We start from the raw sequence: 46,052 nt of genomic DNA, 5'->3' as shown, positions 1-46,052 counted from the left end.
CCTGGCGCGGCATGGCCGCCGCCGACGATCCGGTGGGTGAGCTCACGGGGGCGCTCACCGCTATCCTCGGGCGCGGACCGGCGCGTGGCCGCACCCGCGCGTCACCGGGGGTGCGGCGGCGCGGGTGCGGCAACGCGGGTGCGGCAACGCTCTCTCACGTCCGCTCGACGCCGGACACGAGCATGTGGTCGCGCACCATCCAGCCCGCCTGGAACCGGCTCTGCGCGCCCAGGTCGCCGAACATCTCGGCGATGTACTTCCGGCACGTCCGCACGCCGATGCCGAGGCGTCTGGCCACGACTTCGTCCTTGTAGCCCGCGGCGAGCAGCTGGACGATCGCGGTCTTCGTCTCCTGGGTCAGGCTCTCCGGGATGCGGTTGCTGCCGCCGGTCCGCTGGAAGGCCACGCTGGTCGCCCAGGCGCTCACCACCATGTGGACGATGAACTCCACCAGGGCTCCGTGCTTCACCACATGTGCCTTGCCCGCGCCTTCGCCGTCCGGGCCCAGGGCCTCGCCGTCCAGCAGGAACGCCACGGAGCGGTCGAAGACGATCAGGGCGGGTAAGGACGCGGCCGTGGTCCTGACCTCGCCCCCGGACGCCGCGATCCGTTCGACGCCGTCGCGCACCTCCGCGTCGTAACGGGACAGGTGGGGAAGCAGCACCCGCACGCTGACGCCCGACGCCGTCCGTCCGGATTCCTTGCTGACCACGTCCCGGGCGAGCGCGGGCGCGCCCCGCCCCAGCGGCTGCACGGCGAACACCTCCTCGGTGCAGCGCGCCGCGCAGTCCTCGAGCGCGTCCTGGATGTCGGACGCGCCCTCGACGGTGACCACCGGGCTGAGACCGCCGGCGTCCGCGCCGACGACGCCGAGCCCCGAGAGGGTGTCGAGCTGCTCGCGGATGCCGTCCAGCTGTGTCTGCCAGGCGTCGATGATGCCCGTAAGGGGCTTGGCGTACTGCCGCCGCACCGTTTCCGGGTGCACCGCGATCCAGTCGCTGCGGCCCTCCGCGTCGGCGCGCGCGAGGCGCTTCCCGCGCAGCCGGGACAGCACGCCCTCCGCCTGCCCTCTGCCCCACCCCAGACCTCTCGCGAGTTTCTCAAGAGTGGCCCCGCCGGTGGTGACGAGGAACTGATAGGCCGCCAATTCCTCGTCGCCCATGAGCGGAACGATCTGGGCGATGTCCATGGTCTTCCCCCTAACCCGCTGCACAACCCACTTCGGCAACTGCGACCCAACAATAAACACGGGATTATATATAGACGCAAGTTCAAGTTTTACCCTCAAACAAAGGTGATGAACCGGGGCGAAATAGCCGCATCCACCTGCCCGAATCCAAGATTTCGTCAAAAACAGGACCGAATCCCAGGCAAATAATGGGCGTGAGTGTATTTTTAGACTCCATTCTTTAACGATCATTTGACTCGCCCATGCCCTGAAGCTTGGAGTCGTCCATGTCGTCCGTGCGGTCCCTGCGCAGCGAACCGTCGAGCCCGGCCCCCATCGCGATCGTCGGCATGGGATGCCGGTTTCCAGGGATCGAGAGCGTCGACGACCTGTGGGACGTGCTCGTGGCCAACACCGACACGGTGACCCGGGTCCCCCGCGAGCGCTTCGACATCGGCGACCGCTACGACCCCGCCCCCATGACCCCGGGCCGCACGGTGTCCCGGCACGCCGGTCTGCTCACCGACCCCTTCGGCTTCGACGCGGCGTTCTTCGGCATCTCCCCCGTGGAGGCACGCGACATGGACCCGCAGCAGCGGCTCCTGCTGCACGTCGTGTGGGAGGCCCTGGAGTCGGCCGGGATACGCCCGTCCCACCTCGCGGGCGGCCGGGGCGGCGTGTTCGTCGGGCAGGCGACGTCGGAGCACGCGGAGACCGACCCCCGCGCGGACGAGCCCGACGTCCGCAGCCTGGTCGGCAGCCGGCTGCGCGCCGTCACGGCAGGCCGGATCTCCTACGCCCTCGACCTGCGCGGGCCGAGCGTGGTCCTCGACACCGCGTGCTCCTCGTCGCTGGTCGCCGTGCACGCCGCCCGGCAGAGCCTGCTCACCGGCGAGAGCGACCTGTGCGTCGCCGCCGGTGTCAGCGTCCTCATGTCCCCGCGCGACTTCATCGCCTACTCCCAGGGCGACATGCTGTCCCCCGAGGGCCACTGCCGGTTCGGCGACGCCCGCGCCGACGGTTTCGTCCGCAGCGAGGGCGTGGGCGCGGTGGTGCTCAAGCGCCTCGACGACGCGCTCCGGGACGGCGACCCCGTGCGTGCGGTCCTGCTGGGCAGCGCGGTCACCAACGACGGGGCGGCGAGCGGCCTGTTGATCCGCCCCTCCGTGGCGGGCCAGGCCGAGATGGTGCGTGAGGCGTGCGCCGTCGCCGGGATCAAGCCGTCGGAACTCGACTACGTCGAGGCGCACGGCACCGGCACCACCATCGGCGACGGAGTGGAGCTCCAGGCGCTCGCCGAGTCGGCAGGCGCGAACCGCCCGGAGGACCGGCCGCTCCTCACCGGATCGGTCAAGACCAACCTCGGGCACGCCGAGGCCGCGGCCGGCATCGCGGGACTGATCAAGACGGCCCTGATGATCCGGCACGGCGTCGTCCCGGCGTCGCTGCACCTCGACGAGCCGCACAGCCTGCTGGCCCAAGAGGGCTTCCCCGTACGGGTGGTGACCCGCAATCAGCCCTTGGAGGCGGCCGGTGCCGGCCCGCTGCTCGGCGTCAGCTCCTTCGGCCTGTCCGGGACGAACGCCCATCTGGTCGTCGGCGCGCACACCTCCGACCCGGCGCCCGACACCCGTAGCCCCGCCCCTCGCACCGGTCCCCACCTCCTGGTGCTCAGCGCACGCACGTCCGCCTCCCTCCGCCGCCTGGCCGAGCGGTACGCGGACTACCTGGGCCCGGCCGGGCGCGGACGCCGGTACGCGCTGGGCGACATCTGTTCCGCCGCGGCCACCGGACGCGAGGCCCATCCCCACCGCCTGTGGGTCGTGGGCGACGACCACGACTCCCTGGCGCGGCGGCTGCGCGCCCTCGCCGCGGGCGAGACCATCACCGACGGCGGCACAGCGGAGGCAGGCCTCGGGGGTGACAGGCGCACCGTCTTCGTCTTCCCGGGGCAGGGGTCGCAGTGGGCGGGCATGAGCCGGGCTCTGTACGGTTCCTCGCCCGCCTTCCGTACGGCCATCGACGCCTGCGACCGGGCCGTGCGCAAGGAGCTCGGCTGGTCGGTCCGTGAGCACCTCGTGTCCGTGGACGCCGAGTTCCCCGCGGACGTGAGCATCGTCCAACCCGTGCTGTGGGCCGTGCAGGTGGCTCTCGCCGCGGCCTGGCGCGAGCGCGGCGTGGAGCCGGATCTGTGCGTGGGCCACAGCATGGGGGAGGTCGCGGCCGCCCAGGTCTTCGGTGCCCTGTCGCTCGACGACGCGGCCGCGGTGATCTGCCGGCGCAGCCGCCTGATGCAGCGTACGGCGGGTCAGGGCGCCATGCTCGTCGTCGAGTTGTCGGCCGCGCGGGCACGGCGGTACGCCGAGGCCCACGGCGACGCGGTGTGCGTAGCGGCGGAGAACGCGCCCACCAGCACCGTGCTCGCGGGCGATCCCGTGGCCCTCGCCGCCCTCCAGGCCGAACTGGAGGAGACCGGCATCCTGTGCCGCCCGGTGAAGGTGAACGTGGCCTCGCACTCGCCGCAGATGGAGTCGCTCCGCGACGACCTGCTGCGGGAACTCGCGGAGCTCTCCCCCGTGCCGGGCACGACGGGCATGGTCTCCACCGTCTGCGGATCCGAGGTCAAGGGACCGGAGCTGACGGCCGTCTACTGGATGGACAACCTGCGCCGCCCCGTGCGGTTCGCCGACACCGTGCGGGAGGTGGCCCGCGCGACGGAGAGCGTCTTCCTGGAGGTCAGCCCGCATCCGGTCCTGGTCGCCGCCATGGACGACACCCTCGCCGACGACCACGGCGACGCCGCCACCGTGGCCTCGCTGCACCGCGCGTGCGACGAGCCCACCGAGCTGGCCCGGGCGGCCGGGCGGCTCTTCGCCCGGGGCGGGCGGGTGGACTGGCAGCGGTGGTACGGCGGCGGCGCGCGGCATGTGCCGTCACTGCCCACGTACTCCTGGGACGCGGTGCAGTTCCGGCGTGCGGCGGCCGGACCCGCCGCCGCAGGCCGGTCCGGCGCCGCCCGGGTCCGGCGGATCGACCTCGCGTCCTGGGCCGCGACCGACGACTGGGGTGACGGCGTGGCGGTGCACGGCATCGCGCCCGTGCCCTGCGTCGTCCATCTGGCGGCGATGCTGGACACGGCGCAGGAGTCCGACCGCGGCGCGGCGTTCGAGCTGCGGGACGTGCGGCTCGGCGATACGCATCTGCCCGTCGAAGCCGCGGGGGACATCACGCTGCGCGTGACCCTCGACGAGCACCGGGAAGACGCGTACCGGGAGGAGGCGTACCAGGAAGAGGACGGTCGCCCCCGCACCGTGACGGTGCACGCCTCGCTCCCGGACGCCCAAGCCCCCGTCTTCTGCGCCTCGGCACGGCTCACCAGGGCGGACGGCGACGATCCCGACCCTGGGACGGACGATCCCGGCCCCACGGCGGCGAACGCCCTCGACGCCGCGCTCGCGCGGTGCCGTGACTACCTGGGAGCACAGGAGTTCCAGCCACTCGCGCGCCGCCACGGCTACGACATCGACGAGCCCTTCCGCGGCGTGGAGCACCTGTGGCGGCGCGACGGCGAGGCCGTGGCCCGGGTGCGCCTCGCCCGGCCGCTGCCGCGCGTCGGCTGGGAGACGGGCCTGCTGCCGCTCCTGGCGGCCCGGCCCGGTGTCCTGTCCGGCGACGACGACTTCGCCTACGTCCCCGTGTCCTTCGACTCGGTCCGGTTCCACGGGCAGGTGGAGTCGGAGTTCTGGAGCGTGAGTACCGTGCGGCCGGAGAACGAGGGCGCCGCGCTCCGGGCCGACGTCGTCCTGATCGCACCGGACCGGCGCGTCCTGGCGCGGTTCTCCGGGATCCGTTTGCGGCGGCTGACGCGGACGTCCCTGCCGAGCACGCCCCTGGCACCTGTGCCCGCCCTAGTGTCGGCCCTCGCCAAACAGTACGCGGCGCCGCTCACCGACCTGGTCAGGAAGGTCACGGAGCCCCTGGGCGCCGGCTTCCTCACCGACCTCCTGCGCCCCACCGCTCCGGCCACCGCCACACCGACCCCGGCCACACCAACCACCGCCGCGCCGCCCCCCACCGACCGCCCCGCACAACCCCGTCCCTCCGCGTCCCCACCCCACCCCCACGCCCACCACAACGGCGCGGCCCCGACCCTCCTCGCGCACGCGGCCGAGCTGTTGGGCCTGCCCGTGTCGGCCATCGACGAGCGGCGGTCGCTGCGCGAGCTCGGGCTCGACTCCCTCATGGCCACCCAGCTGCGCCAGCGCCTTCATCGTGGTCACGGCATCGAGGTCACCGCAGGGCGGCTCCTGGGCGCGGAGAGCATCGCGAGCCTCGGCAGGAGCCTCGACCTCGGATGACCGCCACGTTTCGGCCGGGATGCGGCCGAAGAACACACGGGGAAACTTGCACTGTGGTATAAAAATTACAGCCAGTCTGAAAGTGGCCCTCCAGTTGCGCAACACCGCCCCCGACGAGGCCGACCGGGCTCGGGCGCCCAGCCGTGCCATGCCGTCGGGTTGTGCCACTCAGCTCGACGAGGCCAACACGAACAGGAGGGACGGAATGGACTCGCGCACGACATCACCGCCACTGGGCCGCCGGGAACGCAACAAGCAACGGGTCAGGGAACGTCTCTACTCGGCGGCAGTCGAGCTCTTCGTGGAGAAGGGCTACGACCACACGTCCATCGACGAGATCGCGGAGCGAGCCGATGTGGCACGGGGAACGTTCTTCAACTACTTCCAGCGCAAGGAAGACATCATCAGCGCCTGGGGAGAACGCAGGCGCACCGCGCTCATGACGGGCCTCGACGCGAAGGGCGCGTCCCACCCCGGCTCGATCGCGCAACTCCAGCAGTGCATGGCCGTCCTCGTCCGGATCAACGAGGAGGAGCCCCAGCTCACCACGGCCATGCTCACCGCCTGGGTGAAGGCGGGCCGGCCGATACTCGAAGAGCCGTACGCCGCCGAGGTGTTCGCCAGGATCATCGAGAGCGGAGTGCACCAGGGCGAGCTGAGCCCCGGGATGCCGCCGATCAGCGTCGGCAACGTGCTGCGCGACGTCTACCTGGGTGCGCTCTACCGCTGGGCCCACCACCCGTCGGACGGCTCGCTCGACGAGGAGCTCCAGCAGATCCTGCGCCTGCTCCTCGACGGCATGACCGCGAAGGCGACGTCCGCCCCCGCGCGGTGACTTGGGCCCGCTCCGCGGTGACTTGGGCCTACTCGAAGCCGGGCTCGCCGCGCGCGGGCTCCTCCTCGGGCAGCGCCGCCTCCTCGGGGCTCGCCATGTCGAGGAGCAGCAGCGCGTCGTGGTCCGGCGTGCCGGCCGGCGCCTGATAGACGACGAGGCGCTGGCCGTCCGTACGGAAGATCGCCATCACCTCGAAGGTGAGGCACATCGAGCCGACCTCGGGGTGCTGGAAGTGCTTCTGGCCGCCGCCGCGCGCCCGTACGTCGTAGCGCTCCCACAGCCGGGCGAACTCCGGGCTCTTCACCACGAGTTCGCCGACGAGCTGGGCCAGGTCCGGCAGGTCCGGGTCGGCGCCCGCGATCGCGCGCAGATGGGCCGCACTGTGCGCCGCCATCTTCTCCCAGTCGCGGTACAGCCTGCGGCCCATGGGGTGCAGGAACATGTACCGGGTGAGGTTGCGCCGCTCCGGCGGCCAGTCCGTGATGCCCGGGAAGAGCCGAAGGCCCGGCCGGTTGGCGGCCAGCAGGTCGTTGGTGCGGCCGACCACGTACGCCGGTGAAGGGCGCAGCGTCTGAAGAAGGTCACGGACCGAGTCGCGCACGGCGCGCGCCGGGTCCGGGGACGGCGGGGTCGGCGTGTGGCCCGCGGCGAGCGCCACCAGTTCGTGCAGCCGGTCGAGGGCGTCGTCGGAGAGCCGGAGCGCCTCGCCGAGCGCGGCGACGACGGCGGGCGAAGGGCGGGTCTCGCGGCCGCGTTCGAGGCGCGTGTAGTAGTCGACGCTCACCCCGGCCAGTGTCGCCAGTTCCTCGCGGCGCAGCCCCGGAGTGCGGCGCCTGCCGGTCCCGACGGGCAGGCCCACGTCCTGCGGTCCGATCTGCCCGCGGCGGGCGCGGAGGAAGCGGCCGAGTTCGGTGCCTTCGCTCATCCGATCAGTATCTCAAAGGGGGGCGCGCGGAGGGGGGCCGTATCAGGGCCTGGATCAGCACTCCCCCGCTCAGCCCGGTCTGCCTGCGGCCGCGCGCGCCGCGCACGCTGAGTCCCGTATCCCCATGCCGTACCAGCAGTGAGGAGCAGTACACGATGAGCGTGACGCGGTCCGGGGCAGGCGCGGGAGTCGAGGCGAGGCCGGACACCCGGGACGAGCGGGAGCGGCCGGGCTCCGCCGCGGCGGCGCTCGTCGCCGCCGTCCTCGGCTTCTTCGTGATCACGGTCGACGTCTCCGGCGTCAACGTGGCGCTGCCCGCCGTGGGGGACGACCTCGGCGGCTCCCTGTCCGGGCTCCAGTGGGTCGCCGACAGCTACACGCTGATGTTCGCGGCGCTGATGCTCTCCGCCGGTGTGCTCTCCGACGCGATCGGCGCGCGGCGCGCGTTCGGCTGGGGGCTCGGCGTCTTCGTCCTGGCCTCGCTCGCCTGCGGCGTCGCGCCGACGCTCGGGGCGCTGACGGCGGCACGCGTGGTGCAGGGCAGCGCGGCGGCCGTGATGGTGCCCTCCTCGCTCGCGCTGATCCGGCAGGCGTTCCCCGATCCGGCCGCGCGGGCGCGCGGCATCGCGCTGTGGACGGTCGGCGGCGCGGTGGCCATCGCCGCGGGACCCGTCCTGGGCGGGCTCCTCACCACGGAGTGGAGCTGGCGGGCCGTGTTCTGCCTCAACGTGCCCGCCGGGCTCGTCGGCTTCCTGGTCCTGATGCGGGCGGGGCGCTCCCCTCGCCACCCGGCCGCGTTCGACCTGCCCGGGCAGCTGCTCGCGGTCCTGACCCTCGCCGCCCTGACCTTCGCCGTGATCGAGGGCGGGCACGACGGGTTCACCGGCGTCGTCCTCGCCGCGGCCGGAACCGCGGTGGTGTCCGGGGCCTGCTTCGTGGCCGTCGAGGCACGACGGCGCGCGCCGATGCTGCCGCTCGAACTGTTCCGGCTGCGTGGCGTCACCGTGCCGGTCGTCACGGGCTTCGCCCTCAACGCCGCCTTCTACGGCGGGGTGTTCGTGCTGAGCCTGTTCTTCCAGGAGCAGCGCGGGCAGTCGGCGCTCTCGGCGGGCCTCATGTTCGTGCCGATGGCGGTGATCACGGCCAACTTCAACTACCTCTCGCCGCGGGCGGTCGCCCGCTTCGGCCCGCGGGCGGTGGTCGTCGTGGGGCTGCTCGTCGGCGCGGTGGGCTCCGGCGGGCTCGCCACCGTCGACACCGGCACGGCCCCGTGGGTGACCGCCGCCCTCATGGTCCCGCTGGGCATCGGCGGCTCCCTCGCCATGCCCGCGCTGACCTCCCTGATGCTCGAGAGCGTCGCCGCCGAGCGGGCGGGAACGGCGGCGGCGCTGCTCAACACCAGCCGTCAGACGGGCGGCGCGATGAGCATCGCCGTCTTCGGCGCGCTCCTCGGCGGGAACTTCGCGTCGGGCATGCGCGAGAGCCTGCTGCTCGCCGCGGGCCTCCTCGTGGTCATGGCCCTCGGCTCGGGGGCGCTGCTTCCGCGCCGGTGACGGCGGCGGCCCGCGGCGCCCCACCTTCTGCGTGATCCACCGCGACCAGTAGGTTCGGTCACGGAAGGTGGCACGGCCCGGCAGGTCCGGGCGTCGGACATGGCGGGGGTGGCAGCGGTGGAAGAGATCGATCTGGAGCTGGGCGACGGGCGCAGGCTGCATGTCTACGACAGCGGCGGGGCGGACGCCGACGACCGCCTCGTCGTCTTCTGGCACCACGGCACACCGAACATCGGCGCGCCGCCGCGGCCCCTCTTCCCGACCGCCGAGCGGCTCGGCATCCGCTGGGTGTCGTACGACCGCCCCGGATACGGCGGTTCGACCCCGCACCCGGGCCGGAGCGTGGCGTCGGCCGCCGCCGACGTCTCCCATGTCGCCGACGCGCTCGGCATCGACCGGTTCGCGGTGATGGGGCACTCCGGCGGCGGCCCGCACGCCCTGGGGTGCGGCGCTCTGCTGCCGGAGCGCGTCATCGGCGTGGTCTGCGTGTCGGGGCTCGCCCCGTACGGAGCCGAAGGCCTCGACTGGTACGCCGACATGACCGCCACCGGAGCCGCGGAGCTGCGTTCCGCCGCCCAGGGCCGCGCGGCGCGGGAGCAGTACGAGGCGTACGCCGACTACGACCCGGAGATGTTCACCCCGGCCGACCACAAGGCGCTCGCCGGTGAGTGGTCCTGGTTCGGCGACGTCGTCGGCCCGGCCATGAAGGCCGGACCGGACGGCCTCTTCGACGACGGCCTGGCGTACGTCGCTCCCTGGGGCTTCGATCCCGCGCAGGTCGTCGCGCCCGTCCTCTTCCTGTACGGCGGCAAGGACCGGGTCGTGCCGAGCGCGCACGGCCAGTGGCTCGCGCGCCGCTGTCCCACGGCGGAGCTGCGGTTGAGCCCGGACGACGGGCACGTCTCCGTGCTCAACGCGGGCGAGGCCGCGTTGGCCTGGCTCGCGAGCCGGTCCGGCCACGTCCCGGAAGGGCACGGCTGAGGGCTGGTCGGCGGCCGGGGATGCCGGGACGATCCGGAGGAGTGTTCCGACGAACCGGCGGTCAAGGAGAGACCATGAAGGCCATCGTCCAGGACGCGTACGGTGCCACCGACCAGCTGCACCTGCGGGACATCGAACGCCCTGTCCCCGGTGCCGGCCAGGTGCTCGTCGAGGTGTGTGCCGCCGGGGTCGACCCGAGCGTCTGGCACCTGATGACGGGCCGGCCGTACCTCGCCCGCCTCAGCCCGCAGCTCGGTGTGCGCAGGCCCGCCCACCGGGTGCGGGGCTGGGACGCCGCGGGGCGCGTGGCGGCGGTCGGTGCGGGCGTGACCGCGCTGCGGCCCGGGGACGAGGTCTTCGGCGCGTGCGACGGCTCGTTCGCCGAGTACGCGTGCGGGAAGGCCGAGCAGCTCGCGCCCAAGCCCGCGGGGCTCACCTTCGAGCAGGCCGCCGCCCTGCCCGTCTCCGGCGTGACCGCGCTCCAGGCGCTGGACGTGGCGCGTCCGCGCTCCGGCCAGAGGGTCCTCGTCATCGGCGCGTCGGGCGGCGTGGGCACCTACGCCGTCCAGCTCGCGGCGCACTACGGTGCCGAAGTGACCGGCGTCTGCGGCCCCACGGCGGCCGACCTGGTGCGCTCCCTCGGCGCCACCGACGTCATCGACTACACCCGCGAGGACATCGCCGACCGCCCCGCGCGCCACGACTTCATCCTCGACGCGGCGGGCAACCGCCCCCTCTCACGGCTGCGCCGCGCCCTCGCCCCGCGCGGCACCGTCGTCTTCGTCGGCGGCGAGGACGCGGGACCGGTGCTCGGCGGCATGGACCGGTGGGCGCGTGCCCTCGTCCTGTCGGCCTTCGTACGGCAGACGTTCCGCCCGCTGTTCGCGGTCACCCGGCGACGGGACCTCCTGACGCTCAAGGGCCTCGCCGAGGCGGGCGCGCTCGCCCCGGTCGTCGACCGCACCTATCCGCTGGCCGAGGCCGCGGCCGCCGTACGGCACCTGGAGAGCGGCCACCCCCGGGGCAAGCTCGTCCTCACGGTCGTGACAGCGTGAAAGGCGGTCACCGGTAGCAGTACGAGTCCGACGACGCGTCCCCGCCGTGGAGGTGGGTCTGGTGGACGCGGCGGCCCCGGAACTCCTCGTCGTGCGGGAAGAAGCGCGCGTCGACCGTCAGGCCGCCGCGGGTGGTGTCCGCGTCGAGCTTGGCCAGCCAGGGCCGGACGCCGTCGGGGTGGAACTGGTCGTCCCACGCGCCGTACAGGGAGTTCGTGAGGTACACGCGCCTGCCGTCGCGGCTGAGCTCGACCATCTGGGCCCCGCCGGTCAGCGGCACGCCCGGGGCGGAGGGGTGCGGGGCGCGGGCGGCGATGCCGCCGAGGCGGACGGACGCGGTGCGGCGGGGGTGGAAGGGGTCGCTGACGTCGTACTGGTGCAACTCGCCCGTGCCCCAGGCCGACACGTACAACCAGCGGTCGTCGACGGAGAGGTTGATGTCGGTGATCAGGGGCGGGACCGCCCCGAACGGCTTGAGCACCGGCGGCAGCCGGTCCTTCTCGCAGGGTTCGGCCGGGAGTGTGATGACCTTGCGTACGGAGAACTCCCCGTCGTCCGCGCCGCGGTGCCACAGCCACACCGACGCCGACAGGTCCTCGGTGCTGACGACGACCCCGGCGAACCCCCACGCCGCCTCCGGGTCATGGGCGGGCCGCAGCTCCAGGACCATCTGGTGCTCGTCGCCCAGGTCGACACGCTGGCGGTGGCGGCCGGTGTCGAGGTCCCAGAAGTGCAGCGCGTGCCCGTACCCGCGGGCGAGGAGCAGCTCCGCGTCGACGCCGTCCTCGACCATCGACGGGGTGCCCCACTCGCTGGTCACGGCGGTGTTGTGTCGCAGGTGCCACCAGACGTCGTACGCCAGGCGCTGCGGGCCGCGCTCGGTCTCCCAGGGCCGCAGCACCTCGAAGCTCTCGTGGTCGAGCAGGGCGACCCCGCCGGGGCCGTCCGCTCCGTGCGCGCCGCCCAGGCAGGAGAGGAAGACACCGTCCGGGCCGCAGTGGAGGGTGTGCGGGCGCGAGTAGCCGGCCCTCGCGGCGAGTTCTTCGGACTCGATGGTCCTGACCAGGCGCGGGCGGGCCGGATCGGGGTGGGTGTCGAAGATGTGCAGGCGCGATGAGCGAAGGCCCGGCGCGATCAAGTAGCGCCGTTCGGGGTGGTGGTGACCGGTGTGGGCGAGCGCGCTGGAGCAGGCGTTCCAGCCGAAGTGGTGCAGCTCGTCGCCGAGCCCCGGGACCTCGGTCATGCTCACCACCCGCCCGTACGAGGGGGACGCGGGGTCGGCGTCGAGGGTGAAGAGCGCGTCCGGGAGCCGTGCGGAGCGGTCGAAGCCCGCGACGTAGGCGAGCTTCTCGGGAGGGGCGGCGACGGCGTCCGCGGGGGTGCGGTAGAGGGTGGGGTCACCCGCGTGCTCGTGCTCGTGGGGATGCTCGGTGGCTGTCATGTCGGGGCTCCTCAGCACATGGGGAAGAGGGAGAAGAGGGAGAAGAGGGAGAAGACGGCGGAGGTGGACGGGGAAGCCGGTGGCTCAACGGCGTTCGCCGCGCCGACCGGTGGCGTCGGTGCGGGGTCGGCGGGGTCAGTCGAGTAGGAGCGGGTTGGGCAGCGTGGCCGCGGGGTGCATGCGCAGGAGCGTGTGCAGGACCCCCGCGAGGCCGGACATGAGGCTGGGTGAGAACGCCTCGCGGGCCAGGCCCCCGACCGGTCCCCGCTGTTCGAGGCCCGTGAGGATCTCGCCGTCGAGGCCGGCGCGCCCGCCCGCGTCCGGCGCCGCGGCGGCCAGCGACACGGCGTCCAGGGACGTGAGGAACTCCCAGAGGCCGAGGTCGCCGTGGCACAGGGTGTGGCTCCAGCCGAAGCCCTCGGCCGCGCAGGCGCGTGCGGCCCGGTGGGCCATGTCGAGGTGGGCGGGGTCGCCGCCGCGCCGGTGCAGGTCGAGCAGGCCGATGCCGATGCCCGCGCTGCCGTGGCACCAGCTGGTGAAGAAGTCCTCCTCGGCACCGATGCGGACGTCGAGCCAGTTGCCGTACTCCGGTTGGTAGAGGCCCTCCTGGTAGGCGAAGGCCCGCTCGGCGAGGTGGCCCGCCGTGCGCCGTTCGGCAGGGGAGCCCGCGTCGCTGAGGGCGAGGCGGGCCAGGGCCCAGCCGATGCCGGTGGCGCCGTGGGCGAAGCCGCCGATGCCCCCGGGGTTGAGGCGGGTCGTCCAGCGCACGCCGTCCGGGTCGATCGTGGCGAGGCGGGTGAGGCGGCGGCCGATGCGAGCGGCGGCGGCCAGCCAGCGGTCCTGCCCGGTCGCCGCGGCCAGGTTGAGCAGCGGGACGATGCCCCCGGCCGCGCCGTTGAGGAGGTCCACCTCGATGTCGTCGTCGACCAGCGGGCCCTCGGCGAGCAGCACGGCCCGCTCGGCGGCCCGCGCGAGGAGCCCGTCCTCACCGAGCACCCGGTGCAGCGCCAGCCACGTCCACACCTGCGACGCGGCACCGCTGAACGCCCCCGCCGACGGCGTCGGCGTCCGGTCCTCGGTGCCGACGAGCACCCGCAGCGCCCCCTCGAACGTCTCGGCGACGCCCGGCACCCGGTCCGCGCGCCCCGCCCGCACCTCGGTCAGATACTCGGCGAGCGCGAGGGCCACCCCGCCCTGCCCGGTGTAGAGGTCGGCGGGCAGCACCCGGATCGACCAGCCCGCGGGGGTGAACACGGGACTGATCCACGTGACCGTGCCGTCCTCGCCGCGCACCGCACCGTCGCACAGCCGCCGCACCATCTGCGCGGCCAGGTCGCGGCGGCGGCGCTCCCGGTCCCGGGCGTGCGGGTCGCGGGCGGCCGCCTGCACGCGCGGCGGCAGGGACCGTTCGTTGAGGTACGCGCCCACCAGCGCGTCCTGGATCACCGACTCCTCCAGGGCCAGATCGGCGGTGCGCCAGTCCTCGACCGTGGCGCGCACGGCCTCCGCGTCCACGGTGAAGCCGAACAACGGCACGTCGCCGGCCAGGAGTTCCGCGATCTCGCCGTCGACGGCCGCGCGGTCCGTGGGCGCTCCGGGCAGCACCTCCGCGTTGCGCCGCAGGATGTCCCTGGCCCGCTCGACCGCCGCCGCCTCGTCGTGCAGGGACGCCGGGTGCCACAGCATCCGGCCGATGTCGACGTACGCCTGCGTCGGCCGCAGGATCCGCCGCGCCCGGGCGCCGCCGAACCGGCGGAGCAGCCGGTACGGGTCGGCGGCGGGCCTGCGCAGGTGCGCGGTCATCTCGCGGAATCCGGCCAGGACCCGGTCCCAGTACGCGCTCAGGACCGGGGTGGGGCTCGGGTGGTTGCCCGCGGTGGGCATGGCCACCATGTCGACCTGGAAGCGGGCCGCCGCGGTGCCGCCGTCCGCGATCACCGGGCTCGGGATCAGCGGCTGCTGGCCGGGCAGCGAGCCGACCCCGGAGATGTCGACGCCGCCGAGCGCGAAGCCGGTGCCGCGCACGGGAAGCAGTCCGGTGCGCAGCACCGTGCGGCGGATGGCGGCGGCCGCCACGTCCACGGCGTCGCCCCGGCCGCTGGGCGGGAAGGGCGCGGGGGCGTCGAAGAGCGTCTCGGCGTCCACGATCACCGGCACCGGGCCCACGGCGATCATGTTCTCGGCGTGCATGTCGGTGCCGCCCGCGAGGCGGAGTACGGCCAGCCAGTGCCCGATGTTGCGGTAGAACGCGGCGAGTTCGGCCCCGTCGGCGCAGTAGCGGTGGCGGACGAACTCGGCCCAGCCGTAGCCCTCGCGCGGCATCGTCCGCGGCACCCTGATGCGTGCGTCCGGCGCCGGGGCGCCGGGAAAGTCCGCGAACAGCTCGTCGAGCAGCGCGCTCAGGGCCACGTCGGTCTCGGACGGCCGGGGCTTGTACATGACGCTGCCGCCGTCGAAGTCGACACGGCTGACCGTCAGGCCGCCGCCGTGGCTGTCGCCCTGCCCGAAGGCGACGGACCGCATCTCCCCCGCCGGTGCGCCGAGGAGGGGGTGCAGCAGATCGCGGTCCGCGGCGAGCCGTTCGGCGAATCCTGCCGTGGCCGCCACCGAAAGCCGCGCCACCGCCGCGACGCGCGCGCCGACGCCCGGATACCGGTCGGCGAGCCGGTCGAGGTAGCCCTCCTCACCGGCCTGTTCGATGAACGCGGCCCAGGTGCCCGTGTCGGCCCCGGCGCCCTGGCCGGTCGCCCCGTCGCCCGTCGTCATGCGCAGCGCGTGCAGTTCGATCAGGAAGAGCCGGGACAGCTTCGCGTGCAGGGACGTGAGCAGGGAGGTGTGGCCGGCCTCAAGGACGGCGTGCCGTTCGCCCCGGCCGAGGCCGTCCACGGCGGCGAGGCGGCGGGTCAGCTCCGCCTTCCACGGGCGGGCCATGCTCCGTACGGGCTCCGCGAACCACTCCGTCTGGTCCCGCTGCTCCGACGCCGATCCGCTCACCCGTCCACCGTCCCCGGTCCGCCGCGCGTCCGCGCCCTGTCGGGCACTCCGAAGGGACATGGGGAACCGCGCGACGGAACGCCCCGCGCGGTTCCCCACGCCCCCGTTTCGTGAACCTCACTCCGCAGGGGTGTGCCGTGGACGCTCAGCAGCACCAGCTGCCGAGCGACCCGCTCGGGCTGGAACAGAAGCCGTAGAGGGAGTCGCTCGGATCGGTGAGCGCCGCCTCGGCGGCGGCCCCGCCGACGTACAGGGGTCCGGCGGGGTTGAGCTGGCCGTACGCGCTCTCGGCACCCGACAGCCAGGCGTCGAGCACGGCGGTGGGGTGAACACTGGTCTGGGGCATCGGCGGCCTCCGGACGTGGGAATTAGGGCGGATTGCCCAGCCCTGAGTATCGCCGGATCCGAACATCCGTCAGACGGCTCGTTCCGGCCACAGTCAGGTGGTGTTCGTGGGGTGCGGGGGTGTCCGTGGGGCCTGCGGGAGCAGGTTCGTGGACCAGCGGTTCGCGGCACGGCCTCCTACGCGGGGGTGCAGCCGCAGCTGTGGCGCACGACCAGCGCGGCCTGTGCCGGGGGTCGGGGGGAGGCGTCGTCGAGGAGCAGGTCGACAGCCTGCTGCGCCATGGCCCGCAGGGGTTGTTCGGTGACGGTGAGGGCCGGGGCGGTGTACGCGCTGTCGGGGGTGCCGTCGAGGCTGACGACGGCGAGGCGCTCGGGGACGGGCAGCCCGGCGGCGCGGGCTCCGGCGAGCACTCCGATGGCCTGTTCGTCGGTGGCGGTGATGAGTGCGGGGGGCATGGTGCGCTCGCCGATGAGGCGTCGGGTCAGGGTGGCTGCGGCGGCGCGGGTGTACGCGGAGCGCAGGAGCGGGGATGTGGTCAACGCGGCTTCAGGGGACGCGGCTTGAGGGGACGCGGCTTGAGGGGACGCGGCTTGAGGGGACGCGGCTTCGGGACGTGGGGTCGCGGTGTCGGCGAGGGCCGTCTCCCAAGCGGCGCGGCGTCGGCCGACCGGGCCCACGTCATCGGGTCCGGCCAGGAACGCGATCCGGGTGTGCCCGTGGCCGCGCAGGTGGGCGACGGCCCGGTGGACGGCGGAGTCGTTGTCGGCGGCCACGGCCGGGGCCCGCCCGGCATCGGGCTGGTTGTGCACGTACACGGCGCGCACACCGGCCCGCCGGGCCCGCTCCGCGACGTCGGCGCCCCCGTCGGCGGAGACGATGACGAGTCCGTCGACCTGCGCGGCGAGGAAGCGGTCGACGAGGTGCTCCTGCCGGTCGGAGGAGTAGCCGGCGTTGCCGGTCAGGGTGAGCTTGTCGCGCCGGTCGAGGGTCTGCTCGATGTGCCGGGCGAGGGCCGCGAAGTAGGGGTTGGCGGCGTCGGCCAGGATGAGCCCGACGACTCCGGTGGTACGGGAGCGCAGGGCCCGGGCGACGCGGTTGGGGCGGTAGTCCAGCTCGGCCGCCGCGGCCAGGACCCGCTCGCGGGTCGCCGGCGCGACCGGCCGGGGCCCGTTGTTCATCACATAGCTGACCACCGCTGTGGAGGTACCGGCCGCGCGGGCCACGTCCGTCAGCGTCGCCGGTCTGTCCGCTCGCTTCGTCATCGCCCTTGCATCCTGCCATCTAAACGTTTAGACATGGGAGTTGGACAGGGTCGTGCGCACGCGCGCGACGCGGAGTACGACCGTGGAACGGAGTACGACCATGCCCGCCCTCCCCTTGATCATCGACACCGACACCGGTTCCGACGACGCGGTCGCGCTGCTCCTGGCCGCCGCCAGTGGCCTCGCCGACGTCCGGGCGGTGACCACCGTCGCGGGCAACGTGCCCGTCGGAACGAGCACCCGCAACGCGCTGATCTCCCTCGAGACCGCGGGCCGCACCGACATCCCGGTCCACCCCGGCTGCGCCCGGCCGATGCTGCGGGCCCTCACCGGCGCGCAGCACGTGCACGGCGAGGACGGCATGGGCGACATCGGCCTGCCCGACCCCACGGCGACGCCCCGCCCCACCCACGCGGTCGAGGCCCTGCTGTCCCATCCCCGTGCGCACCCGGGCGAGTTGACCCTGGTCACGCTGGGCCCGTTCACCAACATCGCCGCCGCGCTGCTGCTCGACCCGGACCTCTTCACCCGCTACCGGCACGTGTACTGCATGGCCGGCGCCGCGGACCTGCGCGGCAACATCTCGCCGACGGCCGAGTTCAACGTGTGGGCCGACCCCGAGGCCGCCCGGATCGTCACGCGGGCCGCCACGCCCGCGAAGGTCACCTGGATCGGCTGGGACGTCTCCCGCAAGGACGCCGTCATGACCCCGGCCGACCAGCGGCACCTGGAGCAACTCGGCACCCCGATGGCGACGTTCGCCCACCGCATCAACCGCACCGTCGCCGACTGGGCCCGCGATGTCACCGGCCTGTCCGGCTACGACCTGCCCGACCCCGTCGCCATGGCGGTGGCGCTCGACCCGGGCCTGGTGACCGCCCACGAACACGCGCACGTCGAGGTCTCCCTCGCCGACGAGACACGCGGACAGCTCGTCATCGACCGGCGCGGGTCCGCTCCGGCCCCCAACATCACGCTGGTGCGCGGCGTGGACGAGGCGGGCTTCAAGCGGCTCCTGTTCGACACCGTTGCCGCGCCCGCCCGCGCCGACGGGCCACTCGTGGGCGGCGCCGCACGCGGCGGAGCGACCGCATGAGCACCCCCGCCGCACCGACGGCCCCGCGCTACGAACTCCACTGCCACCTCGACGGCTCCGTCCGCCCCGGCACGGTCGCCGACCTCGCCCGCGACCAGGGCATCGCCCTCCCGCGCCCGGTGACCGACCTGGTCGTGGCCCCGGCCCGCTGCGGCAGCCTCACCGCCTTCCTGACCTACATCGACGTACCCCTCCAGGTCCTCCAGACCCCCGACGCCCTCACCCGCGCCGCGCGGGAACTCACCGAGGACTGGGCGGCCGACGGTGTCACCCACGGCGAAGTGCGCTTCGCACCCCAACTGCACGGCCGCCGGGGCATGACCCTCGACGAGGCCGTCCTGGCCGTGGCCGCGGGCCTGGCCCAGGGCCGGGCGGCCACCGGCGTGGACACCGGCCTGCTGCTCTGCTGCCTGCGCCACCAGAGCCCGGACGACAGCCTCGCCGTCGCCGAGACCGCCCTACGTCATCAGGACGTGGTCGCGGGCCTCGACCTCGCGGGCGACGAGACCCGGTACGCCGCCCGGCCGCACCGCGCCGCCTTCGGCCTCGCCCACTCCGCGGGGCTGCCCTGCACCGTCCACGCCGGAGAGGCCGCGGGCCCGCGGAGCGTGTGGGAGGCGATCGACGTCCTCGGCGCCCGCCGCGTCGGCCACGGCGTCCGCTGCACGTCCGACACCGCGCTCCTGGACCGGCTCCGCGCCGACGACATCGCCCTGGAGATGTGCCCCACCAGCAACGTACAGACCGGCGCCGTCCCCGCCCTGGCCGCCCACCCCGCCACCCCGCTCCTGGCCGCCGGCCTCCCGGTCACCATCAGCACCGACACCCGCACGACGTCCGCGACCACGCTGCGCCGCGAGTTCATGTCACTCGGCCGTACCGCGGGATGGACCACCGCGTACGAAGCCCTCGCGCAGGAGAACGCCGCCCGGGCCGCCTTCCGCCGCCGACGGGCCGGTTGAGATCAGCCGTCCGCGTACCGCTTCAGCGCGTCGCCGACCGCGCCGCTCGCCAGATAGTTGGCCGCCAGGTGGAAGTCGAAGGCGTGGATGGTGTCGTGCGTGTCGGCGGCCACGCCGCTGAAGCTCCGCGAGATGCCGCGCACCGGCAGGGCGACGAGGTCGCCGGGGTCGGCGATGTTGACCCAGCGGCGCACCGAAGGGGGACGGTCACCGAGGCCGTCGGCGGGGGTGGGGGTCAGGCGGGGGAAGACGGCGTGGGGCAGGGCGAGCGGGGAGCCGAGGGTGAGGAAGAGGTCCACCGGATGCCGCTGGTCCGCCCAGAGCGACTCGTAGGCGACGACCGAGCCGAGGGAGTGGGCGATGACCACGTGCGGGCGGTCGCGGGCGATCACTTCCGTCACCTCGTCCCGGGCGGCCTTCCGCGCCTGTGCGTCGCCCCGCAGATACCGGGTCACCTCGCCGAAGAACCGCGCGACGAAGCGCTCGACGAGCTGCGGGGAGAGCCGACGGCGCCCGGCCAGCCAGCCGAGGCCCTGGCGGAGGGGCCAGGTGCCGGGGCCCTGGTCCTCCTCGTCCGGCAGGCCCAGCTCGTGCAGCCAGAGGCGGATCAGGTCCTCGGCCTCGTCCGGCAGGTCGTCGAGGCCGGCCTCGGCGCCCTGTGCGTCGTCGTCCTGGACGTGGTCCGCGTAGTAGGCCATGGACAGGTCGGCCGTCGCCATGAGCGGCGCGCCGGGTCCGCGGCTCAGATGGCGGCGCCAGACCCCGGACAGATGCGTGGCGGCGTCCTCCGGGGACTCTCCGGGACGGTAGTTGCCCACGCCGTGTACGCCGACGATCCTCACAGCGCTCCGATCCTTGCCGATCCCTGCCGCCTGCCGCCTGTGCGGGCGCTCTCCGCTCCGTGCGGGCGATCTCCGCTGACTCCCTTTGCCCGCGGGCGCGTTGAGCCTCCTGCACAATAGTGGCCGGGCTCCGTCGACGGGACGGAAACCGTGCCTGTGGTCAGTCCTGTGGTCAGTCCCTGTGGTCAGAAGGAGAACGATGCGCGAGGTGGCCCGGTTCCCTCTGGAGGACGGCGGGATCGCGAGCGTGGAGGTCGACGAGGACGAGTTCGGCGCGCGCCCGGTGTCCCGGTCCCGGGGCGGCTATGTCGAGGCGTCCGGCACCCTGGACCGCGCCATGGCGCAGATCCAGCAGGTCGCGAACACGATGGTGCGTCCCCTGAGCCATATCAGCCCCCGGCCGGACGGCGTCGAGGTGGCCTTCGGCGTGCGCCTGAACGTGGAAGCGGGAGCCGTCATCGCCAGCAACCCGGCGGAGGCCCACTTCCAGATCACCTTGACCTGGCAGGCCTCCGGGCCGGACCCGTCCGCGGCCTCGCACGCGTAGTCCGGCCACCGCCCCGACGGACCGCGAGAGCAGGACATTTGGGTCGCAGCTGACATGACGGACTTGGCCGAACCCGCCTCGACGGCGCCCGGGCCGGGCGCGGACACCGCCCCGCCCGCCGAGCGCTCCGTCGTCATCTCCGTGGGCACCTTCCAGTCACCGGTGGCCGACGCGACCGCCACGACTGCCACGACCACCGTGGTCGACGCCATCGGCGAGGAAGCACCTGCCGACGCCCCCGCCGGATTCCGGCCCCTGCGCTTCGCCCACGAGCGCAGCGGTGCCGTCGCCGCCGCCCTGTCCGCCCTCGGCCACCAGTTGCACGGCGACGGCGTCCTCACCGATCCGGCGCTCGCGGACACCCAGACCGCCCTCGACCAGGCCCTGCGGGCCACCCCCACGGTCGGCGGCCTGGTCGTGCACGTCCTCACCCATGGCCACACCGACGCCCAGGGCGGCCTCTACCTCGCCATGAGCGACAGCGGCCCGTACGACGGATTCGACGTGGAGACCTGGCTGCGCACGGTCGAACGGCGCCCGGACCGGCCCTCCGTGCTCCTGCTCCTCGACGTCTGCCACGCCGGGACGGCCGTCGACTGGCAGTGGGGCGCGTGGCGGACGCGGCTGCGCGCCGAGCGCCGCAAGGCCTGGGTCCTCGCGGCCTCCGCGCCCGACGAGAAGGCCTACCGGGGCAGGTTCAGCCAGGCGGTGACCGCGGTCCTGCACCGGATCAGGGCCGACGGCCTCGGCGCGGACCCCGCGGTCGAGTTCGTCCCGGTCTCCCTGATCGCGCGGGAGATACGCCGGACCCTCGACGCCCTCTGGCGCGAGGAGGCAGGCCGGCCACAGCACCTGGACAGCACGCCGCTCGCCCTGGGCGAGGAGCCCGACCTGCGCCTCTTCCGCAACCCCAGCTACCGGTCCACGCCGCTGGCCCGGCTGCGCTTGCAGACCGAGGACTCCCTGCGCGGATTCCTCGCCGAACTCGATCCGGTCCTCGATGCCACGCACTACATGGGGCGGGCCTTCAGTACGCGCACCACACACGACGCCCAGAAGACGGCCGAGCCGACGGTGTGTCTCTTCACCGGTCGCCAGGCGGAACTTGACCTGCTGACGCCCTGGGTCGACGGCGTCAGCGACCGGGACCTCCCCCTGCGGGTGGTCACGGGCAGCGCGGGATCGGGCAAGTCGGCCCTGCTCGGCATGCTGGTGTGTGCCGCGCAGCCCGACCTGCGCGCCCTGCTCATCGGCAGGCTTCCGGCGCTGCGGCTGCCCGGACGGGGCATGTCGTTCGCGGCGGTGCACGCCCGCGGCCGCAGCCCCGCCGACCTGGCCGCCTCCTTGGCACGGCAGTTGGGGCTCGGCGAGCGGGCCGGGGAGTGGACGGCCGCCGCTGTCGTGGGCGCGCTCCGGGACCAGGTGTCGAACGGCGCCCCGCCCGCCATGATCGTGCTCGACGCCCTCGACGAGGCGGCCCATGTGCCCGACACCGTCGCCCTGTTGCTCCTGCCGCTCGCACGCGCCCGCACCGTCGGTCGCGGCCGACGGCGCGGCGGAGCGCCCGTATGCCGCCTCCTCGTGGGCACACGGCAGGTGGCCGAGGCGGCCGCGCTGCTCGCCGAGGCCCGCGCGCACGACGGAGTGCTCGACCTGGACACGGCCACCACCGGCGCGCTGCGCACCGATGTCGCCGTCTACCTCCGCCGGCACCTGGAGCTCGACCGGGCCTACGACACGGCGCCGCAAGCAGAGCTGCGGGAGGAGCTCAGCCGCCGGATCGCCGAGGCCCTGGTGCCCGACCGCCAGGACTCCGACCGCCACGACTCCGACCGCGTACCGCCCGACGACGACGCCCACGCGGCCGGGCGTCCGGGGCCGTACCTCCTGGCGAGTCTGTATCTGCACCACCTGCTCTCGGCACCGGACCCGGTGGGCCCGGACCGGCTCGACCAGGTGGTCGCCGACGCGCCCCGCTCCGTCTCCGAGTTGCTCACCCTGCATCTACGCCAGCTCGACAACGCATGGGCCAGGCCCGTACTCACAGCCCTTTCCCACGCCAAGCACCCGGGCCTGCCCGCCGAGTTGATCCAGGCCCTGGCGCCCCTGATGGACGGCGCGCCCTCGACGGAGACCGACCGGGCAGCGGTGGACCGAGCGATGGTGGACCGCGTCCTCACCGATGTCGCGTTCTATCTGCGGCGCTCGGTGGACACCGACGGCACGACGCTGTACCGGCTCTTCCATCAGGAGCTCGTCGACCAGCTCAAGGCGGTACCGGCGTCCGCCGCCGCCCTCCACGACCGGCTGCTCGCCACGCTGCGGCCCGCCGATTCCACCGCCGTGGACTGGGACCTGGCGCTGCCCTACCACCTGCGCCACCTCATCGAGCACGCCGCCGACGCGGGCCGGTGCGACCTGCTCCTCGCGGACCCGGACTTCCTGTCGTACGCCGACCACACCACTCTGGTCGCCCACCTCGACGCCGCCGACAGCGCGGAGGCCCGCGAACTGGCAGGCGTGTACGGCCTGTCCGCGGACCGCCACGCCGGGGCCGACCCCACGGCCCGCCGCTCCGTCATGACCATCGACGCCGCCCGGTCGCAGAACGTCGCACTCGCGCACCGGATCGCGGGCTCCCCCGCGTCGGCCCCCGCCGCCTGGACACCCGGCTGGTTCTCGGGCCGCGCCGGTCACGCGGTGTCGGGCACCGTCCTGGTCACCCGCCGCACGGTCCAAGCACTCGCCGTCGGCGAGTCCGGCGGACGCCCGGTGGCGCTCAGCTCGGACGGCACCACCCTGCGCCTGTGGGACCTCTCCACGAGCCAGCCGCTCGGCCTGCCCATGACGGGGCACACCCTCCCCGTACGCACGCTCACGACCGGCAGGATCGGCGACCGGACCCACGGCCTGACGGGAGCGGCCGACGCCACCGTCCGCCTGTGGGACCTGGCGGACCAGCGCCCGTTCGGCCCGGTCCTTCGGGGCCACCGCGGGACGGTGACCGGCGTGGCGTTCGTACGCGTCCACGGAACGACACATGTCCTGTCCTCCTCGACCGACGGCACGCTGCGGCTGTGGGATCCCGAGTCGGGGACATGCGTCTACGCGGCGATCCCCGTCGGCGCGGGGCCGATCCGTGCGCTGGCGGTTCTCGACGGACCCGGTGAGCCGATCGCCGTCACCGCCGACGATGGCGGCATGGTTCGTCTGTGGGACGTGCGGCGACGTGTGCCCCTCGGCACGGCCCTCCCGGGCGCGCCCGCACACATCCACTCGCTGTCCGTGGCGCCGTCCGGTCCGGGCCGCGCATGGGTGCTCGCGGCGGGCAACGACGGTACGTGTGCCTGGGATGTGGCGCTCGACGGTACGGATCCACGCTCGGTCGACGCCGCGGCTCCCGCGACAGGGGACACCTCCCCTCTTCCCCTGTCCACCGGGCCGGTGGGCATCCTGGCAGGCGACCACCACCCCGTCACCGCTGTCCTGCCCCGGCACGACCGACTCGGCGTCCACCCCCTACCGGACGGCCCAAGCCGCGTCCTGCGCGGCCACACCCAGGCCATCACGACCCTGGCCACGGGCATGACGGGCCGTCGGCGCGTCGTGCTCACGGGCAGCCAGGACACCACCATCCGGTGCTGGTACCCCGACTCCCCCATGTCCCGGCCCGCATACGGCCATCCCGGCCTCGTCACCGCCCTCGCCCACGGCACGCTCGGCGGCCGCCGTGTCACCGCCGTCGCGGCCGAGGACGAGATCTGCCTGCGGGACGTCGCAACAGGGCGCGTCGTCCGCCGCGTCGGCACGGGCCACGGCCGCGTCACGGACCTGACGTTCACCCGCCTCGCCAGGCGTCCCGTCCTCGTCAGCGTCGGCACGGACCGGGCCGTGCGGGTCACCGACCAGAACGGTGCGGAGGTCGTGCCGCCGCTGACCGGCCACACCGGTCGCATCGACGCGCTGTGCGTGGGCCGCGTCGACGGCCGGTCCGTCGCCGTCACCGGCGGCGTCGACAACAGCATCGCCGTCTGGGACCTGGCGGGTCACCATCTCGTCGGCCGACACCTGACCGCGCACGACGCGCCCGTCACCGGCGTCGCCCTTGCCGAGTCGGCGGACGGCTCCGCGACCGTGGTCTCCTGCGGCGACGACAGGACCGTACGCTTCTGGCGCCTGACCCCCGAGGGCCTGTTCCCGCGCGGTGTCGTCCGCCAGGAAGGCGCGGTCCACTCGGTGGCCCTGCGTCCCTCCGTGGCCGGGCCCGTCGCGGTCACCGCGGGCAGCGACGCCGCGGTCCGCCTCTGGGACACGACCGACGCGACTCCGCTCGGACCGCCACTTGTCGGCCACACGGCCGCCGTCGTCGAGGTCGTCGTGGGGCGCTGCCGCGGCGTCCCCGCAGCGTTCAGTCTGGGCGCGGACGCCACCGTGCGTGCCTGGGACATCCCTGGACGTCGCCCCCTGGCGCTCCTCGAACTGCCGGAGCCCGGTGAAGCCCTTGTCTGGGCGCCTGGCCTGGGCCTCCTGGTCAGCATGGGGCGGGATGTCCTGCTGCTGCGCGAAGCACGGCCCTGAGTTCGGCGGACGTCGCGCCCGAGTTCGGCGGGCCCGCGCCGGAGAATCCGAGCCGGTGAATCCGCGGGGAGAGCGACAGGGAGAGCGAGGTGCCCAATTGAACGCTCAACTCCCCCACCGGACACGGCAATCGGAAGGGATCCACCCCATGGTGTTAGCCATTGTTGCGAGAACAGGATCATGGCGAGAAATATGCGAGTAGGATCCGCCCACACCACGCCCGTACGCAGGAGAGGTGGCCCCCTTGTCCGACACCCACACCGACGTCCAGAAAGAGCCGACCGCGCTCAAGGACCAGTACGCCGCACAGCTCGGGGCAGATCTTGAACGAAATGCCTCGGAGCAGGAACGTATCCGTACCGAAGTGCATTCCCTGCAACAGCAGTTGCAGGTTTTGGAGCGTGACCAGGAACTGCTCCTGAGGATGCGGCACCTTTTGGACGGCAAGCCCGCCGACAGTGCCTCCGACGCCCCGCAGGAGAAAGAGGCCGCGCCCCAGGAGGAAGCGGCCGCCCCGCAGGACGAGGCCCCGCAGGACAAGGCCGCCGACCAGGTCACGCAAGTGCCCGCGCCGCGGGCGCCGTCGGCCCGGGCCAAGCGCGCCGCCCGCAAGAAGACCCCGGCGGTCAAGGCCAAGACCCCGGCCAAGGCCCCGGCGCAGCCCACCCTCGTGGACCTGGCACGTGCGCACTTGAGCGAGCAGAGCGAGCCGTGCTCCGCCGCACAGGTCACCGCCGTGCTCGCCCAGAAGCACCCCGACCGCACGGTCAAGACCACCGTCGTCCGCACCACGCTGGAGAACCTGGTCGCCAGGGGCCAGGCCCGGCGCTCCAAGCAGGACAACTCCGTCTTCTACACCGCGTCCGAAGCCCCCACCACGCCCGAAGCCCCTGAGCAGCCGGCTCAGGCCCAGGGCGCCGAGCCCCCGGCCCAGGACACCGAGCCCGCACCGGAATCCGAGGGCTGAGCCACACCGCCCTCACCCCTCAACCCTCCGTCCCCGTCGCCCAAGCCGCCCTCCGCCGTCGTCGCATGGGGCCCTCACCGGCATGGCCGAGCCCCGATATGTCGCCCATGCGCGCCCAGAGTGCGGCAGAGCCGAGATCCGCGACATTTGCGCGCACGTCACAGGACCTCTCCAACTCCCCCACGACACAGGTAAATTGACCTTGCCGCCCACGGAGGGCGAGCCAGGGGTGGGTGGAGTGGGGATGCGGGGCACAGTCCTTGACGGGCGGTACACGCTCACGGAGCGGGTCGGCGCGGGCGGCATGGGGGCGGTATGGCGGGCCCGCGACGCGCGCCTGGACCGGGAGGTGGCCGTCAAGCTGCTCGGTCTGCCCCCGGAGACGTCGGCGCCCGAGCGTGCCCGCATGCTGGCCCTGTTCGTGCGGGAGGCGCGGGCCGCGGCGGCCCTCGACAGCTCGTACATCGTGCCGGTCTTCGACCACGGCGCGGACGGCGATGTGCCGTACCTCGTCATGCCGTTGGTGTCGGGCCGCACGGTGACCGGGCTGCTCGCCGACGAGGGGGAGCTGTCGCCGAAGAGCGTGGCGGACATCGCGGCGCAGGTGTGCCGGGCGCTCGCGGTGGCCCACCGGGCGGGCATCGTGCACCGGGACATCAAACCGGCCAACGTCATGGTCACCGACGAGGGCACCGTGAAGGTCCTCGACTTCGGCATCGCCAAGTTCCTCGACGCGGCGACCGGCGCGGGCGGCGGCTATCTCACCAGCACCTCCGACTCCCCCATCGGCACGCTGCACTACATGGCGCCGGAGCGGTTCACGCGCGGGCCCGCCGACGGGCGCACCGATGTGTACGCGCTGGGCTGCATGGTCCATCAGATGCTCACCGGTGCCCCGCCGTTCGACGCGCCGTCGGCGGCCGCCCTGATGCACTGCCATGTGTACGAGGCTCCGGAGCCGCCGTCCTTGCGGCGTCCGGGACTCGCGCCGGAGTGGGACGAGTTGGTCGCCCGGATGCTGGCGAAGGCGGCCGCCGACCGGCCGGACGCCGAGCAGGCGCGGTCGGCCCTGGAGGACCTGGCCCGCGGGACGACGCGCGCCCGGCCCGCCCCGACGCCCGCCGCACCCGCCGCCCCAGCCGCCTCTGGCTCTGCCTCGCCGGGCCCGCCCGCCGCACCCGCCGCCGCGGCCCCGGAACCGCCCGGCCTGACCTCGTACCCCCTCGCACCGCCCAGACCCGCGGCCCCGCCGATCCCCTGGCCCGCGCCGCCGCCCCCGGCCGTGGTGGGGGCCCGTCGGCCCTGGTGGCGCACCTGGTGGGCGCCGGCGGGCGCGGCCGTCACGGTCGCCGCTCTCGTGGCCGCGCTCACCGTCATGAACCCGTTCGACTCAGACGGCGGCAAGGACGCGGAAACCGGCAAGGGCGGCTCCAGCCAAGGGTCGAGCGGCGGCGGTTCGGGCGGTGACACGACCGGCACCCGCGGCACGGTGGCCGAGAAGTCCAGGACCGAAACGCTGACCGTGGGCACGGCGAACGACTCCGAGGGCCCCGCACCCGCCGTCGGCGGCGCCCGCAGGGGCGGGACCGTCACCGTCCTCGAACCCCTCGACATCAGCACCGTCGACCCCGGCAAGATGTGGTCGAGCACCGACCGGATCGTCTCCCGCCTCGTCTACCGGGGCCTGACGGGTCTCAAGACGCTCCCCGACGGCTCGGTCAGGCTCGTCGGCGACCTGGCCACCGACGCGGGACGCGCCTCGTCCGACGGCCGGACCTGGACGTTCACGCTCAAGGACGGCCTGACCTACAACGACGGGACTCCCGTACGGGCGGCGGACTTCGAGTACGCCGTCGAGCGCACCCTCGACCCGAAGTTCGCCATCGGCGACAGGACGCTGCGCGACTGGCTCCTCGGCCCCGGCGGCGACAAGGGCACCGGCAACATCCGCACCCTCCCGCCGGGCGCGATCGAGACGCCCGACGACCGCACGGTCGTGTTCCATCTCGCCGACGCCCACCGGGACTTCAACGTCGCCCTCGCGGGTCCCAGCGGCGCGCCCGTGCCCCGGGCGAAGGACACCGGGTCCGACTCCCGGTCGCTGCCGGCCACCGGCCCCTACCAGGTCGGCAGCTACCGCAGCGGGAAGGACCTCAAGCTGACCCGCAACTCCCTGTGGAAGGCGGACAGCGACCCGCTGCGCACGGCGTACCCGGACACGTACCGCATCGAGGGCGGCGTCACCGACGAGCAGATCAAGGCCCGCACCACGGCGGCCGGTTCGGGCGACGCCGTGATGTCCTTCACCGGCTCCATGGACAAGGCTGGACGCGACAAGGCCGCCGGTGTGGGACGCCTTTCGGCGCCCTCGCCCTATGTGCAGGCGTACGTCATCAACACCAAGCGCGTGAAGGACCTCAGGGTCCGCAAGGCCATCGCCACCGCGCTGCCCGCCGCCGACGTCCTGGAGGCGGCCGGGGACGACGGCACGGTCCACCACAACCTGATCCCGCCCGGCGTCCGGGGCGCCCGCGCCTTCGACCTGTACCGGGCCGGGGAGCGCGGTGACCCGGCCAAGGCCCGTGCGCTGCTGAAGGAGGCGGGCAAGAGCGGCTTCCGGCTCACCCTGGGGTCCTCGAACGCGGAGGACGCCAAGCGGGCGTCGGTCGTCGAGGCCGCGCTGAAGCGGGCCGGTTTCCGGGTCGAGGTCAAGAACACGGAGATCGCCGCGTTCTACGACAACGCGGGCAAGGGCAAGTACGACCTGTTCCGGCTCTCCGTCGGCGGCGGCCTGCCGGTCGCCTCGTCCTTCCTGCCGGACTACTTCGACGGCGCGTTCGCCTACCCCGCCTCGTCGAACTTCTCCCGGCTCAAGAGCACCGAGGTCGACGAGGCGATCGAAGCGGCCGGCGCCGCGGGCTCCCTGAGGGCGGCGGGCGAGCTGTGGTCCGCGGTGGACCGGCGCGTGATGGAGCAGGCGGCGGCGGTTCCGCTGTACGTGCCGACGCGCACGTACCTGTACTCCAAGGCGCTGCACGGGCTGCAGGTCGACCTGGACGGGGTGTCGCCGCTCAACGCGTACGTGGGGTCGTAGCCCCCGCCAGGGCCCTGTCCGGCGGAGTGCCGCGGGCGTAGGCTGTGCGGCAGTCCGTGGGGGGGTGCGGCGCCGTCAGCGCGGCGGCGGCCTTCCGGCGATCTCTCGGGCCCGGGGTGGGGCCCTCCGCCAACGGCTGCGTCCAGCGGGAGTCTGTGCCCGCTTCCCGGGTGCCCCGTTCGTGGGCGCCCGCTTCTTGGGACCGCGGAGGGAATCGCGCGACCAGGTCCACCCTCCCCTTCTGGGGCCCGCCGACCGGCGTGTGCCGTACGGCCGCAGGCCCTTGCCGCCGCGGGAGACGGCAAGGGCCTGCGCGGCAGTGGTCCGGGTCAGACTCCGGCGCGCTCCGGGGTCTCCGATTCGGCGACCTTCTTCAGGGCGGTGGCACGCGGCGCGTGCGCTGCCTTGAGCCCGATCAGGGAGACCACCGCGACCAGGACGAACGCGGCTCCGGCGATGGCGAAGCTGAGGGTGAACTGGCTCTCCTCGGGCAGCGCGGGCATCCCGGCCGGAAGCTTGATCGTCTTCGACGCGAGGAGCGAGGTGATCGTCGCGCTGGCGATGGCGCTGCCGACGGAGCGGGAGATGGAGTTGATGCCGTTGGCGATGCCGGTCTGGTGGGCCGGGACGCTGGCGACGATGAGCGCCGGCATGGCGGCGTACCCGAAGCTGATCGCCAGGCCGACGACCATGCCCGCGCCGATCACCGAGGCGGTGGTGCCGTGCGCCAGGGTCAGCCAGGCGAAGCCGATGACGCCGAAGGCGGCGCCGACGGCCAGCGTGACGCGCGCGCCGATCCGGCGCACGAGGATGCCGCCGAACTGGGCGCCCACCAGCGAGACGAGTGTGGTCGGAAGCAGGTAGACCACCGAGGCGTCGAGCACGGACGCGCCGAAGCCGTAGCCGGCCAGCTGCTCGGGCATCTGCACCAGGTACGAGACGCCGATGAACTGGGCGAACATCGCGAAGCCGAGCAGCAGGCCCGCCAGGTTGGTGAAGAGCACGGGGCGGTGCGTGAACATCTCCATGTCCACCATCGGCTCCCTGACCTTCTTCTCGGTGACGACCCACACGCCCGCCATCACGACCGCGGCGGCGAAGCTGCCGAGCACCCGGCCGGACGTCCAGCCCCACTCGTGCCCCTGCGAGATCGGCAGGAGCAGCAGCACGAGGAGCGCCGCCAGGGTGAGCGCGCCGAGCCAGTCGGTGCGTCCGCCCGTCTTGGAGCGCGACGCGGGCACGACGAGGATCACGCCGATGAGCGCCACCACGGCGAGGACGACCGCGAGCCAGAAGACCCGGTGGTAGTCGGGGTCGGAGCCCTGGGTGAGGAGGCCCGCGCCGACGAGGGCGAGGCCGCTGCCGAACGCGAGCGTGCCGCTGACCAGGGCCATCGCGCCGTGGAGCTTCTCCGGCTTGATCTCCTCACGCAGCACGGACAGGGCGAGCGGGAAGATCGCGGTCGCCGCGCCCTGCATCACGCGGCCGACGATGAGCCAGGTCAGCGAGGTCGTGGTGGCGGCGAGCACCGAGCCCGCGATCATCACGATCAGTACGCCGACGAGGGTGGGCTTCTTGCCGTGCATGTCGCCGAAGCGGCCGAGGAGCGGGGTGAAGACGGCGGCGGACAGCAGCGTGGCCGTGGTCACCCAGCTGACGTTGGCGGTGGTGACGTCCAGCTCGTGCTGGATGATCCCCAGGATCGGCACGACCAGCGTCTGCATCATCGAGACGACCATGGCGGCGAGCCCGAGCACCAGGACGACCGCGGTCTGTCCCGAGGGGCGCTCCGAGGGCGCCTGCTGTGCGTGAGACACGGAAACTCTTCTCCAACTACTTAAGAACATGGAAGCTTGAGAACCTCAAGTAATATCCTCAAGGTAGACCTCAATATTTGAGATGGTCAAGTTTCTGCGCGTAAGGTGGGTCACATGCCAGCACACCCGCACGTCGGCACGGCCCAGCTCATGGAGCTGTTCTCGGTGTCGCTCGGCGCCTACTACGGCGATTTCACGGCCGCGGCCGCCCACGAGAACCTCACGGCGAGCCAGGGCAAGACGCTCAGCGTGCTGCGCCGCGGCCCCGCCGCCATGCGCGTGCTCGCCGAGACGCTCGGCTGCGACGCCTCCAACATGACGGGCATCGTCGACCGCCTGGAGAAGCGCGGTCTGGTCCGCCGCGAGCCGAGCCCCGGCGACCGCCGCGTCAAGAACGTCGTCCTCACCCCCGAGGGCGAGCACGCCATCGACACCATCCGCGCCAACATGCGCACGACGACGGCAGGCCTGGCCACGCTCGACGACGAGGACCGGGCGACGCTGTACGCCCTCCTGAGCCAGGTGTTCACCGCGCGCCCCGCGCACGACTGACGGACGCGGGGCCAGGGCGGCCCGGAGGGGCAACCATTACCGCACCCCTTCCAACATTCTCGAACACGCTCTACCGTCATCACACATAACTGACGGGCACATGACGTCACTCCACCGTTCGGCAGGCCAGCGACCTCCCACACCCCCCGGAGTGCCCCATGGATCGACGCGACTTCCTGATCATCAGCGCCCTCACCCCGCTCGCCGCGACACTGGGTCCGCAGGCCCACGCGTCGGGCGCCGCCGACCACACCTTCGGCTTCTCGGCGGACGGCAGCCGGTTCCTGCTCGACGGCAAGCCGTTCCAGATCCGCAGCGGCGAGCTGCATCCGTGCCGCATCCCCGTGCCGTACTGGCGCCACCGCATCCGGATGGCCAAGGCGATGGGCCTCAACACCATCGGCGTGTATCTGATGTGGAACTACCTCGAGGAGCGCCCCGGCGCGTTCGACCTGACCACCGACCGGCGTGACTTCGCGGCCTTCGTCAGGCTGTGCCAGGCCGAGGGCATGTGGGTGCTGTTACGGCCCGGGCCGTATGTGTGTGCCGAGTGGGACCTCGGGGGGCTGCCCGCCTGGCTCCTCAAGGATCCCGCGGCCAGGATCCGCGTCCGGGCGGCGGCCGACCCGAACTACCTGCGCGCGGTGCGCCGCTACATCGAGCGGATCGCGCCGGTCGTCAGGCCGCTCCTGGTCGCGAACGGCGGCCCCGTCCTGATGGTGCAGGTCGAGAACGAGTACGGCTCGTTCGGCAACGACTCCACCTATCTGGGCGAGATCCGTCAGGCCTGGCTCGACGCGGGCGTGCCCGGCCCCTTCTACACGCAGGACGGCCTGGCCCAGGTCAAGGTGAACCGCACCAACGTGCCCGGCGGGGCCATCGGTCTGTCCGACGGTGACGCGGCGGCGATCGCCGACTGCCGCCGCAGCTTCCCCGCGGTGCCCGCCTTCATCGGCGAGTCCTGGGCCGGCTGGTTCACCGCGTGGGGCGACAGCGCCTTCGGCGGCGTCGGCAAGGACAAGTCCCCGGTCCTGCGCGGCCTGATGCAGTCCCAGCTGTCGTTCAACATCTACATGATTCACGGCGGCACCAGCTTCGGCTACGGGGCCGGAGCCAACGCCGCGGACGACGGCAGCGGCTACACCCCCGACATCACCAGCTACGACTACAGCGCGGCGATCACCGAGCAGGGCCGCCCGACGGCGAGCTACGCCGCGTACCGCGGCCTCATCGACAGCTATGTGGAGGAGCCGCTGCCCGCGGTCCCCGACCCCGTCGCCACCATCACGCCGGGCCCGGTGACCCCCACCGCGTACGCCTCGCTGTGGGACAACCTGCCCCCGGCGCTGCCCCCGTCCCGGACGGTCACCGCCCAGCCGATGGAGGCCTACGGCCAGAACTCCGGCTTCATCCTCTACCGCCGCCCGCTCTCCGGCTACCGCGGCGCGACGCTCGGCGTCACGGGCCTGCACGACTACGCCACCGTCTTCCTCGACGGCGCCTACCAGGGCGGATTCAGCAGACCCACGCTGTGGCCCGCGTACGCCGAACCCTTGAAGGTGACCCACGGCACCAGCCTGAAGCTCGGCGCCGCCGACGCCGACGCGACGCTCGACATCCTGGTGGAGGGCCTGGGCCGGGTGAACTTCGGCCACTACGTCGACCGCAAGGGCATCACCGGCCAGGTGTCGCTGTCCGACGCCGGTCCCCTCAACGGCCCCCTCACCCACTGGCAGACCCATGCGCTGCCCGTCGACGAGAAGTTCGTCGCCGGCCTGCGTCCGACGATCGGCGACCCCGACAAGGCCGGGCTCTTCTTCCGCGCCACGCTCACCCTCGACAGGGCCGGCGACACCTACCTCGACATGTCCGCCTGGACCAAGGGCGTGGTCTTCGTCAACGGGCACAACCTGGGCCGCTACTGGTCCGTGGGCCCGCAGCAACGCCTGTACTGTCCCGCACCGTTCCTGACCTCGGGCCGCAACGAGATCGTCGTCTTCGACCTGCACCGGACCACGCCGAAGCCCATCGGCTTCGCCGGCGTCCTCCAGAGCACCTACGTCCTCGTCAACCGCCGCAGCGGCAAGGCCCTCGACGTGCCCGACGAGTCGACGGGGCAGGGCGTCCAGCTCATCCAGTGGCCCCGCCACGGCAAGCCCAACCAGCAGTGGCGCCGCACCGTCCTGGGCCACGGCACCAGCACCCTGGCAGGCGCCCACTCGGGTCAGCTGGTCGACGTGCGCGGCGAGTCCACGGCCGACGGCGCCCCCGTCATCCAGTGGCCCGCCACCCGTGGCGCCAACCAGCAGTGGCGCGTCAGCGAGGTCGGCGGCGGCCAGGTGAAGCTGATCAACGTCCACAGCGGCAAGGTGCTCGGCGTCGAGGGGAACTCCACCGCGGACGGGGCGAGGATCGTCCAGCAGAACGACACCGGCGACAGCGGACAGGAGTGGCGGCTCGACGAGGTGTAGCAGGCCCCCGGACCGGGGCCGGGAAGCGTGCCCCGGCCCCGGCCCGCGCCGTGCGGCAGTCAGCCGCCGTTCTCCACGCTCGGGTAGATCCGCCACAGCTGGGACAGGTTCGGCCCGCCCCACATCCGCGTGAGGCCCACCAGGCGGTCGTTGCCCTGCAGGTGGTCCGCGATCGCGAGCGCGTAGCGCGGGTGCACGACGGAGACGACGTAGTAGTCGTTGCCGCGTTCCGCGTGGGGCACCAGGCGCCAGCTCTGGGTGAGGCTGTCCTTGCGCTCCTGGAGGGTGACCTGGTCGGGCGGGTTGGCGCCCGTGGTCAGACAGCGGCGGTTCGCGAAGGTCTCGATGCGCACCGTGTTGTCCGAGTGGAGGCGCAGGTACCACTGGTGCGCGGTGGAGTCCTTGCGGAACGGGTCCTCCGCCCAGGTCTGGGTGTGGTTGCCCACTCCGTCGTGCCAGTCGTTGCACATGAAGTAGGTGCCGGTGACGTGGTGCGTCAGGGTCACCGATCCGCCTGCGAGCAGCATCAGGTCCGTCATGCGGTTCTCCCAAGGCTCGGTGTACGAGGCCGTACGAGGACGTACGAAGGTGTACGTGGGCGTACGAAGTGCCTGCGCAGGACGTGACGTTGGCGCGCCAGGGGCAACCCTAGGGATCCCCGCGTGACCGCCGCAGGAGCGCGAACCAGCCGTTTCGCGAGGCGTGGACCCGTCGGCGTCCGGTCAGCCGTCGAAGGCCGGTTGCGGCAGCCCCTGTCCCGCGTCCGGGAGAACGAGCACCGAGCCCGCCAGCGGATGGGGCCGGTCCAGGCCGGTTCTGGCCGTCGTGATGTACAGGTCGCGCAGGCCGGGGCCGCCGAACGCGCAGGCGGTGGGGCGGCGCACCGGGAGGTGGACGGTGCGGTCCAGGGCGCCGGCCGGGGTGTAGCGGCGGATCTGGGCGCCGTCCCACAGGGCGACCCAGACGCAGCCGTCGGCGTCGACGGTGAGGCCGTCGGGGAAGCCCGCGCCCGCTTCGATGTGCGCCAAGGGGCGGCGGTCGCGCGGGAGTTGGCCGTCGAGTCGGCAGACGTCGACGCGGCGCGTCGCGCTGTCGACGTAGTACAGAAGCGTGCCGTCGGGGCTCCAGCCGGTGCCGTTGCTGACGGCCACGGAGCCGAAGATCTCCGTGCGGGTGCCGTCGGGGGCGACGCGGGTGAGGCCCCCGCCGCCGGGCTGCTCGTCGTAGCGCATGGTGCCCGCCCACAGGGTGCCGTCGGGGGCGACGGCCGCGTCGTTGCCGCGGCGCCCGGGCACCGGGTCGTGCACCAGCCAGGAGAAGGAGCCGTCGGGGGCGTAGAGGGCGATGCCGTCCCGGAGGTTGGCCACCAGGCCGCCGCCGGTGCGGGGCTTGGCCGCGCCGACGTGCTGCGCGGCGAGCATGACCGTGCGGCGGTCCGTCGACGGGTCCCAGGTGTGGATGCGGGAGCCGAGGATGTCGACCCAGATGAGGCGGCCCGCGGCCGCGTCCCAGGTGGGGCCCTCACCCAGGGTGGCCTCCGCGCGGACGGCCGCCTCGGCCCTCATCGGGTGCCGCCGCGGTGGCCGAGGCGGGCGGAGAGGTCGGCCGCGCCCTTGGCGGCCAGGTCGGCGAGTTCGCGCTCGCGCTCCTCGGTCCAGCGGATCATGGGTACGGAGATGGACAGGGCGGCGACGACCTGGCCCGCGCTGTCGCGTACGGGGGCGGCGACGCAGGAGACGTCCGGGTTGGACTCGCGGTGCTCGGAGGCGATGCCGCGCCGGCGGATGTCGGCGAGGGCGGCGCGCAGCGCGTCGGGGTCGGTGATGCTCTGGTGCGTCATCGCGACGAGTTCGCCCTCCTCCTCGATGCGCAGGTCGAGTTCGTCGGCGGGCAGGGACGCCAGGAGCATCTTGCCGACCGACGTGCAGTGCGCGGGGAGCCTGCGGCCCGCGGCGGAGACCATGCGGACGGCGTGGGTGGAGTCGACCTTGGCGATGTAGATGACGTCCAGGTCTTCGAGGATCGCGACGTGCACGGTCTCGTCGCAGGTCTCGGCGACCTCGCGGGCCACCGACTGCCCCTCGGCGGCGAGGTCGAGCTGCTCGGCGTAGCGGCTGCCGAGCTGGTAGGCGCGGACGCCCAGGCGGTAGCGGCCGGGCTGGTCGGGCACGGGCACGAGGTAGGAGCGGGCCGCGAGGGTCGTGACCAGTTCGTGCACGGTGGTGCGCGGCAGCTGCAGCTTGCGTGTGATGTCCGGTGCCGAGAGCGCGCCGTCGCTCTCCAGGAACAGTTCCAGTATGTCCAGTGCCCTGGTCACCGCGGGGACGAGACGTCCCATGGTCCTCACCCACCCTTGTCGTTCGAAACTCCGGGCCGTTCCGCATGCCGGGTCGTTCTGCGTACTGGGTCCTTCTGCGTACTGGGTCTTTCTGTGTGCTGAATCGTTCGACATTCCGGCCGATGGCCGATATCACGAACACAGGCTAGCCACAGCCGAGTTCACCGGGCAAGGATCCTGCGGAATCACCTCCCGCGCGACCCATTGACACCCCCCGCGTGGCCTGATTACGGTCACGCCACCGTTTCGAACGCATGCCGAAATCTCGAACGAACCTGAGAGATCCGAAAGATCCGAGAGGTCAACTGCCGTGCGCATCACGGGAATCAGCACTCACGTCGTCGGGACCCCCTGGCGCAACCTCACCTACGTGCTCGTCCGCACCGACGAGGGACTCACCGGAGTCGGCGAGACCCGTATGCTCGGCCGCACCGACGCGCTGCTCGGCTATCTGCGCGAGGCGGAGGCCAACCACATCGCCGGTTCCGACCCGTTCGCGGTCGAGGATCTCGTACGCCGCATGAAGTACGGCGACTACGGGCGGGCCGGCGAGATCGTCATGTCCGGCATCGCGGTCGTGGAGATGGCCTGCTGGGACATCAAGGGCAAGGCCCTCGGCGTCCCGGTGTGGCAGCTGCTCGGCGGCAAGGTCACCGACCGCGTCAAGGCGTACGCGAACGGCTGGTACACCACCGAGCGCACCCCGCAGGCGTACCACCGGGCGGCGAAGGAGGTCAGGGCGCGCGGCTACCGGGCCCTGAAGATCGACCCGTTCGGGACCGGGCACTTCGAGCTCGACCACGAGCGGACCAGGTACGCCGTGTCCCTGATCGAGGCGGTGCGGGACGCCATCGGGCCCGACGCCGAGCTGATGCTGGAGATGCACGGCCGGTTCAGCCCGGCCACGGCGGTGCGGCTCGCGCGCGACCTCGCGCCGTTCCGGCCCGCGTGGCTGGAGGAGCCGGTGCCGCCGGAGAACCTCAAGGCCCTCAAGAAGGTCGCGGACAGGGTGGACCTGCCGATCGCGACCGGCGAGCGGATCCACGACCGGATCGAGTTCCGCGAGCTGTTCGACTCCCAGGCCGCCGACATCATCCAGCCCGATCTCGGCCACATCGGCGGCATCCTGGAGACCCGCAAGCTCGCCGCGACCGCCGAGACCCACTACATGCTGGTCGCCCCGCACAACGTCGGCGGGTCCGTGCTCACCGCCGCGTCCCTCCAACTGGCCGCCTGCACACCGAACTTCACCATCCTTGAGCACTTCAACGACTTCGCCGACGCCGAGATCAAGGACGTGGTGCGCGGCGCCCCGCAGGTCGACCCGGAGACGGGCTGCTTCGAGATCTCGCACGCGCCGGGCCTCGGGGTCGAGCTCGACGTGGACGCGGCCGCCGAGTTCCCGCAGCGGCGGGCCCGGTTCGACCTGTGGGCCGAGGGCTGGGAGCGGAGGGCGCCGAAGTGAGCGCCGCGCGCGAGGCCGACGGGGGCCTCCCCCGCGCCGAGGTCAGCCGCTCCCTCGTCGTCGAGCGGCCGGGCGCACACCGCCTCGTCTCCGGCGAGGTGCCGGTGCCCGGGCCCGGCGAGGTCCTGGTGCGGGTCGCCGCGGCCGGGCTCTGCGGGAGCGACCGCGATCTGTACGACGGTCGCCGCGACGCCGCCTACGTCCGCTATCCCGTGGTGCCCGGGCACGAGTGGTCCGGGACCGTGGCGGCGGTGGGCGACGGCGTGGACCCCGCGCTCGTCGGGCGCAAGGCCGTCGCCGAGGGGTTCCGGGCGTGCGGGGTCTGCGCGCGCTGCCGCTGCGGCGAGACGAGCCTGTGCACCGGCGGGTACGCGGAGACCGGGTTCACCGAGCCGGGCGCCTTCGCGGACCATCTCACGGTGCCCGCACGCCTGTTGCACCTCCTGGCCGACGACGCCGACCTGCGGGCCGCGGCGCTCCTGGAGCCCGCCGCCGTGATCGCCGCGGCCGTGCGGGCGGGGCGGCCGCGTCCCGGGGAACGCGTGGCGGTGGTCGGCGCCGGGACGCTCGGGCTGCTCGCGGTCCAGCTGCTCACCGCGAGCTCGCCCGCCGAGCTCGTGGTGCTCGACCCGCGGGTCGAACGCGGCGCACAGGCGGTGGCGTTCGGGGCGAGCGCGCACCACGTGCCCGCGGCGGAGCCCGACCTGCGCGGCCGCTTCGACCTGGTCGTGGAGACCGCGGGCGCACCGACCACGGCCGCGTCCTGCTGTCTGCTCGCCCGCAGGGGCGGCCGGGTGGTGCTGACCGGGATGTTCACGCCGGGCGCGACCGGGATCGACCCGGTGCATCTGTCGCTGAGCCAGCTGGAGCTCCGTTCGGTCTTCGGCGCGCCCTCGTCGGCCTGGTCGGACGCGGTGCGCGCCTTCGGCCTCGGTCTGCTCGACCCCGCGCCGCTCATCACGCACGAGTTCCCGCTCGAACGGTTCGCGGAGGCCGTCGCGCTGGTCGGCGGCGGCGACCCGAAGACCGGGAAGGTGTTGCTCCGCCCCTGAGCCGCACGGCCGGGGCGCGCCTGACGCCTCGTACCACCGCACGCCCATCAATCCGAACGATGTCCGAGATATCGAACACACCCAAGCGCCCCCGCCCCCGAATTCGCCCGCCCGACCACCCCAGGGAGTCCCGTGACCGCCCCGTCCGCACCCCGGCGCCCCGGCGCCGACGCCCTCGCCCGCATCGGCCACCCCGTCCCCCGCACCGACCCGGCCGACGCCTCCCCGCACGCGTTCCCCGACGGCGGCACCTGGCGCACCGAGATCCCCTCCGTCGAGGGGCCCGAGGCCCTGGCCGCCGTGCTCAAGGAGAGCGCACGGCTCGACCTGCCCGTCCACCGCATCAGCCAGGGCAGCGGTGTCTGGATGCTCACCGACGACGAGATCACCGAGATGGTCGACGCGTGCGCCGCGCGGGAGGTCGAGCTGTGCCTGTTCACCGGGCCGCGCGGCACCTGGGACATCGGCGGCTCCACCCGCACCGACTCCGGCGGCGCGGGCCTGCGCGCCCGCGGCCACGACGCGCTCGCGGGCTGCGTCGAGGACGCCCTGCGCGCCGCCGAGTTCGGCGTGCGGTGTCTGCTCGTCGCCGACGAAGGGGTGCTGTGGACGCTGCACCGCCTTCGCGTCGCGGGACTCCTCCCCGCCGACACCACGCTGAAGCTGTCCGCGCTGACGGGCCCGGTCAACCCCGCCTCGTACGCGGTGTACGAGGGTCTCGGCGCCGACTCCCTCAATGTGCCGTCCGACCTGACCGCGGGCCACCTCACCGAGATCCGCCGGGTCAGCCGCGCGCCCATGGACATGTACATCGAGGCGCCCGACGACCTCGGCGGCTACGTCCGCATGTACGAGGCGGCCGAGCTGATCCGCCGCGGCGCGCCGCTCTACCTCAAGTTCGGCCTCAGCAAGTCGCCCGGCATCTACCCCTACGGCGCCCATCTGCGCGAGCACACCCTCGCCACCGCGCGCGAACGGGTCCGGCGCGGCCGGCTCGTCCTCGACCTGCTCGCCCGGCACGGCGCCGGCGGCGGCATGTCGCCGCTCGGCGCGCGCCTCCCGGGCGAGCTGCGCCGCTTCCCCGCCCCGGAAGGGAACTGACCCATGCGCACCCGCACGCTCCTCACCACGGCGAGCGCCGCCGCGCTGCTCGCCGTGACGCTCACCGCCTGCGGCCAGGAGGCCAGGGGCGGCAGCCGCTACCGGCCCGACGACGGCAAGGGCGGCACCATCGGCCTCGCGATGCCCACCAAGTCCTCCGAGCGCTGGATCGCCGACGGCAGGAACATGGCCGAGCAGTTCAAGAAGGCCGGATACAAGACCGACCTGCAATACGGCGACAACAAGGTGGAGAACCAGGTCGCCCAGGTCGAGAACATGATCACCAAGGGGCACCGGCTCCTGGTGATCGCGGCGATCGACGGCTCGGCGCTCACCGACGTCCTCAGCCGGGCGCACGAGGCGGGCATCCCCGTCATCGCCTACGACCGGCTCATCCTGGGCACGGAGTACGTCGACTACTACGCGTCGTTCGACAACGAGCGCGTCGGCCGCCTGCAGGCCCAGTACATCGTCAGGAAGCTGAAGCTCGGCAAGCCGGACGAGAACACCGGCGACCCGTACACCATCGAGCTGTTCGCGGGCTCGCCGGACGACAACAACACCAAGTACTTCTGGAACGGCGCCATGAAGGTGCTCCAGCCGTACTTCGAGAGCGGCCGGCTCACCGTACGCAGCAAGCAGACCAGGATGAGCCAGGCCACCACACTGGCCTGGGACGGCGGCACCGCGCAGAAGCGCATGGACGACCTGATCAGCAAGAACTACGGCTCCCACCGGGTCGACGCCGTGCTCTCGCCGTACGACGGGATCTCGATCGGCATCATCTCGGCGCTGAAGAGCGCGGGGTACGGCTCCAGGAGCCAGCCGCTGCCGGTGATCACCGGGCAGGACGCGGAGCTCGCGTCGGTGAAGTCCATCATCCGGGGCGAGCAGACCCAGACCGTCTTCAAGGACACCCGCGACCTGGCCGCGCAGGCGGTCCGGATGGGCGACGCGGTGCTCAACGACCGCAAGCCGAAGGTCAACAACACCACGGACTACGACAACGGCAGGAAGACCGTGCCGTCCTACCTCCTCAGGCCCGTCAGCGTCGACAGGAAGAACACCGGCCTCCTCGTGCGCGAGGGGTACTTCACGGCGGGACAGCTCACATGAGCCGCCCCGTCCTGGAGATGCGCGGCATCACCAAGACCTTCCCCGGCGTCACCGCGCTCGCCGACGTGAACCTGACCGTGCGCCGCGGCGAGATCCACGCGGTCTGCGGCGAGAACGGCGCGGGCAAGTCGACGCTGATGAAGGTCCTCAGCGGAGTGCACCCGCACGGCAGTTACGACGGCGAGATCCGCTTCGAGGGCGAGCCGGTGGCCCTCAAGGACATCCGGGCCGCCGAGCGGCACGGCATCGTCATCATCCACCAGGAGCTCGCCCTGGTGCCGCACCTGTCGATCGCCGAGAACCTCTTCCTCGGCAACGAGCGGACCAGGGTGCGCGGCCTGGTCGACTGGAACGACAGCCTGCGTGCGGCCGCCCGGCTCCTGCAGCGCGTGGGCCTGCGCGACAAGCCGCAGACGCCGGTCGCCGACCTGGGCGTGGGCAAGCAGCAGCTGGTGGAGATCGCCAAGGCCCTGGCCAAGGAGGTGAAGCTGCTGATCCTCGACGAGCCGACGGCCGCGCTCAACGACGAGGACAGCGCGGGGCTCCTCGACCTGATCCTGGAGCTGCGGGACCAGGGCATCGCGAGCATCGTCATCTCCCACAAGCTGGGCGAGATCCGCGCCGTCGCCGACTCGGTGACCGTGCTGCGCGACGGCCGCACCATCGAGACGCTCACCGTCCGCGACGCCCCCGCCGCCGCACCGCGGCTCTCGGAGGACCGCATCATCCGCGGCATGGTCGGCCGCGACCTCGACCACCGCTTCCCCGAACGCACCCCCTACGAGGGGCACCCGGACATTGCCTTGGAGGTGCGCGGCTGGACGGTGCGCCACCCCGTCGACCATCAGCGCACGGTCGTCGACGACGTGTCCCTGACCGTGCGGCACGGCGAGATCGTCGGTATCGCGGGGCTCATGGGCGCGGGCCGCACGGAGCTCGCCATGTCCGTCTTCGGGCGCTCGTACGGGAGTTACGTCGCCGGGAGCGTCGCGGTCGACGGGCGCGAGGTGGTGGCGAGCACCGTGCCGCGGGCGGTGGCGGCCGGGATCGCGTACGTCACGGAGGACCGCAAGCGGTACGGCCTCAACCTGATCGACACCGTCAACCGCAACGTCTCGCTGGCGTCCCTGCCCGGGATGCGGCGCCCCGGGCGCGGCAGGGGTGGATTCGTCGACGAACACCACGAGCGGGCCGTCGCCGAGCGCTACCGCACGTCCATGAACATCAAGGCGCCCACCGTCTTCGAGCAGGTCGGCCGCCTCTCCGGCGGCAACCAGCAGAAGGTCGTCCTGAGCAAGTGGATCCACACCGACCCCAAGGTGCTGATCCTCGACGAGCCGACCCGGGGCATCGACGTCGGCGCCAAGTACGAGATCTACACCGTCATCGACCGGCTCGCCGCCCGGGGCAAGGCGGTGCTCCTCATCTCCTCCGAGCTGCCGGAGCTGCTCGGGATGTGCGACCGGATCTACACCATGGCCGAGGGCCGGCTGACCGGCGAGGTCACCCGTGGCGAGGCCACCCAGGAGGTCCTGATGCGCCGCATGACCACGAAGACGCCATCCCGAGAAGCCGTGAACAGAAGCTGAGGCCCGCCATGACCGCCACCACCACCCCGCCCCAAGGCCCCGCCACGGCCGCGCCGCCCGCGCGCTCGGCCCGCGAAGTGCTCCTGGACAGCGCCCGCGCCCACATGCGCCAGTACGGCATGCTCGTCGCGCTCGCGTTCATCGTCGTCCTCTTCCAGATCTGGACCGACGGCACACTGCTCCTGCCGAACAACGTCTCCAACCTGATCCAGCAGAACGGCTACATCCTCATCCTGGCCATGGGCATGATGATCGTCATCATCGCGGGCCACATCGACCTGTCCGTCGGCTCCCTGGTCGCCTTCGTCGGTGCCATGGCGGCGGTGATGATGGTGAAACACGACCTGCCGTGGGTGCTCGCGCTGGTCCTGTGCCTGCTCATCGGCGCCGTCGCCGGGGCCTGGCAGGGCTTCTTCATCGCCTACCTCGGCATCCCGTCGTTCATCGTGACCCTCGCGGGCATGCTGGCCTTCCGCGGCCTCACCCAGATCGTCCTGGAGGGCCAGTCCCTCGCGCCGTTCCCCGACGGCTTCCAGAACATCGCCAAGGGCTTCATCCCGGAGACGGGCCCCTACACCCAGTACCACAACCCCACGCTCGTCCTCGGCCTCGCCGCCGTCGCCCTGCTGCTCCTGCGCGAGTGGCGCGACCGCAAACGGCAGTCGGCGTACGACCTGGAGGTGCTGCCGACGGGCCTGTGGGCGGCCAAGTGCGCGGCGATGACCGCCGCCGTCGTGGCCTTCACCCTCACCCTCGCCAGCTTCCACGGCGTGCCGGTCGTCATGCTCATCATGTGCGGGCTGCTCGTCGTGCTCGGCTATGTGATGCGCAACGCGGTCGTCGGCCGCCATGTGTACGCGCTCGGCGGCAACAAGGCGGCCGCCAAGCTGTCCGGCGTGAAGGACCAGCGCGTCACCTTCCTGGTGTTCGTGAACATGGGGGTCCTCGCGGCGCTCGCGGGCTGTGTGTACGCGGCCCGCCTGAACGCGGGCACCCCGCAGGCGGGTCTGAACTTCGAACTGGAGGCGATCGCGGCGGCGTTCATCGGCGGCGCGTCGATGAGCGGCGGTGTGGGGACGGTCATGGGCGCGGTCATCGGCGGCCTGGTCCTCGGCGTCCTCAACAACGGCATGTCCCTGGTCGGCATCGGCACCGACTACCAGCAGGTCATCAAGGGCCTGGTGCTGCTCGCCGCGGTGGGGTTCGACGTGTGGAACAAGCGGAAGATCGGGCGCTAGCGGCCCGCGGCCCGGGCTCGGGGCGGGTCATGAGGACCGCCGCCACCGAGCCCGGGCGCATGCGCGGCTCCGTCCTCACACGTAGCGGTCGATGAACCCGCGGAGGTCGGCGACGTCGGCGTAGACCCCGGGGTAGCCGGGGCGAGCGCAGCCGTACCCCCAGGAGACGATGCCGTAGAGGATGCCGTTCTGGACCAGGGGGCCGCCGGAGTCGCCCTGGCACGCGTCCTTGCCGCCCTCCGGGACGCCCGCGCAGATCATCCGCCGGGTGATGTCGCCGTCGTAGGCCCTGTTGCACGTCTTGCGATCGACGACCGGCACGTCGACCCTGCGCAGCTTGCGGGGCCCGTCACCGCCCTCGCGCAGGGCTCCCCAACCGGTGACGATCATGGATCTGCCGGCGGCGGGCTCCCGCTTGGCGAGCTGGGCGGTCCACAGCCCCGCACACGTGCCTCTGAGCTTCAGGACGCTGGCGTCGTTGTCGCTGGTCTCCGGATTCCACCGGGGGTGCTCCACGGCCGAGCGGACCCGGCGGACCTGGCCCCCCGTGTCGTGGTAGCTCGATCCACACCGGACCGACAGGGTGGCGGGACGGACGTCGTCCGTGCAGTGGGCGGCCGTCACCACCGTGCCGGGCTTCACCAGCGTCCCGCCGCAGATGTGGGAGCCGTTGTGCTGAAGGCTCACTTGGTACGGGTGGTCCTTGATGTCGACCGGATGGCCGCCGACGATACGGTCGCCTGCGCCGTCGGCCGCGGCGGGCCCGCTCTGGACGGCACCGACGAGCAGCAGCGCGGCACCCGCGCCCAGGAGCCCCCGGCACCAGGAACGTATCTCCATTCCGAACCTCCGTTTACCTCTGGACAGTCCGGCTGGACCGTCCGGCCACCTGGCCAGACGCACCCTCCCCCCACACTCACCCGACAAAACGGACCCCCACCCCCACCACTCCTGTGAGTGAGCACCATCCCGCCAGCTCCGAACAGTTGAGGGATTTCCCTTGGCGGCGGCCGTCCGCCTGCGGACTTGGTCGCCCTGCTCACCTGCTCCAGGGCTGCGTGTACCCCTCGCGCAGCGGTCCGCCGAGCAGGTCGAGCACGTGCTCGACGGCCACCACGAGCGCCGCCGGGTCCGCGCGCTCGGCCACCGCCTGATGCCCCTCCAACAGGGCCTTCCCCCGGACCGGGTCCGCACTCACCAGCCTGCGGGGCAGCCATGTGCCGATCCCCGTCCAGCCACCGTGATGGGCGATGAGCAGGTGGGCCGCCTCCCGCAGGGTGAAGTCGGCGAGGGCCAGTTGCTCGTGCCGCTCGGCCTGCGCGGTGGCCGCCAAGTCGTCCATGAAGCAGGTGAGGACGTAGCGCCCTCGCTCCCACTCCGCCGGAGTGACAGGAAGAGCTCGGCCAGGCGGCCGTGGTGTCGCACCACCTCGCGACGGCTGGTCTCCCCGTGCGGGAGCAGGACGGCGATGTCCAGATCGCTGGTGGGGCCTGCCCGGCCTTGTGCGGCCGAGCCGCCCAGTACGGCGCCCAGTGCGTGCGGGAAACGGTCCTTGACCAGGTCCAGCGCCTGAGCTGCCGGGGTGACTTGATCACTCATGGGTGATCATCGTGCCAGGCCCTCGCGGAGTGCTCCCGCCGTGGTGAGGAGCTCCACCGTCTCGACGTGCCGGCCCTGGCTCGCCCAGTCCAGGGGGGACCGGCCCGTGCCCTGGTCCTCTCGCAGGTTCGGATCGGCTCCGTACGCCAGGAGTTGGCGCACCGTTTCGGTGTATCCCCAGCATGCGGCCGCGCACAACGGCGTGCCGTCCGCGCCGATTCCACCGCTCTCGGCGTCCGGGATGGCCCCGGCCCGCAGCGCCGCCCGCACGCGGACGGCGTCGCCCGACAAATCGCCTCGAACAGACGGCGGGAGAGCTTCTTGCGCTGACGCTGTTTCATGCGCGCCGAGGTTAATCAGGGGTTCGTGGCGCAGCCACCCATATTCACGGCCCGCGCACTGGGGCGTTGTCGCCTCAGTCGTCGTCGGGCCTGTGGTCGGAGGGGTCGGCTGGCTGGTCGTGTTCGGTGGGCGGGGCGGACCGGTCGTCGATGACGATGCCGACCGGCTCAGCGTGCGGGTGCGGTGTGGTGGCGAGGGAGCGCACGGTGTCGGCGACGCGCTCGTAGAGGTGGTCGGCGATGGCTGCGGTGCCGGTGGTGGCGGCTGGGGCGTCGCGGAGGGCGCCGAGGCTGGTGAGGGCGGCTACGAGGCTGAGTCCGGAGACGTCGACGGTGACCGTGCCCGCGTGTTCGGTGACGTGCCCCGGG

33 protein-coding genes and 2 pseudogenes are annotated in these 46,052 nt (G+C 72.9%); 19 read left to right on the top strand and 16 right to left on the bottom strand.

Annotated features, from left to right (window positions below; translation table 11 throughout):
- Positions 1–154: 154 nt before the first annotated feature.
- Positions 155–1,189, bottom strand: a complete 1,035-nt coding sequence (locus ACFWZ5_RS23870; RefSeq protein ID WP_384788168.1) for a hypothetical protein — start codon at positions 1,187–1,189, stop codon at positions 155–157.
- 266 nt (positions 1,190–1,455) lie between these two features.
- Between ACFWZ5_RS23870 and ACFWZ5_RS23865 the strand changes: the two genes are divergently transcribed.
- Positions 1,456–5,526 (top strand): type I polyketide synthase, encoded by a 4,071-nt coding sequence (locus ACFWZ5_RS23865; RefSeq protein ID WP_384788165.1) that lies wholly within the window; start codon positions 1,456–1,458, stop codon positions 5,524–5,526.
- Between the two features lie 205 nt (positions 5,527–5,731).
- Complete coding sequence (locus tag ACFWZ5_RS23860) at positions 5,732–6,361, top strand: TetR/AcrR family transcriptional regulator (RefSeq protein ID WP_384788162.1); 630 nt, start codon at positions 5,732–5,734, stop codon at positions 6,359–6,361.
- A 28-nt stretch (positions 6,362–6,389) separates the two neighbouring features.
- Here the strand turns inward: ACFWZ5_RS23860 and ACFWZ5_RS23855 are convergent, their stop codons facing one another.
- Positions 6,390–7,286 (bottom strand): helix-turn-helix transcriptional regulator, encoded by an 897-nt coding sequence (locus tag ACFWZ5_RS23855; protein ID WP_384788159.1) that lies wholly within the window; start codon positions 7,284–7,286, stop codon positions 6,390–6,392.
- Positions 7,287–7,441: 155 nt separating this feature from the next.
- On the opposite strand from ACFWZ5_RS23855, the gene ACFWZ5_RS23850 reads away from it, so the two are divergent.
- The 3 genes from ACFWZ5_RS23850 to ACFWZ5_RS23840 all read left to right on the top strand — a co-directional run bounded on the left by ACFWZ5_RS23850 (position 7,442) and on the right by ACFWZ5_RS23840 (position 10,875).
- A complete protein-coding gene (locus ACFWZ5_RS23850; protein ID WP_384788156.1) occupies positions 7,442–8,839 on the top strand; it encodes an MFS transporter in 1,398 nt (465 codons plus the stop codon).
- Between the two features lie 117 nt (positions 8,840–8,956).
- Positions 8,957–9,820 carry an alpha/beta fold hydrolase gene (locus ACFWZ5_RS23845; RefSeq protein WP_384788153.1) on the top strand — a complete coding sequence of 288 codons (864 nt, stop codon included), beginning with the start codon at positions 8,957–8,959 and terminating at the stop codon, positions 9,818–9,820.
- Between the two features lie 74 nt (positions 9,821–9,894).
- On the top strand, positions 9,895–10,875 hold the full coding sequence (locus ACFWZ5_RS23840) for an NAD(P)-dependent alcohol dehydrogenase (protein ID WP_384788150.1): 981 nt from the start codon (positions 9,895–9,897) through the stop codon (positions 10,873–10,875).
- Positions 10,876–10,882: 7 nt separating this feature from the next.
- Here ACFWZ5_RS23840 and ACFWZ5_RS23835 read toward each other — a convergent pair whose 3' ends face one another.
- The 4 genes from ACFWZ5_RS23835 to ACFWZ5_RS23820 all read right to left on the bottom strand — a co-directional run bounded on the left by ACFWZ5_RS23835 (position 10,883) and on the right by ACFWZ5_RS23820 (position 16,918).
- Positions 10,883–12,316, bottom strand: a complete 1,434-nt coding sequence (locus ACFWZ5_RS23835; RefSeq protein ID WP_384788147.1) for a selenium-binding protein SBP56-related protein — start codon at positions 12,314–12,316, stop codon at positions 10,883–10,885.
- Positions 12,317–12,451: 135 nt separating this feature from the next.
- Positions 12,452–15,310: a type 2 lanthipeptide synthetase LanM family protein gene (locus tag ACFWZ5_RS23830; protein WP_384788144.1), complete on the bottom strand. Its 2,859-nt coding sequence runs from the start codon at positions 15,308–15,310 to the stop codon at positions 12,452–12,454.
- 145 nt (positions 15,311–15,455) lie between these two features.
- On the bottom strand, positions 15,456–15,656 hold the full coding sequence (locus ACFWZ5_RS23825; protein WP_384788141.1) for a DUF6229 family protein: 201 nt from the start codon (positions 15,654–15,656) through the stop codon (positions 15,456–15,458).
- A 176-nt stretch (positions 15,657–15,832) separates the two neighbouring features.
- On the bottom strand, positions 15,833–16,918 hold the full coding sequence (locus ACFWZ5_RS23820) for a LacI family DNA-binding transcriptional regulator (protein ID WP_384891261.1): 1,086 nt from the start codon (positions 16,916–16,918) through the stop codon (positions 15,833–15,835).
- Between the two features lie 100 nt (positions 16,919–17,018).
- On the opposite strand from ACFWZ5_RS23820, the gene ACFWZ5_RS23815 reads away from it, so the two are divergent.
- Together ACFWZ5_RS23815 and add are read left to right on the top strand one after the other, a co-directional pair.
- A complete protein-coding gene (locus ACFWZ5_RS23815) occupies positions 17,019–18,014 on the top strand; it encodes a nucleoside hydrolase (protein WP_384788135.1) in 996 nt (331 codons plus the stop codon).
- The gene (gene add, locus ACFWZ5_RS23810) at positions 18,011–18,976 is read left to right on the top strand and encodes an adenosine deaminase (RefSeq protein WP_384788132.1); all 966 of its coding nucleotides are present in this window, start codon (positions 18,011–18,013) and stop codon (positions 18,974–18,976) included. The genes ACFWZ5_RS23815 and add overlap by 4 nt, the downstream gene beginning before the upstream one ends.
- 2 nt (positions 18,977–18,978) lie before the next feature.
- Here the strand turns inward: add and ACFWZ5_RS23805 are convergent, their stop codons facing one another.
- On the bottom strand, positions 18,979–19,818 hold the full coding sequence (locus ACFWZ5_RS23805) for a serine peptidase (RefSeq protein ID WP_384788129.1): 840 nt from the start codon (positions 19,816–19,818) through the stop codon (positions 18,979–18,981).
- Between the two features lie 199 nt (positions 19,819–20,017).
- Between ACFWZ5_RS23805 and ACFWZ5_RS23800 the strand changes: the two genes are divergently transcribed.
- The 4 genes from ACFWZ5_RS23800 (at position 20,018) to ACFWZ5_RS23785 (ending at position 29,004) form a co-directional block, all read left to right on the top strand.
- Positions 20,018–20,365 carry a CU044_2847 family protein gene (locus tag ACFWZ5_RS23800; protein ID WP_384788126.1) on the top strand — a complete coding sequence of 116 codons (348 nt, stop codon included), beginning with the start codon at positions 20,018–20,020 and terminating at the stop codon, positions 20,363–20,365.
- A 63-nt stretch (positions 20,366–20,428) separates the two neighbouring features.
- The gene (locus ACFWZ5_RS23795; RefSeq protein WP_384788123.1) at positions 20,429–24,943 is read left to right on the top strand and encodes a hypothetical protein; all 4,515 of its coding nucleotides are present in this window, start codon (positions 20,429–20,431) and stop codon (positions 24,941–24,943) included.
- 244 nt (positions 24,944–25,187) lie between these two features.
- The gene (locus ACFWZ5_RS23790) at positions 25,188–25,910 is read left to right on the top strand and encodes a hypothetical protein (RefSeq protein ID WP_384788121.1); all 723 of its coding nucleotides are present in this window, start codon (positions 25,188–25,190) and stop codon (positions 25,908–25,910) included.
- A gap of 244 nt (positions 25,911–26,154) precedes the next feature.
- The gene (locus ACFWZ5_RS23785; protein WP_384788118.1) at positions 26,155–29,004 is read left to right on the top strand and encodes an ABC transporter substrate-binding protein; all 2,850 of its coding nucleotides are present in this window, start codon (positions 26,155–26,157) and stop codon (positions 29,002–29,004) included.
- A gap of 329 nt (positions 29,005–29,333) precedes the next feature.
- Here the strand turns inward: ACFWZ5_RS23785 and ACFWZ5_RS23780 are convergent, their stop codons facing one another.
- Positions 29,334–30,821 (bottom strand): MFS transporter, encoded by a 1,488-nt coding sequence (locus tag ACFWZ5_RS23780; protein ID WP_384788115.1) that lies wholly within the window; start codon positions 30,819–30,821, stop codon positions 29,334–29,336.
- Between the two features lie 150 nt (positions 30,822–30,971).
- Here ACFWZ5_RS23780 and ACFWZ5_RS23775 point away from each other — a divergent pair, with 150 nt between their 5' ends.
- Entirely contained in the window at positions 30,972–31,373 is a 402-nt protein-coding gene (locus ACFWZ5_RS23775) for a MarR family winged helix-turn-helix transcriptional regulator (protein WP_384788239.1), read from the top strand.
- 158 nt (positions 31,374–31,531) lie between these two features.
- Entirely contained in the window at positions 31,532–33,844 is a 2,313-nt protein-coding gene (locus tag ACFWZ5_RS23770; protein WP_384788113.1) for a beta-galactosidase, read from the top strand.
- Positions 33,845–33,903: 59 nt separating this feature from the next.
- Here the strand turns inward: ACFWZ5_RS23770 and ACFWZ5_RS23765 are convergent, their stop codons facing one another.
- The 3 genes from ACFWZ5_RS23765 to ACFWZ5_RS23755 form a co-directional block, all read right to left on the bottom strand.
- Positions 33,904–34,383: an RICIN domain-containing protein gene (locus ACFWZ5_RS23765; RefSeq protein WP_384788110.1), complete on the bottom strand. Its 480-nt coding sequence runs from the start codon at positions 34,381–34,383 to the stop codon at positions 33,904–33,906.
- A gap of 183 nt (positions 34,384–34,566) precedes the next feature.
- A complete protein-coding gene (locus ACFWZ5_RS23760; protein ID WP_384788107.1) occupies positions 34,567–35,409 on the bottom strand; it encodes an SMP-30/gluconolactonase/LRE family protein in 843 nt (280 codons plus the stop codon).
- Positions 35,406–36,182, bottom strand: coding sequence for an IclR family transcriptional regulator (locus ACFWZ5_RS23755; RefSeq protein WP_384788104.1), 777 nt, complete (start codon positions 36,180–36,182; stop codon positions 35,406–35,408). The genes ACFWZ5_RS23760 and ACFWZ5_RS23755 overlap by 4 nt, the downstream gene beginning before the upstream one ends.
- Before the next feature lie 310 nt (positions 36,183–36,492).
- Between ACFWZ5_RS23755 and ACFWZ5_RS23750 the strand changes: the two genes are divergently transcribed.
- The 6 genes from ACFWZ5_RS23750 (at position 36,493) to mmsB (ending at position 43,743) form a co-directional block, all read left to right on the top strand.
- Positions 36,493–37,647 carry a mandelate racemase/muconate lactonizing enzyme family protein gene (locus ACFWZ5_RS23750; RefSeq protein ID WP_384788102.1) on the top strand — a complete coding sequence of 385 codons (1,155 nt, stop codon included), beginning with the start codon at positions 36,493–36,495 and terminating at the stop codon, positions 37,645–37,647.
- A complete protein-coding gene (locus ACFWZ5_RS23745) occupies positions 37,644–38,699 on the top strand; it encodes a zinc-binding dehydrogenase (RefSeq protein WP_384788099.1) in 1,056 nt (351 codons plus the stop codon). The genes ACFWZ5_RS23750 and ACFWZ5_RS23745 overlap by 4 nt, the downstream gene beginning before the upstream one ends.
- A gap of 132 nt (positions 38,700–38,831) precedes the next feature.
- The gene (locus ACFWZ5_RS23740; protein ID WP_384788096.1) at positions 38,832–39,800 is read left to right on the top strand and encodes a hypothetical protein; all 969 of its coding nucleotides are present in this window, start codon (positions 38,832–38,834) and stop codon (positions 39,798–39,800) included.
- A gap of 3 nt (positions 39,801–39,803) precedes the next feature.
- Complete coding sequence (chvE, locus tag ACFWZ5_RS23735) at positions 39,804–40,916, top strand: multiple monosaccharide ABC transporter substrate-binding protein (RefSeq protein ID WP_384788093.1); 1,113 nt, start codon at positions 39,804–39,806, stop codon at positions 40,914–40,916.
- On the top strand, positions 40,913–42,505 hold the full coding sequence (gene mmsA, locus ACFWZ5_RS23730) for a multiple monosaccharide ABC transporter ATP-binding protein (protein ID WP_384788090.1): 1,593 nt from the start codon (positions 40,913–40,915) through the stop codon (positions 42,503–42,505). Before chvE ends, mmsA begins: the two co-directional genes overlap by 4 nt.
- Before the next feature lie 8 nt (positions 42,506–42,513).
- A complete protein-coding gene (mmsB, locus tag ACFWZ5_RS23725; RefSeq protein WP_384788087.1) occupies positions 42,514–43,743 on the top strand; it encodes a multiple monosaccharide ABC transporter permease in 1,230 nt (409 codons plus the stop codon).
- Positions 43,744–43,818: 75 nt separating this feature from the next.
- Here the strand turns inward: mmsB and ACFWZ5_RS23720 are convergent, their stop codons facing one another.
- The 5 genes and pseudogenes from ACFWZ5_RS23720 to ACFWZ5_RS23700 form a co-directional block, all read right to left on the bottom strand.
- Positions 43,819–44,583, bottom strand: a complete 765-nt coding sequence (locus tag ACFWZ5_RS23720; protein ID WP_384788084.1) for a serine protease — start codon at positions 44,581–44,583, stop codon at positions 43,819–43,821.
- A 199-nt stretch (positions 44,584–44,782) separates the two neighbouring features.
- Positions 44,783–45,085, bottom strand: coding sequence for a hypothetical protein (locus tag ACFWZ5_RS23715; protein WP_384788244.1), 303 nt, complete (start codon positions 45,083–45,085; stop codon positions 44,783–44,785).
- A gap of 146 nt (positions 45,086–45,231) precedes the next feature.
- Positions 45,232–45,342: pseudogene (locus ACFWZ5_RS23710) on the bottom strand (nucleotidyltransferase domain-containing protein); the annotation flags it as partial.
- Between the two features lie 6 nt (positions 45,343–45,348).
- Positions 45,349–45,633, bottom strand: coding sequence for an ankyrin repeat domain-containing protein (locus tag ACFWZ5_RS23705; RefSeq protein ID WP_384788083.1), 285 nt, complete (start codon positions 45,631–45,633; stop codon positions 45,349–45,351).
- A gap of 124 nt (positions 45,634–45,757) precedes the next feature.
- Positions 45,758–46,052, bottom strand: a pseudogene (locus ACFWZ5_RS23700) (hypothetical protein); the annotation flags it as partial.

Source organism: Streptomyces sp. NPDC059003, from assembly GCF_042740445.1.
Classification (GTDB): Bacteria; Actinomycetota; Actinomycetes; order Streptomycetales; family Streptomycetaceae; genus Streptomyces.
This window is presented reverse-complemented; position numbering and strand designations above follow the sequence as displayed.

Excerpts from the sequence above, each read along its gene's own strand:
- ACFWZ5_RS23870 (WP_384788168.1), bottom strand. The coding sequence starts at position 1,189 with ATGGACATCGCCCAGATCGTTCCGCTCATGGGCGACGAGGAATTGGCG.
- ACFWZ5_RS23865 (WP_384788165.1), top strand. The coding sequence starts at position 1,456 with ATGTCGTCCGTGCGGTCCCTGCGCAGCGAACCGTCGAGCCCGGCCCCC.
- ACFWZ5_RS23860 (WP_384788162.1), top strand. The coding sequence starts at position 5,732 with ATGGACTCGCGCACGACATCACCGCCACTGGGCCGCCGGGAACGCAAC.
- ACFWZ5_RS23855 (WP_384788159.1), bottom strand. The coding sequence starts at position 7,286 with ATGAGCGAAGGCACCGAACTCGGCCGCTTCCTCCGCGCCCGCCGCGGG.
- ACFWZ5_RS23850 (WP_384788156.1), top strand. The coding sequence starts at position 7,442 with ATGAGCGTGACGCGGTCCGGGGCAGGCGCGGGAGTCGAGGCGAGGCCG.
- ACFWZ5_RS23840 (WP_384788150.1), top strand. The coding sequence starts at position 9,895 with ATGAAGGCCATCGTCCAGGACGCGTACGGTGCCACCGACCAGCTGCAC.
- ACFWZ5_RS23835 (WP_384788147.1), bottom strand. The coding sequence starts at position 12,316 with ATGACAGCCACCGAGCATCCCCACGAGCACGAGCACGCGGGTGACCCC.
- ACFWZ5_RS23825 (WP_384788141.1), bottom strand. The coding sequence starts at position 15,656 with ATGCCCCAGACCAGTGTTCACCCCACCGCCGTGCTCGACGCCTGGCTG.
- ACFWZ5_RS23820 (WP_384891261.1), bottom strand. The coding sequence starts at position 16,918 with ATGACGAAGCGAGCGGACAGACCGGCGACGCTGACGGACGTGGCCCGC.
- ACFWZ5_RS23815 (WP_384788135.1), top strand. The coding sequence starts at position 17,019 with ATGCCCGCCCTCCCCTTGATCATCGACACCGACACCGGTTCCGACGAC.
- add (WP_384788132.1), top strand. The coding sequence starts at position 18,011 with ATGAGCACCCCCGCCGCACCGACGGCCCCGCGCTACGAACTCCACTGC.
- ACFWZ5_RS23800 (WP_384788126.1), top strand. The coding sequence starts at position 20,018 with ATGCGCGAGGTGGCCCGGTTCCCTCTGGAGGACGGCGGGATCGCGAGC.
- ACFWZ5_RS23785 (WP_384788118.1), top strand. The coding sequence starts at position 26,155 with ATGCGGGGCACAGTCCTTGACGGGCGGTACACGCTCACGGAGCGGGTC.
- ACFWZ5_RS23775 (WP_384788239.1), top strand. The coding sequence starts at position 30,972 with ATGGAGCTGTTCTCGGTGTCGCTCGGCGCCTACTACGGCGATTTCACG.
- ACFWZ5_RS23770 (WP_384788113.1), top strand. The coding sequence starts at position 31,532 with ATGGATCGACGCGACTTCCTGATCATCAGCGCCCTCACCCCGCTCGCC.
- ACFWZ5_RS23765 (WP_384788110.1), bottom strand. The coding sequence starts at position 34,383 with ATGACGGACCTGATGCTGCTCGCAGGCGGATCGGTGACCCTGACGCAC.
- ACFWZ5_RS23760 (WP_384788107.1), bottom strand. The coding sequence starts at position 35,409 with ATGAGGGCCGAGGCGGCCGTCCGCGCGGAGGCCACCCTGGGTGAGGGC.
- ACFWZ5_RS23755 (WP_384788104.1), bottom strand. The coding sequence starts at position 36,182 with ATGGGACGTCTCGTCCCCGCGGTGACCAGGGCACTGGACATACTGGAA.
- chvE (WP_384788093.1), top strand. The coding sequence starts at position 39,804 with ATGCGCACCCGCACGCTCCTCACCACGGCGAGCGCCGCCGCGCTGCTC.
- mmsA (WP_384788090.1), top strand. The coding sequence starts at position 40,913 with ATGAGCCGCCCCGTCCTGGAGATGCGCGGCATCACCAAGACCTTCCCC.
- mmsB (WP_384788087.1), top strand. The coding sequence starts at position 42,514 with ATGACCGCCACCACCACCCCGCCCCAAGGCCCCGCCACGGCCGCGCCG.
- ACFWZ5_RS23720 (WP_384788084.1), bottom strand. The coding sequence starts at position 44,583 with ATGGAGATACGTTCCTGGTGCCGGGGGCTCCTGGGCGCGGGTGCCGCG.
- ACFWZ5_RS23715 (WP_384788244.1), bottom strand. The coding sequence starts at position 45,085 with ATGGACGACTTGGCGGCCACCGCGCAGGCCGAGCGGCACGAGCAACTG.